This is a genomic window from Staphylococcus sp. Mo2-1, from assembly GCF_046721385.1.
In the GTDB taxonomy this organism is placed as follows: domain Bacteria; phylum Bacillota; class Bacilli; order Staphylococcales; family Staphylococcaceae; genus Staphylococcus; species Staphylococcus equorum_A.
Genome location: NZ_JBEUUK010000001.1, coordinates 692,060 through 749,730, shown reverse-complemented (window position 1 = coordinate 749,730; position 57,671 = coordinate 692,060). Strand labels below are relative to the sequence as shown.

Below are 57,671 nucleotides of genomic sequence, written 5' to 3'. Positions count from 1 at the left end.
ATATATTTATTGAATTTACTTTTACTTTTAATGTTTGCTCTAATGTGTATTTTATTGTTGACTGTAAATTGCTCGCTACTTCAGATATCTTAGTACCATAACTTACAATGATATACATATCAACATCTATAACGCCATCGCCTTCTCTTACAACAATACCTTTAGAATAATTTTCATGCCCTAATATTTCAGCAATTCCATCTCTTACTTGTTGTCTAGAAGCCATTCCTACAATCCCATAACATTCTACTGCTTTGCTACCCACAACTGAAGCTATTACTTCGTTTGAAATGTCTATACTACCATAATCATTTGTGATTTCTAATGTCATTTAAATTGGGCCTCCTAGTTTATGGTTGTTTAATTAACTATAAAATTAACAAATAATATAATTTATCTAATTAAGCAAATTTCTACATTTATCCACAGTTTATAATTATACCATAATTTGATTTTAACAAAAGTAGAATCTATGTAAATAGAAAAAATCATACTTCTTATTTACATCTATTTTTATTTGTGGTACATTATTCAAGTATGTAGTAGATGCGTGTATTTATATTTATTAAAGGAGGTACTTTCATGGGCAAACAATGTTTCGTAACAGGTCGTAAAGCTTCAACTGGAAACAATCGTTCTCACGCTTTAAATTCTTCTAAAAGAAGATGGAATGCTAACCTTCAAAAAGTTAGAATTCTTGTAGACGGAAAACCAAAAAGAGTTTGGGTTTCTGCACGTGCTTTAAAATCTGGTAAAGTAACTAGAGTTTAATAAATATAATGCACGAAAAAGACCAGTCCTTATGTGGAGGATTGGTCTTTTTTTATGCGCTCATTTAAATTAATTCATAAACTTGAGCATTATTTGTCGTTGTATTTTAATCTTTACTTCTCACCATTAATACATTACCTTCAGTAATATTCACATTACCTTCTGCTTGGTTGAGTTCGTTGGAAATCGTTAACGTAGATCCAAGTTTAAGTTGTTCCTTTTCAAGATTATATTTAAAATTATTTAACGAGATAATCGTAGGGTACGTAACTGGAATAAATGAGATATAACGATAATTGTCATTTTTCTGAATCGTATATGACCCTGTTTTTAAAAATTGAATTTCATTATTCACATCAATAAGTTTTATGACAATATTTTGCTCTGTATATTCTGGTTTTTCTAAAATTTGTAATGCACCCATAAAATGATCTAATCGACCGCCTGTAGCACCATAAACACAAATTTCTTTATAACCATTGGTCACTGCTTGATCAATACCTAAAGCTAAGTCTGTATCATTTTTTTCCGAATTAAATGGATTAATGTCAATTCTTTTTTCAACAAATGCTTTTTCTTCACTAGTAATTGAGTCAAAATCACCTACAGCGAATCGAGGTGTTATTCCCGCTTCTATCAAAAGTAACGCTCCTCGATCAACCCCAATCCAATGCGCATCTGTTTCAGTGTTTAATAAACTTTCAGGCAAATTTCTATTACCACACAATAAATTCACTTTCATTAGCTTCAGCCTTTCAATGTCTTAGTTACTACTTTGTAATCATCATGTTTGAAAAAATATGACCCCGCAACTAACATTGTAGCACCATGGTTTATAACAGTTTCAACAGTCTCATTGTTAATACCACCATCTACTTCAATTTCAAAGTCTAAATTTAATTCATCTTTGATTTTCGATAGTTGATCTAATTTATCAACAGTATCACTAATAAATGATTGACCTCCAAAACCAGGATTCACTGTCATCACTAATACAAAATCTACCATTTTTATCACTGGTAAGATTGCATCAACTGGTGTTCCAGGATTAATTACAACACCTGCTTTTACATGCTTATTCTTTATTTGTTCTATCACTCTATGAATATGAGGTGTTGCTTCTACATGCACTGAAATCATATCAGCACCGTAGTCGGCAAATAATTCGACATATTTTTCTGGTTCTTCAATCATTAAATGAACATCAATTGGCAGTTTAGTACCTTTACGTACTGCTTCAAGTATCGGTAAACCAATCGAGATATTTGGCACGAATTGGCCATCCATAACATCAAAGTGTACACCGTCTACACCTGCTTCTTCTAATGCTGTTAATTCTTCTTGTAATTTTAAAAAATCAGTTGATAATAATGATGGATAAAGTTTTGCCATTTAATATCTTTCCTTTCTATTTGCAATTTCATTAAAGAGTTGTAAGTAATGGTCATATCTAAATTGTGCAATGTTTCCTTTTTCCAACTCTATTTTCACGTTACATTTTGGTTCATTAATATGATTACAATCTCTAAATTTACATTGTTCGCCGTATTCATTGATCTCCATAAAGTAATTTTTTAATTCGTCTTTTTGGATATGTGTAAAATCTAACGCACTAAACCCAGGCGTATCAGCAATATAACCATGGCTTCGTTCAAAAAGTTCTACATGCGTTGTAGTATGGCGACCGCGGTTAAGCGCTTTTGAAATATGTTGTGTTTCAATATTCAGTTCTGGAAAATATTTATTTAATAGTGTCGATTTGCCGACACCTGATTGACCACTTAATACAGCAAGTCCTTCTCCCCAAGCGACAAAAACAGGTTCAATATCATCATCGATACTAATAAATTGTGTTTTATAGCCCATATTTTCATAAACATTTAACAATTGTATAACTTTTTGCTGCATTTCTGCTGAGGCTAAATCTCTTTTAGTTATGAGTATACGCGGGCGCATATGATATGAATGCGCAATGACTAAAAATCTATCTAGTAATTGCGTTGAAAAATCAGGTTCTACTGCACTCATTACTAATATAAGATGATCCACATTGCTAACAAGTGGCCTTTTTAATTCATTTTTTCTATCATGAACGTATTGAATATATCCTTCGGTTATATTCTCAACTTCGAAATCAACTACATCACCAACAATCGGTGAAAATTTATTTTTTCTGAATAAACCGCGTGGTTTCGTATCGTATAGTTCCCCTTCTACATCTACACGATAAACGCCACTTAATGATTTTATAATGCGTCCTGTCTTCACTTAGACACCTCTCTTTAAAAACTATTATCTTATATATTATAGCAAAGCCTTTTTAATTTAAATATGATTTATGACTATTTCGTATAAAAATCAGTATAAATCATCTTATTACTCTCATAAAAATAATAAAACCTATAAAATAAAACACCATTTCAACAGACTTTATATCAGTTGAAATGGTGTTTACTTATATTTGTTTGACTCAAAGGTAAGTTAGCAATACTAAACTATCTTCGTTCGTTAAGTGCGAGTTCGGATCGTAAGCTTTGGCTAAAAATCATATGGAATATCTTTATCAGCGACGATTTTATCGTCAACGCGAATGGTATATCCTGCCGTCTCGCCTTTTTGAATTGTCATTGGGATTTTTACTGTTTTGTTTTCTTTTATCTTGTACGTCTGTGAAGCTGAATCGCCTTCGTCATCTTTATCTCTTACATAAACTTTGACTTCTTGGCTCTCATCATCATCACCCGTATACTGTACCTGATATGTCTCTGTATACGTCTTGTCTAGTTCATCATCTTTAGACTTAGCTTCATCTTTTTTATCAGAATCTTCTTTGTCTTTGTCCTTGTCTTCATCTTTTTCCTCAGGTGCTCCTTTAGAAACTGTGAATCCAATCGTTGAACCTTCATCAACTTCTTCACCTTTTGGTGATTGGCTGATAACGTGATCTTTTTTAACTTTGTCGTCGTCTTGCTCTTCATTAACTACAACTTTAAAGCCTTTAGCTTCTAATTCTGACTTAGCAGTTTTAAAAGATTTGTTTTCATAATCTTCGACATAAACTTGTTTTGTACCTAATGATTCAGTTAATTCGATATTACTATCATTCACTTCAACTTTATCGCCAGGTGATACGTTTTGTCCTTCGATTAATCCTTTAGCTACATTTTGGTTCGTATACGCTTGTTTTACTTTAGCGTCTTTAATGCCTAAGTCTTTCAACTTATCCATCGCTTCGGATTTAGGGATACCATAAAGACTAGGCATTTCTGCTAATTTAGGTCCTTTAGATAAAACGATATCCACCTTACTCTTCTGCTCTAAACGCTCACCTTTTTTAGGTGTTGTTTTAATAATTTTATTTTCAGAGTATTTATCGCTATATTCACGAGAAATATCACCAAGTTCTAATTTATTATCTTTTAATATTGTTTCTGCTTCTTTTTCAGTTTTACCAGATAAGTCTGGCGTCTCTAAATACTTACTCCCAAACATTCCCATAGCCATAAAACCAAATAAGCCAAATAATAAAAGAATAATTACAATAGCATAGAAAAACTTCTTTTTCTTTGAACGTTGTTTCGTTGGCATTGCATATATATGCTCTTCACTAGATTGGAATTTTTGTTGATTCACAATAGGAATTTGCATCGTTTCTTTAATATTTTTATGTTGATTTTCTGATTGTGTTTGATTAGCAATTTCTTCTTTATTTATAGGCACTGTTTTAGTGTTAGCATCATCTGAAAGATATTTCGCTTCATGCTCTCTACTTTTTGACAATGCACTATCAAGATCTTCTTGCATATCTTTAACAGTTTCATAACGTTCAGATCTATCTTTTTCTGTTGCTTTTAGCACAACATTACTTATAGCTTGTGGCACATCTGAACGATGCTCAGTAACATTGGGCATCGGGTCTTGTATATGCTTAATTGCAATACTTACTGCGGTTTCTCCTGAAAATGGAGGCTTCCCAACAAGCATTTCATACAATACTACACCGATGGAATAGATATCAGTTCCATTATCTGTAGACTCTCCTCGTGCTTGTTCTGGAGATAAATACTGTACTGTACCTAACACATGATTCGTTTCGGTCATTGTTGTTTCACTTAACGCTTTAGCAATACCAAAATCTAATATTTTTAAAGTTTTATCTTTTTCCACCAAAATGTTTTGAGGTTTTATATCACGGTGAACAATTTTAGTATCATGCGCATGCTTGATACCATCGATAATTTGTCTCGTGAAATTCAACACAGTTTCAATATCTAATGGACGATTTTCTTGAATGTATTCTGATAATGTTGGACCTTTTATGTATTCCATCACTAAAAAGAAGTTCTCTTCATTTTCTGTTACATCAAATACACTAACAATATTGTCGTGTGAAAGTTGAGTTAAGTTATGTACTTCACGCTCGAAACGTTTAATTGTTTCTTCTTTTTCACCCGATGGAATTCTAATTGCTTTAATTGCTACTTGTCGGTTGAGTATCGAGTCTTCAGCAAGATAGACAGTACTCATACCACCGCCACCAAGTTTTTTAATCACTTCATAGCGTTCATTTATTAATTTGCCTATCATACTTTATCACCTTCAATCTCAGCCAAAATTAAACTTACGTTATCATTCGTATCTTGTGATAATGCAAGTTCTATTAAATTTTGTCCCTGTGTTTCTAATTCATTATCTTGAATTAATACTTCTTGAATCATATGGTTACGAACAAAATCAGTTAGACCATCAGAATTCAACATTAAAAAGTCATAAAAATTCGTTTTTTTCACAAAAATATCTGGCGTAACTAATTTATCCGTACCCATCACTTTCGTAATAATATTGCGTTGTGGATGCGTAAACGCTTCTTCAGCGCTAATTTGGCCTATCATCATAAGATGATTCACGAATGAGTGATCGTTGGTAATTTGTTCAATATCTCTACTATTCACTAAATACGCACGTGAATCCCCAATATTTGCAACAACTACATAATTATCAAATACTAATGCACAAACACAAGTCGTACCCATACCTTGATATTTTGGATTTTCTACTGACAATTGATATAATTCACGGTTAATCGCTTTTAGTGTTGTTCTCAACCAATCTTCAGCTTGATCTGCCTCGATAAGATTTTCTTCTTCAAATCGACTTTGCAGTTCATTGGTTACAAATTGGCTTGCGACTTCACCCGCAAGATGTCCGCCCATACCATCACAGAGCACTAATAACTGTTGCTCTGTTTGATTATAAAATACGCCACCTGCATCTTCATTTTTATCACGATATTGTCCCGTGTCAGTAAAAAATTGTGCTTTTAGCATGTCTCTACCTCGTTTCTACTTTTCGTTCCTTCGCTCTTAATTGACCACACGCGAGCATCTATATCTGCACCTTGTTCACGTCTAATTGTTGCATTAATACCTAAACGTTTTAATTCTTTCTCAAATTTAAATATGTCTTCTTTAGGTGTTTTAACATAATTACGTTCTGGTACGTGGTTAACAGGAATTAAATTAACATGACAATTTAAGTTTTGAATTAAATGCGCTAATTCTCTAGCATGTTCAAGTTGATCATTAACGCCACCAAACAAGCCATACTCAAACGTAATACGTCTATTTGTTGTTTCTTGATAATAATTAATAGCTTCCATTAATTTTTCAACGTTGTATGCTCTGTTAATAGGCATTAATCTAGAACGTATTTCATCATTTGCACCGTGTAAACTCACAGCAAAATTAATTTGAATGTCTTCATCTGCGAAATCATATATACGTGGAATAATACCTGAAGTTGATACCGTAATGTGACGGGCACCAATATTCAACCCATTATCGTTATTGACAATTTTTAAGAAATCCATCATTTCATCATAGTTCTCAAACGGTTCACCAATACCCATGATAACAATTTGTGATACGCGTTCTTCTGATTCATCTAGTGCTTTTTGAACAGTAAGTACTTGCGATACTATTTCACCCGCTTCTAGATTACGTTTCAATCCACCTAATGTAGATGCACAGAACGTACAACCAATACGACAACCTACTTGTGTCGTCACACATACTGAATTCCCATATTCATGTCTCATAAGAACTGTTTCAATTGTATAGCCATCTTGTAGTTCAAATAAAAATTTGATTGTACCGTCTCGGCTCTCTTGTTTAACGACTGTCGTCATAGTTGTCATTGTAAAACTTTCTTTTAAAACTTCTCTAAGTTCCTTAGATAAATTCAACATTTCGTCGATGCTATCTACGCGTTTTTCGTAAAGCCACTCAAAAATTTGTTTTGCTCTGAATTTTTGCTGACCATTTTGTATCAACCAATCTTGCATCTCGTCATATCTAATTGAATAAATGGACTGCTTTTCAAAATTGGGAAGAAACTTATTCTTTTTCTTCTTTTCTTCAGTAATCATAATTTAATTTTCCTTTCTTCTAATCCTAGTAATGAAAAAGCCATCAGAGTTGAAATCTTGAGGTAGTACTTGCATCGTTTTCACTTTTTCTCCAGTAATCGGGTGTTCAAATGTGTCAAATTCAAAATCTTTATTATCTTTTAAAAATGTATATACTACATTCTCATTTTCTAATTGTTCAATTGTGCATGTAGAATAGACTAACGTGCCACCTGGTTTTAAATTATCTTTCACATTATTTAAAATTTCCAATTGAATTTCAACTAATGATTGAATCGATTGTTGCGATTGTTCATATTTAATTTCAGGTTTGTGTCTTAGGACACCTAAGCCACTACATGGTGCATCAACTAAAATCTTATCATACACTTTACCATATTTTTCAGTCGCGTCGTGTTCAAAAGCAGAAATGTTAGACAATCGTAATTTTTTAATATTGAAATCTATCAAATCTATCTTATGTTCATAGATATCAGTTGCATCAATATGACCTGTGCCATTTAATACTTCTGCAATATGACACGCTTTTCCACCTGGCGCACTACATGCATCTAATACTTCGTCGCCCTCAGTTAATCCCATTAATTCCGCAACGAACATAGAACTTTTATCTTGGATAGAAACTAAACCATCTTTGAACATACGTGATTCGATAATTGGTTTGCCACTGATGTGCAAACATGTATCAATTTCGTTATCTTGTTCCACGATATAATCATCTTCAACTAATCTTCTAATTGCATCTTCAATTGAAATTCTTGTTAAATTTACACGTACAGTTGTCGCTACTTTTGTTAAAAATGATTCCGCGATTGCTTCAGTTTTTTCAATACCAAAGTGTGTCGACCAATGATCTACTAACCATTTTGGCAAACTGTATTCGATAGCGATTCTTTTTTTATCATCAGTGATTTCAGTGAAGTCTGGCAAATCACTGCGCATAATATTACGTAATATACCATTTACTACGTTACCGTTATGCGGTCCACCCTTACGTTTAGCAATTTCTACTGCTTCGTTTATAATTGCATGTTCAGGAACCTTGTCTAAATATACGTATTGATAAATACTCATCCATAGTAATTGTCTTACCCAACCTTTGAGCTTCGTTTGAACGAAAGGTTTTAATAGGTAATCCAGCGAAAATTTTCTTTTTAATGTGCCATAAACGAGTTCAGTAAATAATCCCTTATCTGCACGATTTAATTCATTATTAGATAAAACTTCATTAATGATGATATTGCTATAAGCTTTGTCATTTATGATGTCTTGTAAAGTTTCAAACGCTAATTGTCTTACGTTCGTGTCTATTGTCATAATAATACCTTCCCAACGAGTGGCGTTTGCACTCCACTTAAGTAATTTGCAGCAAGCATTCGTTTTTTACCTGCAACTTGTATGTCTGTTAAAGCAATAGCATCTTTGGAACCAGTCGCGACGATAATTGCTTTTTTAGTTGTTTCTATAATCGTACCTGGTTCTCCAGTTTTATCTTTTTCAATTCTAGATGCATATATTTTTAAATTTCCGTCATCCATTACTGTATAAGCAACAGGCCATGGTGACAGGCCGCGAATATGGTTATATATCTGTTCTGCTGAAAGTGTCCAATCAATTTTCTCGTCTTCACGATTAATATTAGAGGCAAATGTCGCTTCACTTTCATTTTGAGCAATACTGTCGTTCGTGCCACTTATAATAGACGGCAACGTTTCTTTCAGTAAGTTTGCACCTAAAAAACTCAATTTCTCGTGCATCGTACCTACATCATCTTGCTGTTCTATCTCGATAGCGCGTTGAGATATAATATCACCAGCATCTAATTTTTTAACCATATACATAATAGATATTCCTGTTTCCTTTTCACCATCAATAATCGCTTGATGAATTGGAGCGCCACCTCTATATTTAGGTAACAATGAGGCGTGGACATTAATCGCACCCAGTTTAGGTGATGCTAATAATGTTTCTGGTAATATTTGTCCAAAAGCTGCTGTGACGATTAGGTCTGCATTTAAATCAATAAGTACTTTTAAGTCTTCTGATTGTGCTAATTTTTCTGGCTGGTAGACCGCAATGTCATGTGCTACTGCCACTTTTTTTACAGGTGGTGGTGTAAGCGTACGTTTTCTACCAACTGGTCTATCAGGTTGCGTTACAACTGCGATTACATCATGTTCAGCAATTAGCATTTCTAAAACTTTAGTTGAAAAATCAGGTGTCCCCATAAATATTATTTTACTCATTGTCAAAATACGCCTCCATTTCAGCTTCACTTAAAAATTTACTTACGCGCTCAGTAAATAACTTACCTTCAAAATGGTCAATCATATGTAATATCATACGTGCAATATCATCATATGCGGTCATTTCAACTTCATTACCATTTTTATCATTACTTTTAACAACGATCATTTTACTTCTTGTCACTTCACCATATACGTTAGGTATACTAATAGATCCTTCTAAATCTGTAACTTTCTCATTAGATTCGCTTATTAATTGAGGATTAATCAGTTGTAACAAGCCATCTACTTCCATATCTATAATCGCTACTTTTTGCGATATACCAATTTGCGGTGCACATATAGCGGATGCACCTACGTCATACATTGTATCTTCTAAATCGAGTAACAACTCCGCTAATTGAGCGTCAAATAAAGTAACATCAGGTATTGATCTTTTTAGAATTGGGTGTTGACTCGTAACAAGCTGTTTAATTGTCATCATATTTCTCCTCACAAAAATTCATCATATCATTATAACTTATTTTGACCAAAAATGCATCATGCATTGTGCAACAGCTAATTGAAATAGCTGTACTAGCCGTTTATATTTCAATTTGAAAATATATTTCATGCGTTTCTAATACTACATATAGCTTAACAATTCCAAAGAAAAAAAGGAAATATTTTATCGGTTTACAATAAAATATTTCCTTCGTTTTACATATACTTCGATTATATAAATTTTGATTTTCATTCTTCTAGTCCATAGACAATCTAGTTAGCTGTTTGCCAAACTCATCAAAATTATAAGGATTCAGCCATTTTTCAAACTTAATTTTATATTCATACCATTCACTTTCTATCATAGATAACCAACATGTATCTCTATTTCTATTTTTATAAATTGTATGATTTCTAAAGATACCTTCATATCTAAATCCAAGTCTTTTGGCCGCCTTAATAGAAGGTTGATTCAAAGCATCACATTTCCATTCATATCTTCTATAGCCTAATGTTTCAAATACATAATTTGCTAATAAATATTGGACCTCAGTTGCAATACGTGATTGTTTTAAAACATTTGAATAATGAATATGGCCCACTTCGATAGATGCATTTTTTTGATTTATTCTTAACAATGACAAAATACCAACCGCTTCATCCGTTTCGTTGTCAATAATTGAAAAAAAATAGGGGTCTTTCGATTTAATTTTATTATTTATGTAGACTTTAAATTGATTAAAATCTTGAGTTTGTTCATCAGGTAGATATGTCCAATTCGGCGCATCTTCTTCTACACTAAAATGATTGAATAAATCATCGATATGTTGTGTTGACAATTTTTCCAAGCGACTATATTGTCCTTTCAATGACTTTGCTTCAGGAAAACTTGGCATTTCAAAATCATTTATTATATCACCAATTGGTTGATTGTATTCATTATATACCATTGCCATATCGCCCCTTTACTCACTCGTACTATGCCGAAATTTATAGATCATTAAACACTCATTCTGATGAATTTTTAAGTCTATTTGATTCACATTAAATCTTCAGAGGTTGTATTAAAAAATTCGGCCAATATTTGTGCATCTTCATTTTTTAATTTCGTTTGCTTACTTTCTATGCGTTCAATTAATTCAGGACTTAATTTCGTATTATATAAAGATGCGATGCGATTTGATAATTCAACTATACTTAATCCTGTAGCTTCTCTCATATTCATTAAACTCATAGACAAATCCCCTTAGATATTATATTTACATGATGAAAAATACCCACCATTGTATTTTATTGTTGATTTTAAAATCTCAGACCTTTATTTTAAATAAGTTCGATATCAATTTATATTGGACTCGTTACTATTCAATATAACTGTACAAAGCATTAAATGCAAATTTTAAATTTGATATGTTTTTTATATATTAAAATTACATACATAACAATTGTTATAGACATTTTTAATTTTAAAAATAAAAAGTTAAAAAGACCTTTATAATAAATGGTAGCTCGCTATTTACTTTTAATAACATTGTTAATTTAACTTAAAGATTTAATTACATTCACTCTATGTTATTGATTTTAGTTATTCTTTTATAATATGGTTACCATATACTTTTACAAAGGATGAATAAGTTTGGATAAAGAAAACTGGTTTATAGCTATTCTAGTAATACTTATGTTTTTAGCGTATTTATTCCCCTTTATAGATGCTATTTATAATCATTAGCAATATTAATGATTTGTATTTTCCTCACAAAAACTCCTCCAATATAATATTTCACTGATGCAAATCGACGAATGCCACATATATTAACCGACATTGTAAACAATCATTCAAATATATAGCACTAAAAAAGACAAACAGTTAACTAAGACTTTAAAAACGTCTCAAGTTAAACTATTTGTCCTTTTTTGAAATTTATTTAATTATTCAAACCGCTGTAAACTTTGGATCACCTGTAGTCAATATATTCAACCAAATTACTTACATCATCATTTGGGGATTAATATCAATTTTCAATGATAGCTTGTCTTTTAAATATTGGTCATGATAATAATCATCTAAATACTTAAGCGCTTCGTGTAGCGCTGGTTCACTTTTATATTTAATTAAGATTTGGAAGCGATATTCATTATTTATCCTTGATAATGCTCGCTGGTGATGGTCCTAATACTAACGCTTTGTCTGATAAATGCTGTAATAAAATTTTATGAATATGTTTCGATGCTTCCATTACTTTCTTCATATCTTTGTGTGCGATAGTGAAATTAATTAAAAAGAAGTAAGGAGGATATTTCCCTATTTTCCTATAATTCATCTCTTTGTTAAAGAAAGCTGGATAATCATTTTCTTGAACATCTTTAATCGCATAATGTTCTGGATTATAAGTTTGAATGATTACTTGTCCTTCTTTTTCGTGACGTCCTGCACGACCTGATACTTGTGTTAATAATTGGTAAGTACGTTCACTTGCTCTGAAGTCAGGAAGGTTCAACATTGTATCCGCATTGAGTACACCTACGAGTGTGATATTAGGAAAGTCTAACCCTTTCGCAATCATTTGAGTACCTAATAAAATATCACCTTTACCTGAGCCAAAATCATTTAATAATTTTTCATGCGCACCTTTACGAGATGTAGTATCAACATCCATTCGTATAATGCGTGCTTCTTGGAACACTTCTTGTAATAATTCCTCAACTCTTTGTGTACCAGTACCAACTTGTCTGATATGCTCACTTTCACAATTAGGACATTTGTTCGGTGGTGTTTCTTGATGCCCACAATAATGACACTTCAATTGATCCGAAGACTTATGATAAGTCAATGAGATATCACAATTGGGACATTGTGGTACATGACCACAATCTCTGCATAACATAAATGATGCATAGCCTCGGCGATTTAAAAACAATACAATCTGTTCTTGATTATCTAAACGAGTTTGAATGGCTTCACGTAATTGTTCTGAAAACATAGACCGGTTGCCTGAACTTAATTCAGCTCTCATATCAACGATTTCAATTTCTGGCAATGCCTGTTGATTAACTCTGTTAGGTAAAGATAATAGTTCATAAACACCCTTATCTGCGCGCGCGTAAGTTTCTAAACTTGGTGTAGCACTCCCTAATATCAATGGACACTGATGATATTGACTGCGCCACTCTGCGATATCACGTGCATGGTATCTAGGATAATCCTCTTGTTTATAAGATGATTCATGTTCTTCATCAATAATGATCATGCCTAAATTTTTAAATGGTGCAAACACACTTGACCGTGCACCAACACTTACCCGAGCTTTACCATCTCTGATTTTTTGCCATTCATCATAACGTTCACCTTTTGATAAGCCTGAATGGAGCACGGCTACTTCATCACCAAATCGTTGCTTAAACCTTAAAACCATTTGTGGGGTTAAGGCAATTTCCGGCACTAGCATCATAGCTTGTCTATCTAAATGCAAGACTTCTTCAATTGTTTGCAAATATACTTCAGTTTTTCCTGAACCAGTCACACCATGTAGTAAAAAAGTTCTCTGTTCATGTGCCTTAATATTTTTAAGTATTGCTTCAAACGCTTGCTGTTGGTCAACTGTGAGTTGTTGCTTTTCGTCTTGTTCAAATACACGCGTTTCAAAAGGATCACGTTCAACGATTGCATCGTATTTTTCCACAAAGCCTTTGCGCATCAGTGTATCAATGCTCGATTTTGAAAAGTTCATTGCTTCTAATTGTTTCAGTAATACAGTATGATGACGTTCATCAATTAAATAAGCATATAAATCATATTGCTTTTGAGACTTTTCTAAAGAACCAAGTACAGCATCATATTCAAAACCTTCTATCACTCTCACAAGCACGTTGTTTCTTTTTACTGAGACTTTGAGAAAGCAATGTTACTTCACTAATATCACCTTGCTTTAACAAAGGTGATATGACAGATAAATCATCATTATATTGAGCTTCTTTATACGCATAATGCCCTTCGCTATCAAAACGACGTCGTAACTGTTCCGGAATTGCTTCATCATTTTCAATTGAAAAAACTTTTGTATATTTAGCTTTAATTGCACTCGGTAACATCACTTCTAACATAGAAATTCGCTTCGTCACAAAATAATTATTATACCAATCTGTTAACTTAATAAGTTCTTCAGTTAATTCTGGTTTAATATCTTGAATTTCTTTTATCTCTTTTAACTTAGCTATGTCTATATTTGCGTCAGGTTGTTCTGTTATTTCCATAATATAGCCTTGAATTGTTCTTGGTCCAAAAGGCACAATGACACGCATACCAACTTGTATCATAGATTGTAGTCTTGTAGGAATAATATAATCGAACGTAAAGTCCACACTTTTAGAAGGTATATCAACAATTACTTTTGCTATCATTTTATTCCCACCTTGTTTCTAAACTATCTAAGATATGCTCCGCCAATATGACTTTTTTGTGTTTTCCTAAACTAATAGGACCTCCATTTTTAAAATACATCGTATAGTCATTATCATCCGAACTAAATCCTATTGAACGATCGCCTACGTTATTAGCAATAATCACATCTGCATTTTTATGTTGCAGTTTTTTCTGAGCATATGTTTCAATATTTTGTGTTTCTGCCGCAAAGCCTACTAAGAATTGCTTTGTTTTGTGTTCACCTAGATATTTCAAAATGTCTGGCGTACGTTTAAAAGTCACAGATAATGTACCGTCTTGTTTTTTAAGTTTGTGTTCTAACATTTCAGCAGGTGCATAATCTGATACTGCTGCAGCTTTAAATATGATATCTTGTTCATTAAAGCGTGTTTTTACCGCTTCAAACATTTCCTCAGCACTTTGAATTTGAATAACATTCACATTTTCTGGAGGTGTTAGGTGTGTAGGTCCAGATACGAGTGTGACGTTCGCTCCACGCTTAGTTAGTGATTCTGCCAATGCGTAACCAATTTTTCCTGATGATCGGTTAGATAAATAACGTACTGGGTCCAACTCTTCGACGGTCGGTCCGAGCAGTGATTAATGCGTTCATACCTTCAAATCGACTGTCTATCGAATAAGATGCTTGTTCGTTCTCTTTGAAAAACTGGTTTAACCTTTCAACAATTTGCAAAGGTTCTTCCATGCGGCCTTTTGCTACATAGCCACATGCTAAAAAGCCCTCACCGGGTTCAAGAAAATAATAACCATCTGAACTCAGTGTAGCGAGATTGTGCTGTGTCCGCTTATTTTCATACATATGCACATTCATCGCTGGCGCAATAAATTTAGCTGTTTCAGTAGCAAGCAATGTCGACGTCACCATATCATCTGCAATGCCATTTGCAAGTTTGGCAATGATATTTGCTGTCGCCGGTGCCACTACGATTGCGTCCGCCCAATCACCTAATGCAACATGTTGTATTTCTTCCGGATTCTGTTCTAAAAAAGTACTTGTATAAACTGGATTTCTACCAATTGCTTGAAAAGCTAATGGGGTCACAAATTCTTGTGCATGATCTGTAAGCATAACTCTAACGTCATAGTCTGCTTGCGTTAATTTACTTGTTAAATCAATTGCTTTATACGCGAGCAATGCCACCTGTAACAGCAAGTAATATTCGTTTCATTGCAAATCTCCTCCAAATAATTTAAATATGACCTCTTAATAGGCTATAAATTTATGTTTATAAATAACACTAAGGTTAATTTGTTATTAAATGCTTTAAATAGATGATTAATCACCATTATACACAAAATTTTAAATTAAATAAAAAAAGGGAGCGGGATAGAAATCAAAATTTGATTTCTATTCCCGCTCCCGCAAGGCTTACTCAAAAAAGCTTGAAACAAGTACAATTAGATATCAAACAACTACTGTTCAATCTAACAATCGAGTCTGAGACATGTATTTATGTCCCAGACTCGTTTGAAAAACTTTTAATTAGCACTATGCTATTTGTTATTTATATGTTTCAAGATTAACTTTTAATTACTTAGATGGTATTTTGTAAAGTCCGTCAGGATAAACATCTCCGCCGGCGATTTCTTCTAGCGCTTTACCTACAGGTTTTTTTGCATCATATTTGCTTAACAATGCAGATTCTGGATTTTCATCTATTTCACGAGCACGTTTTGCGGCAGTAGTTGCAATTAAATATTTTGAATTAACTTTTGCTGTTAATTCGTTTAATGGTGGGTATAACATTATTTTTTTGCCTCCAATATCATTTTTCTATATTTCGCTTCAATACGTTCTCTCTTCAAATGCTCAGCTTCTACAATAGATTGAATACGTTGTTTAGCTAACTCTACTTCATCATTAACTACAACATAGTCATACAAGTTCATCATTTCTACTTCTTTACGTGCTTCATTCACACGACTTTGAATTTTTTCATCAGACTCCGTGCCACGACCGACTAAGCGTTCACGTAAATGATCTAAACTTGGCGGGGCAAGAAAAACAAACAATGCATCAGGGAATTTCTTACGCACCTGTTTCGCACCTTCTACTTCAATTTCTAAAAATACGTCATGGCCTTGTTCCATCGTATCTTTAACATATTGAACAGGCGTCCCATAGTAATTTCCTACGTATTCAGCATATTCTATAAATTCATCTTGTTTAATTAATTCTTCAAATTCTGCTTTTGCTTTGAAAAAATAATCAACGCCATCTACTTCACCTTCACGCTTACCACGTGTGGTCATTGAAATAGAATATTTATAAGATGTGGTTGGATCATCAAATATTTTTTTCTAACTGTCCCTTTTCCTACACCGGAAGGTCCAGATAGTACAATCAATAAACCTTTCTCATTATCCATGACTTACTACCTCTCTAAGCTAATCTTCTATTATTAACATATGATACCATAAGAAACATTCAATTGTATAGCGTCCCACAACACAAACTTTGCTCATGACCTAATCTTTACGCCATGTTACAATATGTTGAATGACTAAAAATAAGGTGGCTGATAGTAATGGCATATGATGGTTTATTCACTAAAAAAATGGTGGAATCTCTACAATTTCTTGTAGGTGGTAGAATCCACAAAATAAATCAACCAGAAAACGACACACTTCTTGTCGTTGTGCGTCAAAATCGTAAAAATCATCAGCTTCTACTTTCTATCCATCCAAGTTTTACTAGAATGCATTTAACTAATAAAAAATATGACAATCCATTTGATCCTCCTATGTTTGCACGTGTGTTCCGTAAACATATTGAAGGTGGCTTTATAAAAGCAGTAAGACAAATTGGTAATGATAGACGCGTAGAAATAGATGTACAGAGTAAAGATGAAATTGGCGATACAATACATCGTACAATTATATTAGAAATTATGGGTAAACACAGTAATTTAATATTAGTAAACGAACAGCGCAAGATTATTGAAGGCTTTAAGCATTTAACACCAAACACAAATCAGTATCGTACTGTAATGCCTGGTTTTCAATATGAAGCACCACCTGCGCAAAACAAAATTAATCCATATGATATATCTGGAGAAACTGTTTTAAAATATATAGATTTTAATAGTGGGAAAATAGCTCGACAATTACTAGATCACATCGAAGGGTTTAGTCCATTAATTACTAATGAAATTGTTAGCAGAAAACAATTTATGACTGCCCAAACTTTGCCTGAAGCATTTGATACAGTAATTGAAGAAACTAAGGGCGAGCCCATACCTGTTTTCCATAAAAATCATAAAACAGGTAAAGAAGATTTTTACTTTATGAAATTAAATCAATTTTATGATGATGTTGTAGAATACGATTCACTGCATGATTTACTTGATCGCTATTATGATGCACGTGGCGAAAGAGAGCGTGTCAAACAACGTGCGAATGATTTAGTTAAATTTGTACAGCAACAACTTCATAAATATCAAAATAAATTAAGTAAATTAATTGATGAGCAAGAAGGTACCAAAGAAAAAGAATTACAGCAACTATATGGTGAGTTAATAACAGCCAATATTTATCAAATTAAGCAAGGCGATAAAGAAATTACGACGCTTAATTATTATACTGGTGAAGAAATTACAATTCCTCTTAACCCAACCAAAGCCCCTGCTGTCAATGCGCAGAATTATTATAAAAAATATAACAAGTTGAAAACAAGAGCACACGAGTTGCTCCATCAAATTGAATTAACTCAAGAGAATATTGCTTATTTTGAAAGTATTGAACAACAGCTCGCACATATCTCTGTTGATGAAATTGATGATATCCGTGATGAGCTAGCAGAACAGGGCTTTATGAAACAACGCAAACAAAACAAGAAGAAAAAGAAACAAACCATTCAATTACAAGCATATGTTTCAACTGATGGTGATACGATTCTTGTCGGTAAAAACAATAAACAAAATGATTATTTAACGAATAAAAAAGCAGCAAAAAATCATCTTTGGTTCCACACGAAAGATATACCAGGCTCTCATGTTGTGATACTTAGTGACGCACCAAGTGAAGAGACGATTAAAGAAGCGGCCATGTTATCTGGTTATTTCTCCAAAGCTGGTAATTCTGGACAAATTCCAGTAGATTACACAGAAATTAGACATGTGCACAAACCTTCAGGTGCCAAACCAGGTTTTGTAACATATGATAATCAAAAAACGCTTTTCGCTACACCAGATTATGATCACATTCAAAAAATGAAAGTAAAATAATTTGTTATTATATATTATGCTTAAGATTATCAAAACGCATAATAAAAAAGCTAGGATAAAGTCGTTTGTTTTTTCAAAAACGATTATATCCTAGCTTTTTTCATTCTCTAATTTAAATTTATTCTGGCAATGCTAGTTGAAAATTAACACCAAATTTATCTTGTATCCAAGCAAATTCTCTAAATGGTGGCATTTGTGTTTTAGGCATTAAAATAGCCCCACCACTTTTCAGATTACTGAATAAGCGTTCCATTTCTAACGCACTGTCTACAGTGACATATAATGATACGGCTGGATTCATTTCTATATCGACACCATTCATATTATCAATTGCCATAAACACTTGATCTTTCAACCTGAAAATAGCGTGTTGTACAGCACCAGTTGGTTCTTTATCACTCTCACTATATCTTACCAATGCCAATATTTCAGCATCTTCAAATGTATTAACATATAAATTAATTGCTTCTTCTGCATCTCCATTGAACATTAGAAATGTAGTTATTTTTGGTATAGCCATCATCCAACCTCCTTAATTTCTTCTTAATACTAGAATAAATGATAAATTGTAAAAAATCGAATATACAACGTTATTATAAGTAGTAAAATATTTTCAAATTCTTATTTACAAACGTTCAAAATATTGGCTTATGTTAAATTAATAAATCCACTACCTAGCACGTCACGTACATCATGTATAACTAAGAAAGCTTTGTCATCTTCTTCATTCACTAATTTTTTGACTCGCGTGACTTGAGATTGTGGCACTACAACATATAGCATACTTGTTTCTTTTTTACCGAAACCACCCTTGCCTTTAAGTAACGTTGAGCCCCTGCCTGTAAAACTGTTAATTCTATCACTAATATTTTCATTTTTATCTGAAATAATTGTAACAGCTTTTTTAGGATTAAAGCCTTCAATTATAAATGCAGTTGCACGTTCAGTAATGAATATCATAATAATCGTAAACAACACATTTTCTAACGGTAATACAAATAAGAAAGATAGCACAACTAAACCATCTAATAAAAATATGCCTTGTGACGTTTTTATATCAAAGTACTTATTCAGCATTTTAGCTACAACTGAAGTTCCTCCAATGACACCACCTGCCGCAATAACCAAGCCGATGCCCACACCTACAAACACACCACCAAAAGCGGCGTTGATTACAAAGTTATCTATACCAGTACTAAAATTTTCAGTTAAATCTAAAAATAGAGAAATTGCTGTATTTGCAATAAAAGTATATACAGCAGTTCTTGTACTTAAAAATTTCCAACCTACAATAATAACAATTGTATTAATAATTAAAGAAGTTAAAGCTGGTGACCAACCAAAAGCATATTTAAGCGCTAAAGATATACCAACTGTGCCTCCATCCCCAAGATTAGATTCTAGAATAAAGCAATTTACTGCAATTGCACTGACAAATGCGCCAATTAAACAAATAATGATATTTTTAGTATGATCACGGAATAATTGTTTCATCATTTTCATTTAAGCACCCCTTACATTTTCAAAAATTAAACCCTTTTGGTAAACGATTACGATTGGTATTTTCAATTCAGTCAGCTAAAATTAATATAACTATAGAGGCTAAGACATATATTTATGTCCCAGCCCCATAAAAATATATTATTGTAATTCTAAGTTATACATCGTATTATAAATGCAAATGTACCACAACAATAGTGGTCACACCACTTTGTATTTCTTGTAACGCTTTTAACCCATTGCATTCAAAAAATGTATAACTGTCATCTCTTTTTTAGTTGAATGACAATATCGTCTTTATTTCTTTTACTTTCTAATATTTACAGTTAGAATAAATATAAATCCAATTGGAGGTATTTCATGTCTTTTTATATTATTCCATTACTTATTGCGGCATTAGTTTTATTAGTAGGTTATATTATTATTAAAATTATGATCCGCTAATAATGACTTTACTACACAATGACACATTTTAGTTTTAAAACGGTCAGCACATATAATAAGTATTATAAATTATATTGATAAACTTTGTTATTACAAAAATAACCTTAATTTAACGAAGTTCAACAAGAAGTTTGCTATATCAAAATGATTTAATATAAAGAGGAAGGTCAAAATGAAATTCATTCTGATCTTCCTCTTTATTATGGTCTTAAATACGTCTATACATATTACATTTTATGAATTACTTAATATGTCCTTTTTGTTTAATTGTAGTCTTGGATTTCTTATATATATTTGCTTCTGATGTATTAGATAGCCATTCGTTCTTATCGTTTGAATGAGTTGGATGTCTATAATCGTCTTCTTTTTTAAAAAATCGTTTAAATGTGCAAAGTGATTATATGCTTTTTTTGGGTTTTCTGTCATAATATCCCCTCCAACTCACATTTTAAGACAAGTTGTCTCGCCATTCAACTAATGTATCAATATCATTGTCAGAAATGTCTCCCTTTTCTTTAGCTACCTCAATTAATTCATTATAATTACTTAAAGTAAAGAAAGGTATTTGGGCTTCTTTAAATTGTTCATCCGCTTTTTTTAGACCGTACGTAAAGATAGCTACTACGCCAAGAACTTCAGCTCCTGCTTCTTTTAATGCCTCTACAGCAGTTATAGAAGATCCACCTGTTGAAATTAAATCTTCAATGACTACCACTTTTTTACCTTTGCTTAACGCACCTTCAATTTGGTTTTGTTTACCATGGCTCTTACTCTTAGAACGCACATAATTCATCGGTAAATCTAGCGCTTCAGAAACATAGGCAGCATGTGGAATGCCTGCTGTTGCAGTCCCCGAAACGATTTCGACATCCGAAAAATTATTTTTAATTAACGAACTTAAACCATCTCTAATATTACGTCGTACTGACGGATGACCTAATGTCACACGGTTATCGCAATAAATAGGTGATTTAATACCTGAACTCCATGTAAACGGATCGTTGGGCGAAAGTGAAACTGCTTTAATATCTAATAGTGATTTTGCTATTGCTTTAGCCATTCTTACTTAACCAACTCTCTTTAATTTTATGATAACTTGCGACCGGATTATCACTTTGCGTAATTGGTCGACCTACTACAATATGTGTCGAGCCTAATTGTTTCGCATCTTCCGGTGTAGTAATCCTTTTTTGATCATTTGAATGCGCATTTGCTCGGTCTGATACCAGGTGTTACTTTTAAGAAGTTTTTACCGAGTTCACCTGTAAGTAATGCTCGCTTCAAGCGGTGAACATACGACACCGTCTAAACCAGACGTTTTGGCTAGATACGCATAATTAAGCACTGCATCTTCTATAGAACTTTGAATGTTTTGTTCATTTCTTAACATAGATTCTGTAGTTGAAGTAAGTTGTGTAACTGCTATAATTTTAATATTTTGGTTGTGTTTTCTTAAACCTTCTAATGCGCGTGTCATCATTTCAGTTCCACCAGCAGCATGTACATTGACTAAATCAACGTTTAATTTACTTAACCCTTCCATTGCCTTACCCACAGTATTCGGTATATCATGTAATTTTAAATCTAAAAAAATATCATGCCCACGTGCTTTAATAGATTCTATAAATTGTGGTCCAGTTTGATAAAAAAGTTCCATACCCACCTTTACAAAAAGTGGCTCATCAAATTGATCTAAGAATGCATCCACCGTTTCTGATGAATCAAAGTCTAGTGCGATAATTGGTAAATTATTCATAATATGTTCTACACCTCGTATTTTAAGATCTTCTACTATATGAACTAAGATAAAATAATGTTATGCACTCGCACTGTTATTTTATCTTAGTGGTATCAAACTTAACTATTACATATTTTTCATTGTAAATGTCATGCTTTCAATCACTGACGTTAGTGCATCAGCTGTGTCTAATGAAGTGAGACAAGGTACGCCATTTTCAACTGATGTACGTCTGATTTGGAAACCATCACGTTCGAATTCCTTACCTTTCGTCATCGTATTAACTACAATTTGTACTTCACTTTGTTGAATACGCGTTAATAAATCATCTTCTTTGCCAATTTTACCAACAATTTCTGTTGGTATATGATGCTCAGCTAATTTATTCGCAGTACCTTCAGTTGCTAAAATTTTATAGCCTACTTCATTTAAACGATGTGCGATACTGACTACTTCTTCTTTATCTTTATCACTCACTGTCATCAATACAGTACCATGATCTTTTACTTCCATACCGTCGGCTGTTAATCCTTTGAATAGGGCTTTTTCCATTGTTGTATCTTTACCCATAACTTCCCCTGTTGATTTCATTTCAGGTCCGAGCGTAATATCAACATTTTTTAACTTATTAAAGCTGAACACTGGCGCTTTGACAAAAACACCTTCAGCATATGGTTGTATCCCTGCTTTATAGCCTAAGTCTACAATTTTTTCACCCATAATCGCACGCATTGCTAGCTGAGCCATCTGGATGTCCGTAATTTTACTTAAAAATGGTACCGTACGACTCGAACGTGGGTTCACTTCTAAGACGAAGACGCCATCATGAGCGATAACAAATTGGATATTAATTAATCCTATAATATTTAATCCTTTAGCTAGTCTAATCGTATAGTCTTCTAACGTATCCATTTCTTGTTGCGTTAATGTTTGTGGTGGATAGACTGCTATAGAGTCACCTGAGTGAACACCAGCTCTTTCGATATGCTCCATAATGCCAGGGATTATAACAGTTTCCCCGTCAGATATGGCATCCACTTCAATTTCTTTACCTGTCAAATAACTATCTACTAGTACCGGATGATCTGGGCTCGCTTTAACTGCTTGGTTCATGTAATCTTCTAGTTCTGCATCACTATTCACGATTTCCATCGCACGTCCACCTAATACATATGAAGGTCTTACAACAACTGGATAACCAATATTCCTTGCATTTTCTAATGCTTCTTTAGGAGACGTTGCTGTTTTACCTTTTGGTTGAGGCACATCGATTGTGTGTAATAATGCTTCAAATTCTTTACGGTCTTCAGCACGATTTAGATTTTCTAAAGATGTTCCTAAAATTTGAACGTCATGTTTAGCAAGTTTATCTGCTAAGTTGATAGCTGTTTGACCACCAAATTGTACAACCACACCCTTAGGTTGCTCTAAATCAATAATATTCATAACATCTTCTTCTGTTAATGGCTCGAAGTATAACTTATCAGAAATTGAAAAATCTGTTGATACAGTTTCTGGATTGTTATTAATGATAATTGCTTCATAACCTGCACGTTGGATTGCCCAAACTGCATGCACTGTTGCATAATCAAATTCTACACCTTGTCCTATACGAATTGGTCCTGAACCGAGTACAAGAATTTTTTCTTTATCTGTAACAATAGATTCGTTTTCGTATTCATACGTACCGTAATAATATGGCGTTGCTGATTCAAACTCTGCAAGCACAAGTGTCTACCATTTTATAAACTGGCGTTATACCATTTTTTATTCTTAAATCATGAACTTCTTCTTCGGTCATATCAAAACGGTGTGCAATGACACGATCACTAAAGCCGTAATCTTTCGCAAATTTCAGATATTCGATGTCACCTTTATTAGCCTTCAAATCATGCTCAATATTAATGATGTGTTGGAATTTATTTAAGAAGAAGTAATCAATTTGTGTCATTTCATGAATTTCTTCTAATGTTGTTCCGCGACGAATCGCTTCACCTATAAAGAATAAACGTTCATCATCTTGGTCATTGATACGTGCTTTAATATAATCTAAATCATATGAATCTCCGTTAGGCAAACCAAGGTGATGTACACCATATTCTAATGAACGGATTGCTTTAAGTAATGACTCTTCGTAAGTTCTACCAATTGCCATAACTTCACCAGTTGCTTTCATTTGTGTTCCTAAAACACGTTCACCTTTTTCAAATTTATCAAATGGGAAACGTGGGATTTTCGAGATAACATAATCTAAAGTTGGTTCAAATGCCGCGTAAGATGTTTCTGTAATTGGATTTAACATTTCATCTAACGTTAAACCAACTGCAATTTTAGTCGCTAGTTTAGCAATTGGATATCCTGTTGCTTTAGAAGCTAATGCTGATGAACGGGACACACGTGGATTCACTTCAATAATATAATAATCCATAGAGTGTGGATCTAAAGCTAATTGCACGTTACAGCCGCCTTCTATTCCTAAGGCACGGATTACTTTTAATGACACGTCACGTAGCATCTGATATTCAATGTCTGACAATGTTTGGCTCGGCGCCACAACAATCGAATCACCTGTATGTATACCAACTGGATCAATATTTTCCATATTACACACAACGATTGCGTTATCGTTTTTGTCACGCATTACTTCATATTCAATTTCCTTGAAACCAGCGATTGATTTTTCAATTAAACATTGTGTTGCTGGACTATAATGTAGACCGTTCGCTACAATTTCTTTAAACTCATCATCATTATGACAAATACCACCGCCAGTGCCTCCCATTGTAAATGCTGGTCTTACGATGAGTGGATAGCCTACTTTTTCTTTAAACATAAACGCTTGTTCTACGGTGTTTACAATATCACTTTCAGGCACAGGTACCTCGAGTTCATTCATTAATGATCTGAATAATTCTCTATCTTCTGCCTGTTGGATAGATTCTAATTTAGTACCTAAAAGTTGCACATTGTTTGCTTCAAGTTCACCACTATCATGTAGTTGAATGGCCATGTTCAATCCTGTTTGTCCACCTAATGTAGGTAATAATGCGTCCGGCTGTTCTTTACGAATAATGCGAGCTATGAAATCATGTGTTAATGGTTCAATATATACTTTATCTGCAATTTCTTTGTCAGTCATAATTGTTGCTGGATTAGAGTTTACTAATATTACACGGTAGCCCTCTTCCTTTAATGCTAGACAAGCTTGTGTTCCCGCATAATCAAATTCTGCAGCTTGACCAATGATAATTGGTCCGGATCCAATAACTAAAATCGTTTCTATATCTGTACGTTTAGGCATTTGACATACGCTCCTTCGCTTTAAAATCATTCATCATATCGATAAACTCATCAAATAAGTAATTTGAATCAGATGGTCCTGGACATGCTTCAGGGTGATATTGAACTGAAAATGCTGGTAATGACTTATGTTTTAAACCTTCTACCGTTCCATCATTGATTGCAATATGTGTAATTTCTAAGTCACTATCAATTAATGAGTCTTTATCGATTGCGTAACCGTGGTTTTGACTCGTTATTGCAATTTTTCCTGTTTTGAGATCTTTTACAGGATGATTGGCACCTCTATGACCAAATTTCATTTTGAATGATGTGGCACCTTGAGATAAGGCGAAAAGTTGATGTCCTAAACATATACCAAAGAACGGAACGTGTCCTAGTATACCTTTAATCATTTCAACTGCGATTTTTACTTCTTCAGGGTCTCCTGGTCCGTTAGAAAGCATTACCCCATCTGGAGTCATTCTCATAATTGCCTCAGCTGAAGTATCATATGGTACGACGGTTACATTACAACCACGCAAATTCAATTCTCTAACGATATTCTGTTTTTTACCAAAATCGACTAATACGACACTCAAATCATAACCAGTTGAAACGTAAGGTGTTTTCGTTGATACTTCTGTCACCTCATTTTTAGGTAATTCAGTCGTTTTTAACTGTTCTACTAATGATTCAATTTCAGCTTTATTATCAGTATAAGCTGCTTTTAACACGCCGAAATTTCTGATTTTTCTGGTAATACTACGCGTATCAACACCTGAAATACCTGGAATATCATATTCTACTAATACGTCATGTAATGTCTTTTGTTTTCTGAAATTGCTTGGATGATCACTTGCTTCTTTAACAACTACACCATTTAGGGTAGGTACAAGTGATTCAAAGTCATCTCGATTTATACCATAATTTCCGATAAGTGGATATGTAAATGTAATAATTTGACCCGTGTATGACGGGTCCGATATTGTTTCTTGATAACCCGTCATTGCAGTATTAAAAACAATTTCTCCTACTGTTAATTGGTCAGAACCAAGGGGATAGCCTTCGTAATATGAACCGTCTTCTAAAACTAGATAGCGTTTCTTCAACATTATTGTTCCTCCTTAAATTTAACTTCACCTTCAACCATTGTTAATACTGGCGTACCATATACTTTATAACCTATAAATGGCGTATTACTTCCTTTAGATGCAAAATCCTCTGCTTTTATTTCACTTTCCTCATCTAGGTTAATAATTGTTAAATCTGCTAATCCGCCTTCTTCTAATGTACCATAAGGTAACTCGAAAGTCTGAGCTGGTTTAATCGTTAAATAATCTACTAACTGTTGTAACGACCAATCACCATTTTTTACAAAATGCGTATACAATAATGGGAAAGCTGTTTCGCTTCCAACAATACCAAATGGCGCTTTTGTCATAGGCTGTGCTTTTTCTTCTGTAGCGTGTGGCGCATGGTCTGTTGCAATACAGTCTATCGTACCATCTAATAGGCCTTCAATCAGTGCTTCTCTATCTTCTTTGCTTCTTAATGGAGGATTCATTTTATAAATCGCATCATCACCTGGAACATTATCTTCAGTTAATAATAAATGATGTGGTGTAACTTCTGCTGTCACATGTATCCCTGCTTTTTTAGCATCACGAATTGCTCTGACACTCTCTTTCGTAGATACATGACATACATGATAATGTGCGCCGACCGCTTCTGCTAATAGCACATCACGTGCAATTTGTACTGCTTCACAAATATTTGGAATACCAGGAATGCCTAAAGCTTCACTGCGTTGCCCTTCATGCATAGCGCCACCATAAATTAAACTATTATCTTCACAATGTGCTACGACTGCTTTATTCACTTTTGCTGCCGCTTGCATGGCCTCATACATCATATTAGCTTGTTGAACACCAACACCATCATCTGTAAATGCAAACGCGCCGTTGTTAGCAAGTGTTTCAAAATCGACATGTTCTTTACCAGCTTGTCTCACTGTAATAGCCGCGTAAGGTAATACTCTTACTTCAGCGTTATCTTCTATTAATTGATTTAAATGATTTAAATTTTCTTCTGAATCAGGTACCGGACGTGTATTTGGCATTGGGCAGACGGTTGTAAATCCACCTCTTGCTCGCTGCTTTTGTGCCCGTTGCTATTGTTTCTTTATGTTCCCCGCCTGGTTCACGTAAGTGCACATGTACATCTACTAAACCTGGAGAAACAAATTGTCCTTTAACATCTATAACTTCAGTATTTGTATCTACCTCAATTTGCGTAGCTATTTGTTTAATATGTTGTCCTTCAACTAAGATAGACACCGTTTCAAATTCACCATTTTTTAAGATTTTAGCATTCGTTAATAATTTCATTTGTTTCTGCCCCTTTCGATTGTAAAATATAATCTATAACCGCCATGCGTAAGTACATGCCATTTTCCATTTGTTTGAAAATGCGTGATTTTGATGCTTCTACAAGTGAATGTTCTATCTCCACACCTCTATTTACTGGTGCTTGGATGCATCACGATTGCTTGTGATTTCAGCCTATTATATCTTTCTTGCGTTAAACCGTATTGATTATGATAGTTACTTACTTCAAATTGTGTTGTGTTCTCATCAGTATGTCTTTCGTGTTGTACTCTTAATAACATTACTATATCTACCTCATCTATAACAGTATCAATATCTTTATACGGCGCATCTAAGGAATCATCTTTCCAAGCATCTGGGCTAGAAAACATTACATTAGCACCAAGTGTTGTTAGACTTTGATAATTACTTCGAGCGACACGAGAGTTTTTAATATCACCACAAATTAAGATATTTAAGCCTTCAAAAGTTTGATATTCTTCGTAGATTGTCATGATGTCTAATAAGCTTTGTGTCGGGTGTTGCCCACTGCCATCTCCTGCGTTAATAATTGGTACGTTAAGCGATTTTAATTCGTCATAATAAGTGGTTTGTGAATGTCTTATTACCAGAACATCTGCACCTACTTGTTCTAAAGTTTTACATGTGTCATATAATGTTTCCCCTTTTTGAACAGAAGATGTATTTGTTTCAAAATCAATTAATTTCAGTCCTAATTTTTGTTCTGCTACTAAGAAACTACTTTTCGTACGTGTTGAGTTTTCAAAAAATAAATTTGCTACAAATTTATCTTCATAACGTCGAGGTTCTAGTTCACCTTTTTTTATTGCACTCGCACGTTTGACTAATTCATATATTTCATTTGTAGTTAGATGTTCCATCGACAATAAGTTATCCAATTTTTTAGCCTCCTCATAATGATCAATGCTTATTTATTCGCTGGTGTTTCCTTAGGTAAGATAAGATTGAGTATAATGCCTGCTAAAGCTGCTAATGCCATGCCTTCTATTTGCATATTGATACCGATGCCATTTAAGTTAAAGACGAGATTACCAATACCAATTACAAGGATGACTGATGCAATAACAAGATTGCGGTTACTTGCAAAATCAACTTCACTTTCGACTAGCATCCTCAGACCACTTGTCGCGATAATACCAAAAAGTAATATTGATACGCCTCCCATTACAGGTGTAGGTATAGATGAAACGAGCGCTGTAAATTTACCAACAAACCCTAAAATAATAGCAATAACTGCTGCGCCTCCGATGACGTAAACACTATAAATTTTTGTAATGGCTAAAACGCCAATATTTTCACCATAAGTCGTGCTTGGGGGGCCACCAATCAAACTTGCAAACATGGTAGAAACACCATCACCAATAATCGAACGATCTAAACCTGGATCTTTAAAAAAGTTACGCCCTACAATTTTGTTAATAACCATTTGATGACCAATGTGCTCACTTACAGTCACAAAGACAATAGGAATCAGGACAATGATTAATCCCATGTGAATGGATGGCGTATAGTCTTTAAATGGTAAATACACGTCCGGAAATTGTAACCATTTTGCTTGCGCTATTGGCGCAAAATTGACAAGTCCCATCAATGCTGAAAGGATGTAACCTGTGATAATACCAATTAATACTGGTATCAAAGATAGGAAGCCTTTGAAATAACCCTGCACTATGATTGTTACAATTAATGTGGTCATTGCTACTGCTAAATAACTTAGATTATATCCTTGCATCTCTGAGGAATTCTCAAACATTGCCATATTCACTGCCGTAGGTGCCAAACTTAACCCTATAACCATAATGACTGGTCCTACAACAACCGGCGGCAGTAAATGCATCAGCCATGCTGTTCCAGTTAATCTAATTGCTAACCCTATAAGTACATACATTACACCGCTCATAAACAACGCCATCAACATGTCACCTAAGCTATGTGAATTAAGTCCTGTAATAATGGGTGTAATAAATGCAAAGCTCGACCCTAAGTATGCTTGGTATCTTCGCTTTGGTAATTAGTATGTATAACAATGTCCCTACACCAGAAGCTAATAACGCTGAAGATATAGGTAATCCTGTTAAAAATGGTACGAGTACAGTTGAACCAAACATCGCAAATAAATGTTGTGTACTCAGGAATGCCCATTGTCCTAATTTAGGTCTATCTTGCACATCTAATACTGGCTTAACTGTCCGTTCAAACATTGTTTCATTTTCCATGTCTTATGCTTCCTCTCATAAAAAAATCTCTTTACATTAAATTCATGTAAAGAGACTAAAAAGTATATATCTTGATTATTGCTAAGTTGATTTATAGCCATTGACATTTTGACTATAGATAACTCGCAATAAAACAAAGTATATGTGAAGAGGAATGTTATCAACATCGTGCATTTGACAACTATAAATGAATTGCTTACGTATCTAATGCTTAGATCGTAGCTGAAAATTTAAATCCTCTTCCCTTTTCCAGTCTCTCGTACTGAATTAAAAGGTGCTATTCAATTACTACTGCATTTCTATCATCGATTTCTTCAAGAAAAACTGCCACAGCTTCTTCCCTTGCTGTTGGTATGTTTTTACCAACAAAGTCTGCACGTATCGGTAATTCTCGATGTCCTCGATCAACTAGTGTAGCTAAGCCTATTTTCTTAGGTCTAGCGTATTGTAACACTGCATCTAAGGAAGCCCTCACCGTTCGTCCTGTATATAAAACATCATCAATGATAATTACGACTTGATTTGTAATATTAACATCAATTTCATATGCGCTTTCTTCAGCTTCGTTTATTGTCTGTTCTAAATCATCTCTAAATTGAGTGATATCAATCGTTCCAGTTGGTACAAGTTTCTCTTCTATGCGTTCAATTTTTTGTTGAATACGTCGCGCTAAAAATGCACCGCGCGTTTTAATACCTAGCAATATTAAATTATCAGTACCTTTATTATACTCTAAAATTTCATGTGCAATACGTGTCACCGTTCTTTGAATCGTCGCTTCATCCATAATAACTCGTTCTGACATTTTAGGCACCTTCCTTAATTTGATAAATATCTATCTCATTTAATACAAAGAAAACCTCATGCCTTTATTAAGACATGAGGTTTAGTTATAAGGTATCATAAACAAACAAGAGATTTATCTTCACTTAACTTAGATGCTTTCTCTACACAGGGATTTAACCGCTATGTTTCCCATTGCGCTGATAAACTTCAGCTACAACAGTGTTCATTTGTTTTCACAAACACACAATATGTTTATGTACCTTATATTAACTACATGTCTTCGAAGCCTCTCTGGACTTTCATTTAAAGACGTATGACGTTCTATTAAACTGTCACTATATTACCATGAATACAATTCACTTGCAAGCGGTCAATTAAAATTCAAGTTAATCATTAGAAGATGTTTATTTCATTCATACGGTGATTTTTCTTGCTTATAAACAAACATAAAAAAGCTACTAGGTTCTAAATATAGAATTCTAGTAGCTTGTGCTTATATATTAACTTGAAATCTTCAAAACTTTATCTTTCAAGTTCATGCTTATTATTTAGTATCACTTTTACGAATATCTTCTAATAATTGCTCAAAGTCTTCAGGGAGTGGTGTAGACTTTTCAATATATTCTTGTGTCACTGGGTGTTCAAAACCAATGATACCTGCATGTAGTGCTTGTCCACCAATATTCAGGGTTTTCTTCTGTCCATATTTTGGATCACCTACAAGAGGGAATCCAATATATTTCATATGTACACGTATTTGGTGTGTACGCCCTGTTTCTAATTCACATTCTACTAAAGTATAATTGTTAAAATGCTCTAATACATTAAAATGTGTAACAGCTTCTTTACCATCATCAACCACTGCCATTGATTGACGATCGTTTTTATTTCTACCAATTGGTGCCTCTATTGTACCGTAATCATGCGGTATATTGCCGTGAACAAGTGCTACGTATTTACGTGTCACAGTTTTCTTAACTAATTGATCCACTAAACTACGATGTGCAATATCATTTTTGGCTACCATTAATAGACCAGATGTGTCTTTATCAATACGGTGTACAATACCTGGACGTACTTCACCATTAATGCCAGATAAATTTTTCATTTGATACATTAAACCATTTACAAGTGTCCCTGTTGAATGCCCAGCTGAAGGATGCACCACAATGCCTTTAGGTTTATAGACGATTGCTACATCATCGTCTTCATAATATATATCTAAATTTAAATTTTCTGGATTGATATCTGCTTCTACAATTTCTTTTTCAGTTACTACAATATGGTCGTTTAACTTCGTCTTATAATTTGGCTTAATTAGCTTATCATTTACTTTTACAAGTGATAATTTAATCCAATCTTGGATCTGTGTACGTGACCAATCTGAATTGAATTCAGGTAATACTTTGTCGATACGCTGGCCAGCGTCATCTTTATTTTCTATTTTATACTCATGTATAGTCATGCAAAATCTCTCCTATTCTTCGTTCTTCATATCTGTTAACAAAGCGATAATAATTAACAAAACGCCTATCGTCAAACTAGAGTCAGCTACATTAAATATTGGGAAGTTATAACCAAATATATATGTGTCAATAAAGTCAACAACTTCGCCGTGCAACACGCGATCAATAAAGTTACCTAAAGCACCCGCAAATAATAAACTAATAGCGATTTGCATTAACAAACTGTGTTTTGCTTCTTTAATATAAAATACAATGAGCACTACGAGTATAATAACTGTAATTATATAGAAAAAGCCCATCTTCCCGCTCATAATACCCCAAGCGGCACCATCATTTCTGTGAGAAGTTATATTTAAAAAGTTGGGAATAACTTCAAATGTTTCTCCAACCTTCATTGAACTAGCAACAATAAATTTTGTGATTTGATCTAATATTAATATAACGATTGTTATGAATAAAGAAATACCAATATAGTACGGACGTTTCATGTCTGTACCTCCTATTCTAATCTCAGTCGCTTTTACAACATCTTTCATTATATCCTAATCAAACTTATAAAAAAAGTTACAGTTTGAATATCTGGTAAAAAAGTTACATTATTAATACTTAAAAGGCTAATATTATTCACATATACAATAAACCAATTAAAAAATCATCTACATTTAACAATCAAACGGCTCACCATGTTGCCTAGTTTTAAATGTAGATGAAATATTTTATGTTGATGTAATAACAGCATGATATAGAAGCGCCTACACCCAAGCATATGTTTCAACATGAGTTGAATACTGCAAGTTGAAGTTGTGCCCGCGGAAAGCATGCACAAGTACTGTTACAAAATAAAAAACTATACAAATATATATTAAATAAATCTTGCTATTAACAACATAGACATAAGTTATCGAAAACATATTTCCTATTATTTTACTATTAAATCAAGGTAATGACTTGTGCTGACTCCTGCGGGAAAAGCAAGTGCCGAAGACTACAGGCTGAGGCTGTGCCCGCGGAAAGCATGCACAAGTATTGCCTTTAATACTATTATCTTTAAACACTTGCATTTTTCTTAGGATGGATATATTTATAATCTTTAACTTCGTCTTTCGTTATAATTCGGTTTGATATTTCAAAAGGCTTGTTATAATTCATTTCACTCACTTCTAATGAACCATTGTCATTTTGTTGTTCAATATAAGCTACATGACCATACTCACCTTCAGCAGTCTGTAAAATGCTCCCTACCTTAGGTGATTGATTTACTTTATAGTCACTTTTTTGTGCAAACGATGCCCAATACTTTGCGTCGTTCCAATTTTTCCCTATTTTCATACCATCTTCTCTTACTTTTTCAAAGACGTAGTGCGTGCATTGTCCTTTAGTATACGTATTATATTTCATTGGATCTAATGACCAAAAATGATTTGTTGGCTCAGTCATATCTTGGTTATCTAATCCTTCATATGCAGCGACAACAATAATAATAGCACTTATCGCAAACATCGTACCAAGTCTTTTTTTCATTAATTCACACGACCTTATTATAATTAAATCGAAATTGTATACCATCTGGGCCTGTTAATAATTTGTGAGTAGTTTCAGGGTAATGAAAATCAATAATTGCTAAACCATATGTTCTATTATTTTCAATTCGTTTAATACTTGATAGCCAATTATTAACCACTAAATGTTGGTGATAACCATTAGAGGATAAGTAAAATGCGCCATCTGTTTCTAATGATGATGTTTCAAGTCCGAAATAATTATTATAGTACTGCTTTACTTTGCTTAAATCAATTGATTTTAAATTCAAATATCCAATGACGCTTTCATCTGGAATACCTTGCCATTTTTCATTTGATGTAAACGTTAATAGATTTGGCACGTTAATCGGTTGCGTTTCAAGCACTACTTTTTCATCTTCAAATAACCAGTCTTCAATTGGATTATCAACATAAAATTCTAATCCATTGCCTTCAGGGTCTTCTAAATATAATGAGGTTGTCACATCATGCTCTCCACCATGTACTGGAATACCCGCTTCACTTATTTGAACAAGCAAATCTGCAAGGTCTGTCTTTGCGTGCAACCTAATCGCCAAGTGAAATAATCCTGCTTCTGAATGTAATGGTTCTCTGCCCTGTATAACTTGATTAAAAGTCATAAAATGATTTAAATTACCAATCTCATATTGGATTGTTGAATAAGATTCATTTACTACATTCATACCTATGATGTTTTCATAAAATTGTTTCATTTCATCTTTATCTCTAACATTTAACGTAATGCCATTTACAAAATGTGCGCTTTGACTATGGAACATGTATAACACCTTTCTAAAACTCTAATAAATTCAGTATACTTGAAATCCATTTTTATACATTAAAAAAGCTCATTCAATACTATTATTCTTATTTATTTCTTCATAATTATCTTAGTAGTTCAAACATGAAAAGAGCCTGAGACAAAATACATGTCTCAGACTCAATTATTAATAATTGATGGTACTATGTTTTATACGAGTGTCTTTACAACTTCTTGACAACGCGGACATAAATCATCAAGTTCGCCAACTGAACCGAGTTCTTCACTATAATTCCAACAACGTTGACATTTTTCACCATGTGCGTGTTCAATACGGATATCACCATATTGATAAGCCACACCGTTTTCAACTGATTCCACTACTTCTGCTTGAGAAGTGATGAATAACTGCTGTAAATCAGAGAATTGTTGTAAAAATGATGTTGCATCAAAGTTCTCATTACTGCCAATTATAACTTTAGCTTCTAACGATTTACCAATTACTTTTTCACCACGTGCTCGCTTCTAATGCACGGTTAACGTCATCACGTAAATTCATAAATGTATTCCATCTATCTAAAAATTCACGGTCAACTTCAGTGCGTTCTGGCATACGAGTTAAGTGAATACTTTCTTCTTCAACATGAGGAATATGAGACCACACTTCTTCAGCAGTATGCACTAAGATTGGTGCTAATAGTTTCGTCATATCCACTACAATTTGGTATAACACTGTTTGCATACTACGACGTTTATGAGAATCACGTTCTTCAATATATAAAATATCTTTACCATAATCTAAATAGAAATTACTTAGTTCTACGTTAATAAAGTTTTGAACTTCTTGATAGATGTCTAAGTAGTCATAGTTATCATAATGATCTAAAGTATTTGCTGTAAATTCACGTAGTCTATTTAATAGATATTTATCTACTTCTAATAAATCTGCTTCAGCTAATGCATCGGTAGCAGGGTTATAATCACTCACGTTCCCTAACATAAATCTTAATGTATTTCTGATTTTACGATACACATCAGAAGTTTGTTTTAAGATTTCATCTGAGATACGAACGTCAGCTAAGTAATCAACACTACTTACCCAAAGTCGTGCAATATCTGCACCTTTTTGTTTAACAATTTGATCTGGCACAATCACGTTACCTAATGATTTACTCATTTTTTTACCTGATCCGTCCATAACAAAACCGTGAGATAAGAGCATTTTATATGGTGATTTACCTCTTGTCGCAACAGAAGTTGTGATTGATGAGTTAAACCAACCACGGTATTGGTCACTACCTTCAATGTATAAATCAGCTGGATAAGATAGTTCCGGACGGCCTTCTAAAACGCCTCTGTGAGAAGAACCAGAATCAAACCAAACGTCCATAATATCTGTTTCTTTAGTAAATTCACCATTTGGACTACTTGGGTGTGTAAATCCTTCTGGTAATAAATCTTTTGCATCACGTTCAAACCAAACATTAGAACCAAATGTTTCAAATAAATCTGCAACATGATTAACAGTTTCGTTTGTCATGATGATGTCACCATTTTCAGCATAAAATACTGGTAATGGTACGCCCCATACACGTTGACGTGAAATAACCCATTCACCACGGTCACGGATCATATTGAAGATACGTGTTTTACCCCAATCTACTTTAAAATCAGTTACTTCGATTGCATCTAAGATATCTTGACGTACTTTATCAATAGAAGCAAACCATTGTGGCGTTGCTCTGAAGATAACAGGTTTTTTCGTACGCCAATCATGAGGATAACTATGTGTGATAAATTCTAAATTTAATAAAGCGTCTTTTTCTTTTAACACATCCGTAATTGCTTTATTAGCTTTGTCATAGAACATACCTTCAAATTGACCAGCTTCTTCTGTAAAGACACCTTTATCATCAACTGGGCTAATTACAGGTAATTTGTACTTCTGACCAACGATATAGTCATCTTCACCATGACCAGGCGCTGTATGAACACAACCTGTACCAAGCATCAGTAGTAACATGTAAGCCATTGATAACCAATGAAACACGGTCAACAAATGGATGTTGTGTTTCCACATACTCTAATTCTCTACCTTTAAATTCTTTTTCTAATTCAAGCGTGTTTTCATCCCAGCCTAATGCTTCAACAACATCACTCGCTAAGTCTTTACCGATAATGTATTTTTTACCATTCACATTATATTGACCATAAGTTAAATCAGGATGTACTGTAATCGCTACGTTAGAAGGTAATGTCCATGGTGTTGTTGTCCAAATGATGAATTTTGCATCTGAATCTACAACGCCCTTACCATCTTTAACATCAAATGCTACGTAGATAGAAGCCGAACGTTTATCTTGATATTCTATTTCTGCTTCTGCAAGTGAAGATTCACTTGATGGTGACCAATATACAGGTTTTTTACCTTTATAAATTAATCCTTTGTCTGCCATTTCGCCAAATAAACGAATTTGCGCTGCTTCATATTCTGGTTTTAACGTGATATATGGATTGTCAAAATCACCTTTAACACCTAAACGTTTAAAATCTTTTTTCTGATTTTCAATTTGTTCTAAAGCAAATGCTTCACATTTTTTTCTGAATTCAGCAATAGATAATTCTTTACGTTTAACACCTTTTTTAGTTAGTGCTTGTTCAATAGGTAAACCGTGCGTATCCCAACCTGGGACGTAAGGTGCATAAAACCCACGCATTGATTTATATCTAATCATCATGTCTTTTAAGATTTTATTCAGTGCATGTCCCATATGCAAATTACCATTAGCATATGGTGGGCCATCATGCAAAATGTATGATGGATTCCCTTCATTTTTATCTAACACTTTTTGATAAATGTTTTGAGCTTCCCATTCTTCTTGGATCTTAGGTTCTTTATTTGGTAACCCTCCGCGCATTGGGAAATCTGTTTTTGGCATTAATAACGTTTCTTTATAATCCATTTTATACACTCCTTGTTTCGATTTTCATACTAAATTCAATTCATTCGTACAATAAAAAGAACTCTAAGTTCAATTAACAGGGACGATTAATACCGCGTTACCACCCTGATTAACTCAACTTAGAGTTCTCTCATTGTTCATATATTTTTTTAAAGTAACAGTGATATAAACATCTTACATATGAAAGGCTCTCACTGTCCCTAACTCGCTTTGATATGCAAAAAGATGCTTACGCGTCTGTTATTTATATTAATTACTATTTTTTATCTGTTTCAGTATTTGTAGCCTGAGCGTCTGCTTCTGCAGTACTATCTGCTTCTGCTTTCGCTTTCCTCGCTTTTTCTTCTTCAGTCAAATCATTTTCATGTAAATGATTAATATTCTCTTGAGTTACTTGTTCAGAATCAAGATCATAATTTAATAAATAATCCCAATCTTCGCTTTTTAGTAAATCAAGTTGAGCCTCAACTAACATACGGAAACGTGATCTAAATATTTTTGATTGGCGTTTCATGTCTTCAGTTTGGAATGAAAGACGACGTGCTTTTTCAACTGCATCATTAACGATTTTATTAGCTTCACTTTGTGCTTTAGAAACTGTTGCTTCAGCATCTTTAGTTGCAGCTAATTTTGTTTCTTCCCCAGCTTGTTTCGCATGAATTAAAGCATCACTTACAGATTGATGAACATCTTTATAAGACTGGATGTTTGTATCTTTATCTTCAATGACTTTCTCTAATTGCTTTTTGTCTTCTTTTAAACGTTCAATTTCGTTACTTAGTTGTTCTAAATAGCTTTCAACCTCAGTTGGTTCAAAACCAGTTTTTACGCGTGTAAAGTCTTTGTTTTTTATTTCATTTGGTGTAAAAGGCATGCGTTATCCTCCTTCTATAATACACTATTTTAGCACTGCTTTAAATATCTGAAATAGTGCTTTATGTCTATATTTTCTATTTTTTTATAATCATTTGTATGCATTCTTATTGATTAAAATCTAATTTGATTTGTTTATACGTTAGATAAGTATAACATTATTTGAATAAAGTTTTATACGAAATTCTTACTTTATCTTTTTTAGTTTTACCACCAATATCAGTAATCATTGCTCTACCATAACCTTGGATTGACAATAAGTCACCACTATCAAGTTGAAAATCTGTAGCGTCAATCATTGTATGATTGACCTTGACACGCTTTTTATCAATTAATTGTTTAGCAATTGTACGTGATTTGCGAATCATTTCTTTTAGGATGACATCTAAACGTAAACCACTCACAGTAGTTTCATATGTTTGCCAATGCTCTTTTGATTGTATCATATCTTTTATAGGAATAGAATTAAGTTTAACTGTAGCACCCTTAATTCTATTTAGCTCTAACATAATATAAGATTCCAATTGCTTTGTCAAAGTAAATTGAATTGAGTCATCTACAATAATATCTCCTAATTGTTCTCTTTCTATCCCTAAAGACATAATTGTTCCTAATATATGTTGATGTTGTAGCGTTACAAACTTTTGAGGATAGTCTATTTCAAGCAATACAATTTCAAACAGTTCTTCTTCTGGCACAAAATAATCAGGCGCAACAATGGCCCTTTTGCGTTCTGCATAAGGCCCACCAAAGAATGTCACTTCTAAATCACCATAGCTACCGACTATGACACTCATAATATATTGTCCACGTGGATCTAGAAATGGTGTTAGTATAGGCGCATACTGCTCATTCGCACGATTACACTTATCTATAAGTTGATCTATTAATTCATGTTCTTCTTTTCTAAAATGCTGATAAATATCGATGCTAATCACTCCACATACAAGAGAAAGCACCTCGCGTCATACAACGTTAGGTGCTTCTCATTTATTTTATACATTAGTTATAAGTAAACTTAAATTCTATTCAACGTAAATTTATTTAAGCTAAATTACTCAAAATTAGATTAAAAATACTCGCTAAACCTAATCGGAATAAGTAAAGTACAATTATTGCAACAATTGATGATATATCAATCATACCAATTGGAGGAATAATTTTACGGAACTGTTCTAAAAATGGTTCATAAATTTTAGCCAAAAATTGACCGAATTTATTTTCTCGTGCATTAGGTATCCATGACATAAAGAAATAAACAATCATTCCGTAATAATAAATTTGAACCAAGAATAAAATAAAACTAAATATACTTCCTAATAAACCTATATCCATTTATTATTACCTCTATTCACCTTGGTATTCCATATTTTCTATGTGATCTGTTATACTACCGCCTACTTCTATATTATCTGGAGTACATAAGAATATATCTGATCCTACGCGTTGAATGTCTCCACCGATTGCATAAACTGTACCGCTTAAAAAGTCGATAATACGTTTAGCAGAAACTTTATCAATACGCTGTAAATTAACTAAAGTTGCGCGACGATTTTTGAGTTCGTCTGCAATATCTTGAGTATCTGAAAAAACACGTGGTTCAAATAAACACATTTTAGAACTTTCTTCTGTAAAACCGAATTGATCTTGTTCTTGATTATTCATATTCACAACGTTCCTTGCATTATTTTTTGATGAAGTGTTATTCATTTGATACTTCCTTTCACCTGAGGATTGCTGTAATCTTGATGACTGCTTTTTGGGAACGGATTGTATGGATCTTTGTCGCTCTGTATTTTCATTATTTTTATATTCATTGAAATTCGTTTGAGACTGCGCTTGTTGCTTGTTTTGTTGTCTACCTTGTTCTTCTTCTGGTGCTTCTAATTCGTGATCTTCTTCTTCAACCACGAAAAATCCACTAAATAAATCTTTTAAAGCCACGGGGCTCACTCCTCTTTTCCTACAAGTTTAGTCCCAATTCTCACAAATGACGCACCTTCTTCAGCGACTAAGTGGAAATCATTACTCATTCCCATCGATAACTCAGTACATGGTGCATAATTTAAATTGAGCGCTTTAATCTCATCTCTTTTATTCTTTAATGATTGAAATAAGCTTTTTATATATGACTCGTCATCAGTTAATGGAGCCATAGTCATAAGACCAACTACTTCTAAATTTTCATATTGTTCCAACGTTTCAATAAAAGTATTCACATCTTTCAATGCAACACCTTGTTTAGATTCTTCACCTGAAACATTTACTTGAACAAAACACTTTATTTTGTGTTCCGCCCTTTTGTTAATTTCTTTTGCTAATTTAAGACGATCTAATGCATGAAAGTAATCAATTTCATTAATCACTTCTTTCACCTTTCTTGTCTGTAACGAACCAATAAAGTGCATTACAATATCATCAGGTAAAGCTTCTTTTTTAAGTTGAAATCCTTCTAAACGATTCTCACCGAAATGTCTAATTCCCGCATTATAAGCATCATTAGCTCGGTCTATTGTAACATACTTTGTCACTGCAATCACGTTTGGTAACGTTGAAATATTACCTTTTTCGCAGTATGTTTTTAATTGTTTTTCAATTTGTTCTAAATTCTGTTGTACGTTCAAATCTCTACACCTCTTCATTATTGACCGATAAATGCTAACATGCGGCCAGTATTCCCTTTCTCTACTCTATATGAGAAAAATAAGGATAAATCTTCAGATGTCGCATAGTTGGTAATATAAATATTATCTTTAGGAACACCTGCATTTTCAAGTAATAAAGCATTTGCACGTTTTAAATCAATGCCATGTCTGTCATTGGCTCTTGTCTTAATGTATTCATTTATGTCTATCGGTAATGATTCAAATTTTGCTTTAATATCATCATTAATTTCATAAGTTGTAGAAGTTGCGGGTCCAATAACGATATTCAAATCATTTAAATTAAAATCGATATAGCGGATGACTTCATTCACAATTTGACCGACAGTACCCCTCCAACCAGCATGTGCTAAAGCGATGTAATGATGTTTTTCGCTATAAAAATATATAGGTACACAGTCCGCGTAACACATTGTAAGCAGAAGATCAGATTCATACGTATATAATGCATCTACACCATGTAAAGCATCCGTTAAAATATCAATATTCGTACCTCTATCTTTAGCTGTCACCTCTACAACTTTATTTTCATGCGTTTGTATAGGAAATACCCACTGTTCTCTCGGGTATTGAATTACAGCCGCAAGCTCTTCTTGGTGTTGTGTAACGTGTTGCGGATCATCGTTAATATATCTAGCCATATTAAAAGCTGATTTGGGATAGGGACTCAAACCTTCTTCTCTTGTTGTTATACCCAATTTTACATTATTTAAATGGCTATCCTCATATTTCAATATATGATTATCTTTAATAAATTTATCATGCATACTATGACCCTCCATTAATTAAAACTGCAATTTCCCGCTATGACTTCTTATAGGAGACCCGCGACAATAATTCATTCTAAAATCTCAGACAAATATATGATTAAGTTATACTCATAGATAGCAATAAAATTCAAAAAAGTCATCAGATCTTTGGACCTGATGACATCATTGTATTTATTATTGACTACTTTAAGCTTTAAGCCCTATGTACACAAGGCGAGCTAGTTCGAAAATTAACGTCTAGTTCTTCTTGAACGTCTTTCTTCTCTATTTCTGATAAAGCTTGGAATGTCATCTTCATTTGTAGTATGACTTCTGCCTTCACTAGCACTTTCTGATGGTTGAGAAGTATTTGCTGTATTTGATGCAAATGTATCTTCTTTTGTGCTGTTACTACTTGTTGCACTTGTACCGAAACCAGTATTTGAAGCTTTACGTGCTTGTGATGAAGGTTTATCTTCAAATCCAGTAGCGATAACTGTAACTACAATTTCGTCTTGTAATTCTGGATTAATTACAGTACCGAAAATCATATTTACATCTTCATCTGCTGCATCTTGTACGATATCAGCTGATTCTTGTGCTTCGAAAAGTGATAATGACTCTCCACCAGTAATATTCATAAGTACACCCTGTGCACCAACGATTGAAGTTTCTAATAATGGTGACGAAATCGCCTTTTTAGCTGCTTCTACTGCGCGGTTTTCGCCAGAAGAAACACCAATACCCATTAATGCTGAACCTTGGTTAGACATGATTGTTTTCACATCTGCAAAGTCAAGGTTTACTTCACCTGATACTGCGATTAAATCAGAAATACCTTGAACACCTTGACGTAATACGTTGTCGGCTTCTTTAAATGCTTCCATCATTGGTGTTGATTTATCAACGATATCCAATAATCTGTCGTTAGGAATAACAATTAATGTATCTACAGTTGCTTTCATTGCTTCTACACCAGCTGCTGCTTGTGTTTGACGCTTACGACCTTCAAAACCAAACGGACGTGTAACGACACCTACTGTTAATGCTCCCATTTCTTTAGCAATTTTTGCTACGACTGGTGCGAGCACCAGTACCAGTACCGCCACCCATACCAGCAGTTACGAATACCATATCTGCGCCTTGGATAGCATCTTCGATCTGTTCACGAGATTCTTCTGCAGCTTTTTTACCAATGTCTGGGTTCGCTCCGGCGCCTAGACCACGTGTTAATTTTTCACCAATTTGGATTTTAGCTTCAGCTTTAGACAGGTTTAAAGCTTGTCCATCCGTATTGATTGAAATAAATTCAACATTATTCATACCATGGTCAATCATACGGTTTACAGCGTTATTACCGCCGCCCCCTACACCGATGACTTTCAACGTCGCTAAATGATTAAATCCTTGTTCAAATTCTAACATTTATATTTCCTCCTAGTTTTAATGGCCAATCAATCGAATAGAGATTTCATAAGTTTTTTGAATTTACCTTCTTCTTTGTCTTGAGGTTTACGTTCTTCATCTTGGTTGACGTCTACTTTTTCGTCGTATTCCTCAGGTGCTTCTGGTTCTTCCATTTCAGAAGCTGACGTTTGTGGCTCTTCTTGTTTGTTTGATTTTTTCTTGAACCAGTCAAATCCGCTTGATTTTGTGCTATGTTCTCTTTCATCAGATTCGATGACTTCTTCTTCGAATTCTTCACTGTCATGATTACTAATTGTAACATAATCTAACAATTCGTCGAAAGTAATGCTACTAGAAATTGTTGAAATTGCTGAAGAAAATTCAGGTTTTCTAATACCCATTTGTGATGGTGTATGAATTCTTACTTTTTCACTGACCATATCTTGTAGTAATTCTTTAACTCCTAATAAGTTTGCTGAACCACCAGTAACAACGAAACCGCCGTTAACTTTAGTAAGTCCTAGATCTTGTAATATATCAAATACATTAAAGAAGATATCTTCAACACGTGCTTCAATAATATCTGCTAAATCTTTTTGAGTAAATTGAGCTTCTTCTTCACTATCCACTTGATCCACACTAAATACATCATGATCAGAAGCAGATTCAAAGAAAGCGTGACCATATTGATGTTTAATTTTTTCTGCTGTTTCATAAGATGTGTTTAAGCCTTGCGAAATATCTTCTGTGATATCTCGACCAGCCATCTCTATTGCCTCAGCATCAACAAGCTCACCGCGTTCATAAAATGCAAGTTGTGTAATGTCTTCACCGATATCGATGATACATGTGCCTAGCTCTTTTTCAGTAGCTGATAGCACTGAACCATAGTTATACGCATCTGAATACACATCTAATACATCTACGCCACAAGATTCCACACATTTAATCATATTGATTAAAATTGATTTTTGAATTGCAATAACACCGGCTTCTACTTTCAAACCATGTCTAGCAATTAATTCTTTTGGATCTGAAACTTCATTTTCTCCATCAACAATAAATTTAATTGGGAATGCATTTATAATTTCAGTTTCTGGCACATCATTTTTTTCGCGAATACCTTCAAGCACACTTTCAATATGTGTACCATTCAATTCTGTATCTTCATGAAATTCTATTTCATTTGCTTCATCAAATACTTCAGTTCCGACTATTGGAAGTTTTAAAAATACTTCTTTAATATCAACGCCTGAAGCAATAGAGGCTTTTTTGATTGTATCTTTTATCGCTTGTTTAGCGATATCGAAATCATCAATAAGACCATTTTTAATCCCACTTGTGTAGGTCTGTCCTGTACCTATCACATTTATACCATTGTGAAATTTTTCGCCCACTATCGTTTTAACGCTTGATGAACCAATATCTATACTTACATAATAATGCTCTTCCATAGATAGGCACCTCCTGACAATAACTTATTCAAGTTCACACTATTAACAGTTTACAATACGTTTTGATGCTTGTGAACTATAAACACGTGTATTTGTCGAAATTTTTTAATTATTTTTGTCTGATTCTTTATTTATTTTGTTTAATGCGCTTTGTAACTCGTCTTTTGCGGCATCTGTTTCTGTTGTTTGTTCGTCTACATTTTTGTCACTTGCTGATTTTGTTTCATTACCACCACCATAAGGAATAAATGATGCACCTACTGATAAATCAATATATCCTGACTTTTTCAATTCGCCTGATTCATCACGTTCTAACGATTGAGACATTTGCGGATAATATTTCATTTTATTAGCAATCGTATTGAGATTACCAAGAATTTGAATGTCATCAGATGTGAATAATTTGATTTGATTTTGTAAATTTTCTTGAGGATCATATTTAATTTCTGCAATCATTCCTCTCACATTTGCTGGCATTTTTGCAAGTTCATTAATAATTTTTTCTTTCTCCTCTTTTTCAAATCCTACTAATATGGGTCCATCATCCGTTGCATTACCATCATAGTTTTTCAATTCTGTACCATTTTCTAGAATAGGCACATAATTATCTTTCTTTTTCGTCATTCCAACAATTTGATTTTCAGTGACTTCAACCGTTAATTTGTTAGGCATTTGTTTCGTAATTTTCGCGCTTTTTATCAATTTGTTGTCTTTTAATTTATCCGTCGCTTTTGAAGTGCTATATGTGTACATTCTGGAGTTGTCTTTAACATCAATCGCTTTATTGATTGCACTTTTGGAAACATTATCATTGCCTTTTATTTCCACACTGCTTATCTTACTTAAAGGCGTGAACATATATATAAGAATCAAAATGATAATAAATAACAATACACCAAATACTGAATATTGAATTTGCTTTTGTCGTTTTCGACGTTTTGCTCGTTTTTCTTTTAAGTATTCAGAGTCAAATTCACTTACTTTATTAGTCATTCATTTTCACACCCTTTAAAAAGAAGGTAAGTGCGCTTGGAAACTTTTTATAAATTTATTTCCACGCTCTTCAAAAGTATTGTATTGATCCCAACTTGCACAGGCCGGTGATAAAAGTACAACGTCATTTGGTTCTATAGCGTCTTGTATTTTATCGACTGCATCTTGTACATCAGTCGCCGTTATTACGTATTTGCCCTGACTTTCACCTAGCTTCACAAATTTACTTTGCGTTTCTCCAAATGCGACCATCACCTTGACGTTTTTCATATAAGGAATAAGTTCATCAAAATCGTTACCACGATCTAAACCACCACATAACCAAATAATCGATTGATCAAATGAATTTAATGCAAATTGTGTTGCAAGTGTATTGGTTGCTTTTGAATCATTGTAATATTTATTCGTTTTGTTCGAGCCGATATATTGTAATCTATGTTCAATACCAGAGAATGTTGTAAGACTATCAATGATTGCTCTTACTGATACACCGACTAAAAGTGCGGCTAAAGTCGGCGCAAGTATATTTTCTAAATTATGTTCACCCGGTAAAACTAAATCATCTTTATGAATGATTCTAAATCCTTTGAACACAATAAAACCATCTTTTACATAAATACCATCAACTTCTTGTTGTGTAGAAAAGTAATAGGTTTTGGCACTTAATGATTCCGACTCAATTAAATGACGTTGGTGATAATTACAGATTAAATAATCGTCCTCTGTTTGATTTTTATAAATTTCTTTTTTAGCATTTTGATAGTTCTCTAATGATTCATGATAATCAAGATGTGCCGAGTATATATTTGTGATAATAGCAATATGCGGCTTGTATCGATCTATACCAAGTAGTTGGAATGAAGATAGTTCCGTAACTAAATAATCACTTGCTGTGACCTCTTGAGCTACTTTAGAAGCAACATATCCAATATTCCCTGATACTTTACCTGTTACTCTACTTTTTTGAAACATATCGCCAATTAATGACGTTACTGTAGTTTTACCATTTGTACCTGTGACACCAATAATAGGTGCTTCTGATATCAAATAACTCAATTCAACTTCTGTTAAGATTTTCAAGCCTTTTTCTACAGCGACTTCAAGTAAAGGTACAGTATAGGGTATTCCAGGATTTTTAACTATAATAGGATTACTATCAAGTAAAGACAGCGGATGTTCTCCTCCAATGACTTTAATCCCTCTATTTTCTAAGTCTTTCGCATGTGAGTCTTGGCTTAAATCTTTGCCATCATTAACTATGACATTCGCGCCCAACTTATTTAACAACTTAGTCGCTTCATAACCACTTTTCGCTAAACCAATTACTAATACATTTTTATTTTCTAACCCTGTATATTTCAGCAATTTAATTCACTCCAATCCATAGGCCAATTAGTCCTGAAATCAAGCCTACTGTCCAAAATACCGTAACAACTTTCTTCTCATTCCAACCAACTAATTCGAAATGATGGTGTAATGGTGACATTTTAAAAATTCGTTTGCCTGTTAATTTATAAGATGTAACTTGAATAATTACTGATAAAGTTTCTGCAACAAACACAAAGCCAATAAAAATGAGTGATAATTCTTGGTTTAGCATAATTGAAATTGTGGCAAATATACCACCTAATGCCAAACTACCTGTATCTCCCATAAACACTTTAGCTGGGTTTAAATTGAATGGTAAGAACCCAACTAATGCAAAAATCATAATAATACAGAATAGACCGATAGATGTAGCACCTTGGAAATACGCCATAATTGCATACATAACAAATCCAATTATAGATAAGCCTGTTGCGAGTCCGTCTAAACCATCTGTTAAATTCACTGCGTTAGAGAACCCTACTTGCCAAAACACAATAAATAATACATATGCAATGGATAGTGGTATTTCTGTATTCGTAAATGGAATATGTATTCCTGTAGAAAAATCAGTTAAATTAAACGCTTGGCTCAAAATGAAGAAGATGACTGCTATCGCAATCTGTGCTAAAAATTTTTGTTTACTTGTTAATCCTTCATTGTTCTTTTTCACAACAATGATGTAATCATCTATGAAACCGATTAAGCCAAACCCTATTGTTACAAATAATAGTAAAATTATTGGGTTAGGATTTTCCATAAAAATAATTGCAAGTATCGAAGTTACAATGATACTAATCAGGAAAGTAAGTCCACCCATTGTAGGTGTGCCTGTCTTTTTCATATGACTTTGCGGGCCCTCTTCCCTGATACTTTGCCCAAATTTCATTCTTTTTAACGTTGGTATCAATACTGGGACTAATATAAAAGTGATTAAAAGTGCAATAATTGCGAGTAAATAAACCATATTATGCTCCTTTATATATTTAATTGGATTATTTCTTAGTGCTAAGTGGCTACAATATGTATAGAGGTAAGTAGCTTTACCAGTTATTTAATTAACGTCATACGCTACTAAATACTGACAAGCTACTATTTTTGAATACCTCATAATCATGAAACAAATATTCTAACATGAGTTAAAATTGAAATCAGAAGTTGTGCTAAATAAATTTATTCTTTATCTTCTTTGCTTTCTTCATTGTCTTTAGATTTTGATTCGTCATCAGCTGTTTCTCCATTTATTTCTTCAGAAGACAACGTTACTTCTATCTTATCTTTTTTACTTATCTTTTGACCTTCTGTTATAGATTGCTCAGAAACAAATCCGCTACCTTTGGTAGTTACTTTTGTATTCGTGAGCTTTTCAAATGCAATGACTTCTTCTTTAGTCCAACCGGACATATTTGGCATCGTAACATCGCCATCAGTCAATAATAGCACTCTACTATTAGGCAATACCTCTTTATCTGCAGTAACAGATTGTTTTGTGATTTTCTCACCGTCACCTATAACGATAGGTTCTAGAGATTTACTATTCACTTTGTCTTGTGCTTTTTGTGTTTCTTGACCTTCAACATCTGGCACTTTGCTGTATTTCACATCTGATTTGTCTTTAGAATTTTTATCACCAACATTCAGATATTTCAACGTGTTCTCCATAATTGGTTTAAAGGCCTTACTCACACCACTTTCATATGCTTCTTGATCATTTTTCTGAGCTAAACTCATACCAAGCATAAACAACAACTTCAGGGTCATCTTTTGGTGCATCACCGATAAAGCTTACGAAATATGGATTTTCACCCTCTACGTATCCACCATTATCTGAATCCGCTACTTGTGCTGTTCCGGTTTTACCTTCTATTTCATAACCATCGATTTTATAGTTTTTAGCATTACTCTTTTCGCTGTTAACAACCTTATCCATTTCAGTACGTACTTTTTTAGCCGTATCTTTTTTGATTGGTTTACCAGCGATTTCTTTTTCACCTTTGTAGAAAGTATCATTACTTACAGGATTAGATACACTATCTATAAACCATGGTTTCAACATATTACCTTCATTATAGAACGCTGATTGCGCTTGTAACATTTGTACTGGTGTTACAGTCGTTGATTGACCAAATGCAGATGTTTTTTGTTGTGCTTCATTATCCCATGCGATGTCACCAGTAGCTTCACCATCAAACATACCGTTCGTTGATTCACCGAACCCAAATTTTTCATACCATTCTTTCATCTTATCTGAGCCAACTAAATCTTGTAAATGCATCATTAGGGTGTTTGAAGAATATGTGAAACCAAGTGACATTGGTATCTCTCCCCAACCTACTTTGTTCCAGTCGGAAATTTTCGATCCCATGACTTCTCTTGGTTCTGCCGTATATTTTTTATCTGGTTTAAATTCTCCTTCTTCAATTGCTGCCGCTAAACCAAAGTTTTTAAATGTGGAACCTGGTTCATACGTATTTTGATACAAATCATTCGCCCATTTTTTACCAAAATCTTCGCCAGTTTCTGGGTTAAACGTAGGTCGTTGACTGTATGCAAGAATTTCACCTGAGTCTGCATCCATGACTACAGCAAATAAATCTTTCGGTTTATAATGCTCAACCATTCCATCTAGTGCTTCTTCAACAAAGACTTGAATGTTGGAATCTATAGTTAAATGAACATCATCACCGCGTTGTGGTGTTTTCTCTTTTTTTGTATTTGGCGCAATGTAGCCCCAAATATCATGAATGTAAGATAACGCACCTTTTTGTCCTGATAAATAACTATCGAATATCTTTTCAACGCCCATAGCACCATTTAATTCCCCAGTATCAGGGTCTTTTTGTGCTATGCCAATAAGATGTGACGCAAAGTTACCATTAGGGTAGAAACGTTCAGTTTCTGGATAGAGCGTGACGCCAGGTAGATTCATTTTCTCTATCTTTTCTTTTTCTTGATAGGTTAAATCAGCACCTTTTTGTCCAAATTCAACTTGAAATGCTTTCTTATTATCCAGTCTTTTTTCAATATCTTCCTCAGACATATCTATCACTGTCGCTAATTTCTTCGCAGTTTCTTTTTTGTCTGTAACATGTTTCGGTTTCTCGCTGCCTTCACTCGCTTTTTTATCAACAATAGCAACGACTTTATATCTTTCTACGTCTTCTGCTAGTACTTTTCCATTACGATCATATATTTTTCCACGTTCAGGTTGCTCTTGGCTTTGGACTAAATATTTTTCGTTTGCCTTCATTATTAAATCTTCGCCGGAAGAGTGCCCTGTCAACATAATATATGAGTATCTTAAAACCAACGTAAAAAAGAGCAGTCCAAATCCGAGAACGAGTAGGACTGCCCCTATTTTACTTTGTTTAATTAGAAAGTTCGGTTTTTTAAATCTAATTTTTCGCTTCGCCATTATTACGCACTACCTTTACATTGTCGTTCTTAAGGCTCATTCCTTCGTCTTTTGCCTTATCGTAAATGCGTTCATATGAAGAGTTCTTTTTAATTTCAGATTCTATTGCGCTGTTTTCACTTGATTGTTGTTCGATTTTAGTATCTAAATCTGCAATTTTTCCTCGAGTATCATACGCATCCATTTTTAAAGATAGCATATAAATACTTATTAAAGCAATTACTGTTATAAGTCCTATGTATAACATTTTCTCAAACTTTGTAAGTTGAACTACTACTTTGCGTTTTACGGTTTTGGTTTTAGGTTGCGTTTTAGGTTGTTTCCTCGGTTGTGATTCGGGAATCTGTTGTTCTGATCCATTATAAGGTTGATAAATCTTCTCTACTGCCACTCATCATTCACTCCTTATTTCAATATTTCTGCAACACGTAACTTCGCACTACGCGCACGGTTATTTGTATCTAGATCTTCTTCAGCGGCGGTAATGGGTTTACGGTTAACGCGTTTCAATTTAGGCGTGTACGCTTCAGGTATGACTGGCAATCCCCGTGGAACATCTGGACCTTTTTCATATTCTTGAAACATCTGTTTGCATAATCTATCTTCCAATGAATGGAAAGTTATGACTGAAATTCTACCATCAATTTTTACTGCACCTATCGCTTGTTCTAGTGAATCTTCGAATGAAGATAATTCATCATTCACTGCAATTCTAATTGCTTGGAAAATCCTTTTTGCAGGATGTCCGCCTTTTCGCCTAGCTTTTGCGGGTATACCTTCTTTTATTACATCAACGAGTTCTAACGTTGTTTCGATTGGCTTTTGTTCTCTGTTCTGTTCTATACGACGCGCAATTTGTTTTGAAAATTTTTCTTCGCCATATCGATGAAAGATTCTGACTAATTTTTCAAATTGCCAATCATTTACAACTTCATAAGCTGATAACGATTGTGTTTGATCCATTCGCATGTCTAATTTGGCATCGTTATGATAACTAAACCCACGTTCAGGTACATCCAATTGTGGACTGGACACACCTAAGTCGTAGTAGATGCCATCTACTTTTTCAATATTCAAATCATTTAAAATTTCAGTTAATTCTCTAAAGTTGCTATGGACAAAGGTCACTTTATGTAAGTGTTCTTTCAAAACTTCTTTAGCATTTTCAATCGCTGTTGTATCTTGGTCGATTGCTATAAGCCTACCTTCGTCACCCAATTGATTTAATAAATAGAGGGCATGCCCCGCGCCACCTAATGTACAGTCGACATAGACACCATCTTCTTTAATATTTAAATAATCAATGGTTTCTTTAAGCATAACGCTGACATGATGAAACAAATTTAACTCCTCCTATTAAAAATCAAAATCAATCAGGTCTTCAGCAATATCTTCGAAACTATCTTCAGATTCTTCATAGAAACTGTTCCAAGTTTCTCTATCCCAAATTTCAATACGATTTGAGACACCTATTACTGTACATTCTTTGCTTAAGTTAGCGTATTGTCGCAAGTTTTGCGGAATGTTAATACGCCCTTGTTTATCTAGCTCTACTTCTACGGCTCCCGAGAAGAACATACGCATAAACTTACGTGCGTCCTTTTTAGTCATTGGTAATGTCTTCATCTTCTCTTCGATAATTTGCCATTCATCCAAAGTATAGCCAAACAAACATTTGTCGAGGCCTCGAGTGATTATAAAACGTTCATTTAAGTCATAGCGAAACTTGGAAGGCACTATCATACGTCCTTTTGTATCCAACTGATGCTCGTATTCTCCCATGAACATTTATAATCACCTCACCTTCTCATATATATAATTTACCACATCTCACCACTATCCTCCACTAATTATACAAATATAACCATAATTTCTTATTCAACGTAAAAAAACACCCGATTCATCAAAAAGATGAATCGGGTGCGCCCTTACTGTCTCTAAGGTTTTATTATAATATGATCAAAAGTGTAAGAAAGTGGTGGATAAGTGGAGGGATTGAACACATTCATCCCAAAATCATTCATAATTTGTAAAGGGTTCCATATTCTTTCTTGTAACCCTCCCATTGGATGAAGTGTACCACTTAATACTTTGAAATGTTTCATGCTAATTTCATTTTCTCGTTCAATATTTAATAAATATCTATTTATCAAATAGTCGTATTGCTTTTGATGAATTGAATTATTTTTTTCTAATAATAATGTATTATCATTGTTGCCTTTTACTTCTGCTTTTAGCGATTGATATAGTGTTTCTTGCTGTGCTTTCATTGATTCAATTTGATCAATGAATGTTTGAGATGCTTGTGCTCTAACAAATTTTTGTTTAGCATCTTCAATTCCATTTTCGATAATTTGGTTTTTATCCAGTTGATATTGTGCTATTAATTTTTCAATTCTGTGATTAATATAAGTAATTCGTAAGCGTGGTAAGACGATTGGCATTGAAACATCCAATGTTTTAAACACATCGTTTAATTCGGTCCAATACTTTATTTCACTTGGTCCACCAATAAAGGCAACAGTGTTAAATAACCATTCTTCCATAACAGGTCTTGTTACCACATTATTTGAAAACCTTTCCGGCTCTGAATCTACTATATCTAAAACCTCTTGAAGCGTCATTGTTTTATCTGATTTATTCAAATAGAATTGACCCTCTTTGAATGTCAGTAATTGTCTCATATTATCTTCGTGTAAAAACAAATGCACATTTGTATCTGTTTGAATCATTTGCTCCAAACCACTTGCTGTTGTTTGTGCTTGTGTTTTTCTAAAGGCCGCATCAACATCAAGATGGTTTTCCACAATTTTTCTGATAAACGGTTGCTCTAATCGACGTAGTTCAGGATCATTAGCGTCCAACAATAATAAACCATATGTTTTAAATACTTCATGTAGCAATGCTTTAAACATATCGGACCAACTATCATGTGCATCAATAATATTACGACACATTTCAATTAAAGGTCGTGAATGTTCAGTTTCATTCAGTTGTTGGAAAAATTGATTCAAAGTTTCCTTGAGCTCAGCTTTATCAGGATTATAATGTGAGACACTTGCTTCTGGTGGCTCCATCGTATGATATTTGACTTTATGTAACTTAGCATCTTGATTATTATATGCATAAGTATGATTTACTTCGTCAAAATCATGGTCTTCCCCTGCAATCCAAAACACAGGCACGACATGTTTATTATAATCTTTAGATAGTTGTTGACTTAGTGTAATAATAGAAAATATTTTATGGAATGTATACAAAGGTCCACCAAATAAACCTGCTTGTTGTCCGCCAACAATTACTTTTGCGCCATCACTTAATAATTTAATATTACTTTCTTGTTCCTCAGTCAAAGATAAATCACTCATATAATTTTCAATCACTTGCGTTAATGCAACTTCTCTTCCATTACTTTCACTTAGAAGTCTTTGTTTATAGTTATTCTTATCCATTGCATCTAAATGATAAAACTGAGCTAGTGTTGAATCACTTTGTTTAATTTTTGAAATAAATTGATCTTTTTCGTTAAGTTTCGTAGTCATACAATCCATTCGTAATTCTCCTTATGTTACTCTATTCCTAATCAGTATAAAGTTTATGTACTATATTGACAATTTAACGGCTTAAAATAACCTGTATTTTTTCTTTTTAATTCAATGCACATACTATAATAAACGATTTTTGAAAAATTTTAAAAAAGTGTGTTTATGTATTTGAAATAAGCATTGTATACAGTCTACTTTAACAGTATGTTTCGTGTCGTCATTTTTGTGAAATATCATTAGAAATAAGGTATAATAAAATATAATAGTACAAAGGGGGAAGACGCTATGAGTAACGTAAAACGTCTTGATATAAATTATAAAACAGACGAATTATTCGAAGATTTTAGAAACTTCGGCAACAAAGATTTGTATATGGTTGATGAACTTCGTGGAGAAATGATAGATGCCAGTTCAGATTCACCTTTTTATGGTATTCAAATCGGAGATAGATTAGGCGCAAGAATGGCATTGTATCGTAAAGGCGATGTTGAAGAAGTCTACTTCCCTGATTTCGACGATTACAACGTATTGTGGAAATTAGAAGTATTAAACGACTTTCAGAATCGTGGTTACGGTAAAGAGTTGTTAGATTTTGCAAAAAATCAAGGACTTCCTATTAAAGTCATTGCTCGTAACCAATCTAAAGCATTCTTTATTAAACAAGGATTCAAAGATGTAAATGCAGTAAACAAAGATGGACATGATGTTCTAGTTTGGACACCATAAAAAGAGTACGAAAGATAAAACATATGTCTCAGTTGTTTTATTTTCATTAGCAGTCTGATACTAAATGCATTTGTTTTCAGCTTTAAAAAAACTACGCGTCTACCTTAATGTAGACGCGTAGTTTTTTACGACCGCTTCAACTCTTGGAATCCTGTTTTAGTTATCCGAAAAATAGCGGGGATCCGAAATCCAATTTAATTTCGTATTCCTGCCCCTTTTTTATTTCATATAAATTAATAATTCATTGAGTGATTTTATTGTATAATCTGGTTTGATATTAGTTTCATTTATTTTATTTCTAGGATTAAACCAACACGTGCCAATTTGGGCATTTTTACCACCTAAAATATCTGATGTCATAGAATCTCCGACGATTATGGCATTATCTCGTTTGTCTTCACCAATTTCCTTAAATACATAATCAAAAAATTCAGGCATTGGTTTTTGGTAACCTGTTTGTTCTGAAACAAAAACACCTTTAAATAATTGACCAAACTGTGCCTTCGCAATACGGCGCTCTTGCGTTTCTAACACACCATTCGTCACAATATATAAATCATGATTTTGTTTTAAATACTTTAAAGTTTCAACTGTGTTAGGAAAGAATTTTATTGGTGCTTTCGCTAATTCATCTCTAAATATGTGATCCGCTTCTTTACCATCCACGGTCATTTCATGTAAATCAAAATATACTTCAAATCGCTTACTTAGAACCTCTTCCTTCGTTAACTTATTAATTTGAAAAGCTTCCCAATGCGCTTGATTCACTTTCATAAAGGTTTTTAAATCGTCATGATTAGCGATCAATTTATATTTTTCTGCCATTTTGAAAAATGCATGTGATTCCGCATCATGAAAATCTACGATTGTATCATCAAAATCTATGAGTAGACTTTTAGAATTCATTTTTATTTCCCCTCTTTTTATACATATTCATTAATACAATTGAATATATTTATTGCTTTTATTCACTCAATAACAGTATACACATTTTGAACATACAAAAAAATGGCCAAGGTTATCACCTTGACCACTACTTCCTATTTTAATAATTAGAATCCAAACAATTGACCTAATAATCCGACACCGCTTGATACAATATCTACAATACTAGTCCCTAATTCTACACCATTACCTGATTGTGCTTGCTTGTATAGTATTTGCGATAGCTTCTGCTAATTTAGACATAAAAATCTCTCCTCTATTTATAAGTTTTATAATTTATTTTTACTAGAATCCGAATAATTGTCCTAATAGACCTACACTGCTTGATACGATATCTACAATGCTTGCCCCTAATTTAACTCCGTCTCCTGCAATTCCTGCCTGTACTGTTTCTTTTATTGCGTTAAATAAATCTGACATATTGATTATCTCCTTTAAAGTATTATTTTTTAAAATCTACTTAGATTAAAATCCTAATGCTTGAGAAATTAATGCTGCCCCATTAGAAATGATGTCTAAAACGCCACTTCCAATTTTCATGCCATCTCCTGCAATACCAGCTTGTACTGTATTTTTAATTGCTTCAAATAAACCTTCCATTGTAAACACTCCTTATAAAATAAGATTTGCTCTGACTGAAAATTATGTTTAAAGTGATACTTATAAAATACTTTTTATTTGTGTATCACTTATTATGTATAATATAAGATAATACTTGATTATATTGTTCGAAATTCCTTACTTAATCATAAAATCGCTGTATCTGTTATTTAATTGCTAGTTTGAAACAGTTATGAATCCTTAATTGTATTTCACACAATTAAATAACTTTTCATAATGTTGGTGAATTATTAATTTTTTGTTAGAAAAGCATTGATTTTATCAGAACTTTTTAAAATTAATGTATAATCACAATTAATTTGTAGTATGCTGATATAAATAAATTCAACAGACTATCTGAATAGATTGGGAGGATCATTATGAAAGCAGTGCTTAAAATTAATAACCATCTAAGTTTAAGAGATGCTCAAGCAAGTGACATTGAAGATTATCTCTCAGTCCCTTTTAATGAAGAGCTTTTAAGAATGTATGGCTCTGAAATAAATTCAGAAACTGAAAAGCAACAATCTGGTGCTAAATTATTAATCGCGAAAATTATGGCTAACCCATATGAATGGGTTATTGACTATGACAATTTATTTATTGGACAAGCTCGTTTAACTTTAGATGAAACAAATAATAAAGCTAAGTTTGCAATAGGTATATTTAATCCACAGTTTTGGAATGGAGGAATTGGTACTCAAGTAACACATCAAATTTTGGAATATGCCTTTAATGACTTAGGTCTCCATAAAGTTTATTTAAGAGTCCTTTCATATAATTATAGAGCTATAAATTCTTACAAAAATTCAGGTTTTATAATTGAAGGTAGTGATCGTGAAGGTTCATATATAAATGGAAATTATGAAACCGACTTATATATGAGCATCTTATACGACGAATTTAAAAGTAATTTCATCAATAAAGGTAAACATTAAAAAAGAAGACTCCAAAATTGGAATCTTCTAGTAATCTCTATAAAGTCACTGTTCCTTTTCAATTTAAACCTCTTTAACAAAATTTCTATTTGCGGTTATAAATGTACCATTCATTGTTTTAAGTCGTGGCGTACCCTTTGAAGATGCCACTACTTTTTGAATAGCTACTTTTTCATTAACCTTAAGCTCTGTCAAAGCTTCACCACTAAAGTCCCTATTTTGATATTCCTTACAATCTTTTGTAATCATCACTGTTTCAGGTTTCTCATAAATATATTTATTGGCTTTACTAGTAGCAAC

At 33.5% G+C, this 57,671-nt stretch carries 44 protein-coding genes and 13 pseudogenes (2 of these 57 running past the window's edge); 4 read left to right on the top strand and 53 right to left on the bottom strand.

Features of this window, described 5'->3' with window-relative positions:
• On the bottom strand, positions 1-331 hold the 5' portion of the coding sequence (locus tag ABLV95_RS03905; RefSeq protein ID WP_069816091.1) for an Asp23/Gls24 family envelope stress response protein. Its footprint begins 41 nt before the window's first position; 331 of the gene's 372 nt are visible here — the first part of the coding sequence; its start codon is at positions 329-331; its stop codon lies off the left edge, out of view.
• 251 nt (positions 332-582) lie between these two features.
• On the opposite strand from ABLV95_RS03905, the gene rpmB reads away from it, so the two are divergent.
• On the top strand, positions 583-771 hold the full coding sequence (gene rpmB / locus ABLV95_RS03900; RefSeq protein WP_002507894.1) for a 50S ribosomal protein L28: 189 nt from the start codon (positions 583-585) through the stop codon (positions 769-771).
• A 106-nt stretch (positions 772-877) separates the two neighbouring features.
• Here the strand turns inward: rpmB and ABLV95_RS03895 are convergent, their stop codons facing one another.
• The 15 genes and pseudogenes from ABLV95_RS03895 to gmk all read right to left on the bottom strand — a co-directional run bounded on the left by ABLV95_RS03895 (position 878) and on the right by gmk (position 16,737).
• A complete protein-coding gene (locus ABLV95_RS03895; RefSeq protein ID WP_069816093.1) occupies positions 878-1,513 on the bottom strand; it encodes a thiamine diphosphokinase in 636 nt (211 codons plus the stop codon).
• 5 nt (positions 1,514-1,518) lie between these two features.
• The gene (gene rpe / locus ABLV95_RS03890) at positions 1,519-2,163 is read right to left on the bottom strand and encodes a ribulose-phosphate 3-epimerase (protein ID WP_069816095.1); all 645 of its coding nucleotides are present in this window, start codon (positions 2,161-2,163) and stop codon (positions 1,519-1,521) included.
• Positions 2,164-3,039, bottom strand: a complete 876-nt coding sequence (rsgA, locus tag ABLV95_RS03885; RefSeq protein WP_460876445.1) for a ribosome small subunit-dependent GTPase A — start codon at positions 3,037-3,039, stop codon at positions 2,164-2,166. It lies immediately after the preceding gene.
• Between the two features lie 270 nt (positions 3,040-3,309).
• On the bottom strand, positions 3,310-5,358 hold the full coding sequence (gene pknB, locus ABLV95_RS03880; RefSeq protein WP_427704790.1) for a Stk1 family PASTA domain-containing Ser/Thr kinase: 2,049 nt from the start codon (positions 5,356-5,358) through the stop codon (positions 3,310-3,312).
• On the bottom strand, positions 5,355-6,098 hold the full coding sequence (locus tag ABLV95_RS03875) for a Stp1/IreP family PP2C-type Ser/Thr phosphatase (protein WP_069816101.1): 744 nt from the start codon (positions 6,096-6,098) through the stop codon (positions 5,355-5,357). The genes pknB and ABLV95_RS03875 overlap by 4 nt, the downstream gene beginning before the upstream one ends.
• Positions 6,099-6,102: 4 nt before the next feature.
• Positions 6,103-7,198 (bottom strand): annotated as a pseudogene (gene rlmN, locus ABLV95_RS03870) (23S rRNA (adenine(2503)-C(2))-methyltransferase RlmN).
• 3 nt (positions 7,199-7,201) lie between these two features.
• Positions 7,202-8,509, bottom strand: coding sequence for a 16S rRNA (cytosine(967)-C(5))-methyltransferase RsmB (rsmB, locus tag ABLV95_RS03865; protein WP_256092382.1), 1,308 nt, complete (start codon positions 8,507-8,509; stop codon positions 7,202-7,204).
• A gap of 2 nt (positions 8,510-8,511) precedes the next feature.
• On the bottom strand, positions 8,512-9,444 hold the full coding sequence (gene fmt / locus ABLV95_RS03860) for a methionyl-tRNA formyltransferase (protein ID WP_069816484.1): 933 nt from the start codon (positions 9,442-9,444) through the stop codon (positions 8,512-8,514).
• Entirely contained in the window at positions 9,437-9,925 is a 489-nt protein-coding gene (locus ABLV95_RS03855; protein ID WP_056935551.1) for a peptide deformylase, read from the bottom strand. The genes fmt and ABLV95_RS03855 overlap by 8 nt, the downstream gene beginning before the upstream one ends.
• Positions 9,926-10,184: 259 nt before the next feature.
• On the bottom strand, positions 10,185-10,877 hold the full coding sequence (locus tag ABLV95_RS03850; protein WP_427704793.1) for a GNAT family N-acetyltransferase: 693 nt from the start codon (positions 10,875-10,877) through the stop codon (positions 10,185-10,187).
• Positions 10,878-10,966: 89 nt separating this feature from the next.
• Positions 10,967-11,161 carry a helix-turn-helix domain-containing protein gene (locus ABLV95_RS03845; RefSeq protein WP_069816107.1) on the bottom strand — a complete coding sequence of 65 codons (195 nt, stop codon included), beginning with the start codon at positions 11,159-11,161 and terminating at the stop codon, positions 10,967-10,969.
• A 753-nt stretch (positions 11,162-11,914) separates the two neighbouring features.
• A pseudogene (gene priA / locus ABLV95_RS03840) lies at positions 11,915-14,325 on the bottom strand (primosomal protein N').
• A gap of 1 nt (position 14,326) precedes the next feature.
• Positions 14,327-15,537: pseudogene (coaBC, locus tag ABLV95_RS03835) on the bottom strand (bifunctional phosphopantothenoylcysteine decarboxylase/phosphopantothenate--cysteine ligase CoaBC).
• A 362-nt stretch (positions 15,538-15,899) separates the two neighbouring features.
• Complete coding sequence (gene rpoZ, locus ABLV95_RS03830; protein WP_002507908.1) at positions 15,900-16,115, bottom strand: DNA-directed RNA polymerase subunit omega; 216 nt, start codon at positions 16,113-16,115, stop codon at positions 15,900-15,902.
• Positions 16,115-16,737: pseudogene (gene gmk, locus ABLV95_RS03825) on the bottom strand (guanylate kinase). The gene rpoZ and the pseudogene gmk overlap by 1 nt, the downstream one beginning before the upstream one ends.
• A 159-nt stretch (positions 16,738-16,896) precedes the next feature.
• On the opposite strand from gmk, the gene ABLV95_RS03820 reads away from it, so the two are divergent.
• Positions 16,897-18,594: an Rqc2 family fibronectin-binding protein gene (locus tag ABLV95_RS03820; protein WP_427704801.1), complete on the top strand. Its 1,698-nt coding sequence runs from the start codon at positions 16,897-16,899 to the stop codon at positions 18,592-18,594.
• A gap of 118 nt (positions 18,595-18,712) precedes the next feature.
• On the opposite strand, the gene ABLV95_RS03815 is transcribed toward ABLV95_RS03820, so the two are convergent.
• The 32 genes and pseudogenes from ABLV95_RS03815 to bshC all read right to left on the bottom strand — a co-directional run bounded on the left by ABLV95_RS03815 (position 18,713) and on the right by bshC (position 54,168).
• On the bottom strand, positions 18,713-19,114 hold the full coding sequence (locus ABLV95_RS03815; protein WP_002507911.1) for a VOC family protein: 402 nt from the start codon (positions 19,112-19,114) through the stop codon (positions 18,713-18,715).
• Positions 19,115-19,242: 128 nt separating this feature from the next.
• Positions 19,243-20,097 carry a YitT family protein gene (locus ABLV95_RS03810; RefSeq protein WP_427704804.1) on the bottom strand — a complete coding sequence of 285 codons (855 nt, stop codon included), beginning with the start codon at positions 20,095-20,097 and terminating at the stop codon, positions 19,243-19,245.
• A 675-nt stretch (positions 20,098-20,772) separates the two neighbouring features.
• On the bottom strand, positions 20,773-20,964 hold the full coding sequence (locus tag ABLV95_RS03805; RefSeq protein ID WP_460872592.1) for a hypothetical protein: 192 nt from the start codon (positions 20,962-20,964) through the stop codon (positions 20,773-20,775).
• 22 nt (positions 20,965-20,986) lie between these two features.
• The gene (gene pyrE, locus ABLV95_RS03800) at positions 20,987-21,598 is read right to left on the bottom strand and encodes an orotate phosphoribosyltransferase (protein WP_427704809.1); all 612 of its coding nucleotides are present in this window, start codon (positions 21,596-21,598) and stop codon (positions 20,987-20,989) included.
• A pseudogene (gene pyrF / locus ABLV95_RS03795) lies at positions 21,591-22,294 on the bottom strand (orotidine-5'-phosphate decarboxylase). Before pyrF ends, pyrE begins: the two are co-directional and overlap by 8 nt.
• Before the next feature lie 108 nt (positions 22,295-22,402).
• Positions 22,403-25,577 (bottom strand): annotated as a pseudogene (gene carB / locus ABLV95_RS03790) (carbamoyl-phosphate synthase large subunit).
• Complete coding sequence (locus ABLV95_RS03785) at positions 25,570-26,670, bottom strand: carbamoyl phosphate synthase small subunit (protein WP_021338704.1); 1,101 nt, start codon at positions 26,668-26,670, stop codon at positions 25,570-25,572. The pseudogene carB and the gene ABLV95_RS03785 overlap by 8 nt, the downstream one beginning before the upstream one ends.
• Positions 26,670-27,945, bottom strand: a pseudogene (locus ABLV95_RS03780) (dihydroorotase). The gene ABLV95_RS03785 and the pseudogene ABLV95_RS03780 overlap by 1 nt, the downstream one beginning before the upstream one ends.
• A pseudogene (locus tag ABLV95_RS03775) lies at positions 27,923-28,844 on the bottom strand (aspartate carbamoyltransferase catalytic subunit). The pseudogenes ABLV95_RS03780 and ABLV95_RS03775 overlap by 23 nt, the downstream one beginning before the upstream one ends.
• Before the next feature lie 29 nt (positions 28,845-28,873).
• Positions 28,874-30,182, bottom strand: a pseudogene (locus tag ABLV95_RS03770) (uracil-xanthine permease family protein).
• A 277-nt stretch (positions 30,183-30,459) separates the two neighbouring features.
• Positions 30,460-30,987 (bottom strand): bifunctional pyr operon transcriptional regulator/uracil phosphoribosyltransferase PyrR, encoded by a 528-nt coding sequence (gene pyrR, locus ABLV95_RS03765; protein WP_460872589.1) that lies wholly within the window; start codon positions 30,985-30,987, stop codon positions 30,460-30,462.
• Between the two features lie 525 nt (positions 30,988-31,512).
• Positions 31,513-32,433, bottom strand: coding sequence for an RluA family pseudouridine synthase (locus tag ABLV95_RS03760; RefSeq protein WP_426428843.1), 921 nt, complete (start codon positions 32,431-32,433; stop codon positions 31,513-31,515).
• Between the two features lie 12 nt (positions 32,434-32,445).
• Positions 32,446-32,922 carry a signal peptidase II gene (lspA, locus tag ABLV95_RS03755; protein WP_002507923.1) on the bottom strand — a complete coding sequence of 159 codons (477 nt, stop codon included), beginning with the start codon at positions 32,920-32,922 and terminating at the stop codon, positions 32,446-32,448.
• A 559-nt stretch (positions 32,923-33,481) separates the two neighbouring features.
• Positions 33,482-33,955 (bottom strand): CHAP domain-containing protein, encoded by a 474-nt coding sequence (locus ABLV95_RS03750; RefSeq protein ID WP_460872588.1) that lies wholly within the window; start codon positions 33,953-33,955, stop codon positions 33,482-33,484.
• Positions 33,956-33,959: 4 nt separating this feature from the next.
• Positions 33,960-34,754 (bottom strand): VOC family protein, encoded by a 795-nt coding sequence (locus ABLV95_RS03745; protein WP_460876439.1) that lies wholly within the window; start codon positions 34,752-34,754, stop codon positions 33,960-33,962.
• 191 nt (positions 34,755-34,945) lie between these two features.
• A pseudogene (gene ileS, locus ABLV95_RS03740) lies at positions 34,946-37,698 on the bottom strand (isoleucine--tRNA ligase).
• A gap of 256 nt (positions 37,699-37,954) precedes the next feature.
• A complete protein-coding gene (locus ABLV95_RS03735) occupies positions 37,955-38,572 on the bottom strand; it encodes a DivIVA domain-containing protein (RefSeq protein WP_427704832.1) in 618 nt (205 codons plus the stop codon).
• A gap of 157 nt (positions 38,573-38,729) precedes the next feature.
• Positions 38,730-39,509, bottom strand: a complete 780-nt coding sequence (locus tag ABLV95_RS03730; RefSeq protein WP_069832905.1) for a YlmH family RNA-binding protein — start codon at positions 39,507-39,509, stop codon at positions 38,730-38,732.
• A gap of 106 nt (positions 39,510-39,615) precedes the next feature.
• On the bottom strand, positions 39,616-39,906 hold the full coding sequence (locus ABLV95_RS03725; protein ID WP_426428849.1) for a YggT family protein: 291 nt from the start codon (positions 39,904-39,906) through the stop codon (positions 39,616-39,618).
• Between the two features lie 12 nt (positions 39,907-39,918).
• Positions 39,919-40,515: a cell division protein SepF gene (locus ABLV95_RS03720; protein WP_460876437.1), complete on the bottom strand. Its 597-nt coding sequence runs from the start codon at positions 40,513-40,515 to the stop codon at positions 39,919-39,921.
• Between the two features lie 5 nt (positions 40,516-40,520).
• Positions 40,521-41,195: a YggS family pyridoxal phosphate-dependent enzyme gene (locus ABLV95_RS03715; protein ID WP_460872585.1), complete on the bottom strand. Its 675-nt coding sequence runs from the start codon at positions 41,193-41,195 to the stop codon at positions 40,521-40,523.
• Positions 41,196-41,212: 17 nt separating this feature from the next.
• Positions 41,213-42,001 carry a peptidoglycan editing factor PgeF gene (gene pgeF / locus ABLV95_RS03710; RefSeq protein ID WP_285323019.1) on the bottom strand — a complete coding sequence of 263 codons (789 nt, stop codon included), beginning with the start codon at positions 41,999-42,001 and terminating at the stop codon, positions 41,213-41,215.
• A 233-nt stretch (positions 42,002-42,234) separates the two neighbouring features.
• A pseudogene (gene ftsZ, locus ABLV95_RS03705) lies at positions 42,235-43,408 on the bottom strand (cell division protein FtsZ).
• 29 nt (positions 43,409-43,437) lie between these two features.
• On the bottom strand, positions 43,438-44,844 hold the full coding sequence (gene ftsA, locus ABLV95_RS03700; protein ID WP_285323018.1) for a cell division protein FtsA: 1,407 nt from the start codon (positions 44,842-44,844) through the stop codon (positions 43,438-43,440).
• Positions 44,845-44,949: 105 nt separating this feature from the next.
• Positions 44,950-45,837, bottom strand: coding sequence for a cell division protein FtsQ/DivIB (locus ABLV95_RS03695; RefSeq protein WP_069816274.1), 888 nt, complete (start codon positions 45,835-45,837; stop codon positions 44,950-44,952).
• A 15-nt stretch (positions 45,838-45,852) separates the two neighbouring features.
• Complete coding sequence (murD, locus tag ABLV95_RS03690) at positions 45,853-47,202, bottom strand: UDP-N-acetylmuramoyl-L-alanine--D-glutamate ligase (RefSeq protein ID WP_460876434.1); 1,350 nt, start codon at positions 47,200-47,202, stop codon at positions 45,853-45,855.
• 1 nt (position 47,203) lies between these two features.
• On the bottom strand, positions 47,204-48,169 hold the full coding sequence (mraY, locus tag ABLV95_RS03685) for a phospho-N-acetylmuramoyl-pentapeptide-transferase (RefSeq protein WP_069816284.1): 966 nt from the start codon (positions 48,167-48,169) through the stop codon (positions 47,204-47,206).
• Between the two features lie 206 nt (positions 48,170-48,375).
• Positions 48,376-50,617 (bottom strand): annotated as a pseudogene (locus ABLV95_RS03680) (penicillin-binding protein).
• On the bottom strand, positions 50,598-51,008 hold the full coding sequence (ftsL, locus tag ABLV95_RS03675) for a cell division protein FtsL (RefSeq protein WP_021338689.1): 411 nt from the start codon (positions 51,006-51,008) through the stop codon (positions 50,598-50,600). The pseudogene ABLV95_RS03680 and the gene ftsL overlap by 20 nt, the downstream one beginning before the upstream one ends.
• Before the next feature lie 14 nt (positions 51,009-51,022).
• On the bottom strand, positions 51,023-51,958 hold the full coding sequence (gene rsmH, locus ABLV95_RS03670) for a 16S rRNA (cytosine(1402)-N(4))-methyltransferase RsmH (RefSeq protein WP_069816290.1): 936 nt from the start codon (positions 51,956-51,958) through the stop codon (positions 51,023-51,025).
• A gap of 15 nt (positions 51,959-51,973) precedes the next feature.
• A complete protein-coding gene (gene mraZ, locus ABLV95_RS03665) occupies positions 51,974-52,405 on the bottom strand; it encodes a division/cell wall cluster transcriptional repressor MraZ (protein ID WP_427704838.1) in 432 nt (143 codons plus the stop codon).
• 149 nt (positions 52,406-52,554) lie between these two features.
• Positions 52,555-54,168, bottom strand: a complete 1,614-nt coding sequence (gene bshC, locus ABLV95_RS03660; RefSeq protein WP_427704841.1) for a bacillithiol biosynthesis cysteine-adding enzyme BshC — start codon at positions 54,166-54,168, stop codon at positions 52,555-52,557.
• Positions 54,169-54,447: 279 nt separating this feature from the next.
• Between bshC and ABLV95_RS03655 the strand changes: the two genes are divergently transcribed.
• On the top strand, positions 54,448-54,888 hold the full coding sequence (locus ABLV95_RS03655) for an N-acetyltransferase (RefSeq protein ID WP_285323010.1): 441 nt from the start codon (positions 54,448-54,450) through the stop codon (positions 54,886-54,888).
• Positions 54,889-55,107: 219 nt separating this feature from the next.
• Here the strand turns inward: ABLV95_RS03655 and ABLV95_RS03650 are convergent, their stop codons facing one another.
• The 4 genes and pseudogenes from ABLV95_RS03650 to ABLV95_RS03635 form a co-directional block, all read right to left on the bottom strand.
• A complete protein-coding gene (locus tag ABLV95_RS03650; RefSeq protein ID WP_427704844.1) occupies positions 55,108-55,794 on the bottom strand; it encodes a YjjG family noncanonical pyrimidine nucleotidase in 687 nt (228 codons plus the stop codon).
• 146 nt (positions 55,795-55,940) lie between these two features.
• Positions 55,941-56,076 (bottom strand): annotated as a pseudogene (locus ABLV95_RS03645) (beta-class phenol-soluble modulin).
• A gap of 42 nt (positions 56,077-56,118) precedes the next feature.
• Positions 56,119-56,253, bottom strand: coding sequence for a beta-class phenol-soluble modulin (locus ABLV95_RS03640; protein WP_427704846.1), 135 nt, complete (start codon positions 56,251-56,253; stop codon positions 56,119-56,121).
• 45 nt (positions 56,254-56,298) lie between these two features.
• Positions 56,299-56,433, bottom strand: a complete 135-nt coding sequence (locus ABLV95_RS03635) for a beta-class phenol-soluble modulin (protein WP_069832914.1) — start codon at positions 56,431-56,433, stop codon at positions 56,299-56,301.
• A gap of 380 nt (positions 56,434-56,813) precedes the next feature.
• On the opposite strand from ABLV95_RS03635, the gene ABLV95_RS03630 reads away from it, so the two are divergent.
• A complete protein-coding gene (locus ABLV95_RS03630; RefSeq protein WP_285323006.1) occupies positions 56,814-57,371 on the top strand; it encodes a GNAT family N-acetyltransferase in 558 nt (185 codons plus the stop codon).
• 63 nt (positions 57,372-57,434) lie between these two features.
• Here the strand turns inward: ABLV95_RS03630 and ABLV95_RS03625 are convergent, their stop codons facing one another.
• Positions 57,435-57,671: the end of a DUF5776 domain-containing protein gene (locus ABLV95_RS03625; protein WP_427704848.1), read on the bottom strand. It continues 1,647 nt past the right edge of the window; 237 of the gene's 1,884 nt are visible here — the last part of the coding sequence; its start codon lies off the right edge, out of view — the gene reads right to left on this strand; the stop codon is at positions 57,435-57,437.

What these genes read in the sequence shown, in the direction of transcription:
- ABLV95_RS03810 (WP_427704804.1), bottom strand. Translation starts at nt 20,097, where the DNA reads ATGAAAATGATGAAACAATTATTCCGTGATCATACTAAAAATATCATT.
- pknB (WP_427704790.1), bottom strand. Translation starts at nt 5,358, where the DNA reads ATGATAGGCAAATTAATAAATGAACGCTATGAAGTGATTAAAAAACTT.
- mraZ (WP_427704838.1), bottom strand. Translation starts at nt 52,405, where the DNA reads ATGTTCATGGGAGAATACGAGCATCAGTTGGATACAAAAGGACGTATG.
- ABLV95_RS03895 (WP_069816093.1), bottom strand. Translation starts at nt 1,513, where the DNA reads ATGAAAGTGAATTTATTGTGTGGTAATAGAAATTTGCCTGAAAGTTTA.
- ABLV95_RS03820 (WP_427704801.1), top strand. Translation starts at nt 16,897, where the DNA reads ATGGCATATGATGGTTTATTCACTAAAAAAATGGTGGAATCTCTACAA.
- fmt (WP_069816484.1), bottom strand. Translation starts at nt 9,444, where the DNA reads ATGAGTAAAATAATATTTATGGGGACACCTGATTTTTCAACTAAAGTT.
- rpoZ (WP_002507908.1), bottom strand. Translation starts at nt 16,115, where the DNA reads ATGTTATACCCACCATTAAACGAATTAACAGCAAAAGTTAATTCAAAA.
- pyrR (WP_460872589.1), bottom strand. Translation starts at nt 30,987, where the DNA reads ATGTCAGAACGAGTTATTATGGATGAAGCGACGATTCAAAGAACGGTG.
- ABLV95_RS03845 (WP_069816107.1), bottom strand. Translation starts at nt 11,161, where the DNA reads ATGAGTTTAATGAATATGAGAGAAGCTACAGGATTAAGTATAGTTGAA.
- mraY (WP_069816284.1), bottom strand. Translation starts at nt 48,169, where the DNA reads ATGGTTTATTTACTCGCAATTATTGCACTTTTAATCACTTTTATATTA.
- rpe (WP_069816095.1), bottom strand. Translation starts at nt 2,163, where the DNA reads ATGGCAAAACTTTATCCATCATTATTATCAACTGATTTTTTAAAATTA.
- pgeF (WP_285323019.1), bottom strand. Translation starts at nt 42,001, where the DNA reads ATGCATGATAAATTTATTAAAGATAATCATATATTGAAATATGAGGAT.
- ABLV95_RS03815 (WP_002507911.1), bottom strand. Translation starts at nt 19,114, where the DNA reads ATGGCTATACCAAAAATAACTACATTTCTAATGTTCAATGGAGATGCA.
- rpmB (WP_002507894.1), top strand. Translation starts at nt 583, where the DNA reads ATGGGCAAACAATGTTTCGTAACAGGTCGTAAAGCTTCAACTGGAAAC.
- ABLV95_RS03875 (WP_069816101.1), bottom strand. Translation starts at nt 6,098, where the DNA reads ATGCTAAAAGCACAATTTTTTACTGACACGGGACAATATCGTGATAAA.
- ABLV95_RS03805 (WP_460872592.1), bottom strand. Translation starts at nt 20,964, where the DNA reads ATGACAGAAAACCCAAAAAAAGCATATAATCACTTTGCACATTTAAAC.
- ABLV95_RS03635 (WP_069832914.1), bottom strand. Translation starts at nt 56,433, where the DNA reads ATGGAAGGTTTATTTGAAGCAATTAAAAATACAGTACAAGCTGGTATT.
- ABLV95_RS03785 (WP_021338704.1), bottom strand. Translation starts at nt 26,670, where the DNA reads ATGTTGAAGAAACGCTATCTAGTTTTAGAAGACGGTTCATATTACGAA.
- ABLV95_RS03695 (WP_069816274.1), bottom strand. Translation starts at nt 45,837, where the DNA reads ATGACTAATAAAGTAAGTGAATTTGACTCTGAATACTTAAAAGAAAAA.
- ABLV95_RS03725 (WP_426428849.1), bottom strand. Translation starts at nt 39,906, where the DNA reads ATGGATATAGGTTTATTAGGAAGTATATTTAGTTTTATTTTATTCTTG.
- ABLV95_RS03760 (WP_426428843.1), bottom strand. Translation starts at nt 32,433, where the DNA reads ATGACTATACATGAGTATAAAATAGAAAATAAAGATGACGCTGGCCAG.
- ftsA (WP_285323018.1), bottom strand. Translation starts at nt 44,844, where the DNA reads ATGGAAGAGCATTATTATGTAAGTATAGATATTGGTTCATCAAGCGTT.
- ABLV95_RS03735 (WP_427704832.1), bottom strand. Translation starts at nt 38,572, where the DNA reads ATGCCTTTTACACCAAATGAAATAAAAAACAAAGACTTTACACGCGTA.
- ABLV95_RS03855 (WP_056935551.1), bottom strand. Translation starts at nt 9,925, where the DNA reads ATGACAATTAAACAGCTTGTTACGAGTCAACACCCAATTCTAAAAAGA.
- bshC (WP_427704841.1), bottom strand. Translation starts at nt 54,168, where the DNA reads ATGGATTGTATGACTACGAAACTTAACGAAAAAGATCAATTTATTTCA.
- ABLV95_RS03630 (WP_285323006.1), top strand. Translation starts at nt 56,814, where the DNA reads ATGAAAGCAGTGCTTAAAATTAATAACCATCTAAGTTTAAGAGATGCT.
- ABLV95_RS03850 (WP_427704793.1), bottom strand. Translation starts at nt 10,877, where the DNA reads ATGGTATATAATGAATACAATCAACCAATTGGTGATATAATAAATGAT.
- ABLV95_RS03750 (WP_460872588.1), bottom strand. Translation starts at nt 33,955, where the DNA reads ATGAAAAAAAGACTTGGTACGATGTTTGCGATAAGTGCTATTATTATT.
- lspA (WP_002507923.1), bottom strand. Translation starts at nt 32,922, where the DNA reads ATGAAACGTCCGTACTATATTGGTATTTCTTTATTCATAACAATCGTT.
- ABLV95_RS03640 (WP_427704846.1), bottom strand. Translation starts at nt 56,253, where the DNA reads ATGTCAGATTTATTTAACGCAATAAAAGAAACAGTACAGGCAGGAATT.
- ABLV95_RS03745 (WP_460876439.1), bottom strand. Translation starts at nt 34,754, where the DNA reads ATGTTCCATAGTCAAAGCGCACATTTTGTAAATGGCATTACGTTAAAT.
- ABLV95_RS03655 (WP_285323010.1), top strand. Translation starts at nt 54,448, where the DNA reads ATGAGTAACGTAAAACGTCTTGATATAAATTATAAAACAGACGAATTA.
- ABLV95_RS03650 (WP_427704844.1), bottom strand. Translation starts at nt 55,794, where the DNA reads ATGAATTCTAAAAGTCTACTCATAGATTTTGATGATACAATCGTAGAT.
- pyrE (WP_427704809.1), bottom strand. Translation starts at nt 21,598, where the DNA reads ATGGCTAAAGCAATAGCAAAATCACTATTAGATATTAAAGCAGTTTCA.